The organism is Corallococcus sp. M7 (genome assembly GCF_054512695.1).
Window position 1 is genome coordinate 3462180 of the sequence record NZ_CM137252.1, and the last position, 57671, is coordinate 3519850.

General features: G+C 69.7%; 43 protein-coding genes and 2 pseudogenes (1 of these 45 only partly in view). 33 read left to right on the forward strand and 12 right to left on the reverse strand.

Features of this window, described 5'->3' with window-relative positions; genetic code table 11:
* Positions 1-250, reverse strand: partial view of an ureidoglycolate lyase gene (locus ACX114_RS14095; RefSeq protein ID WP_459298408.1) — the 5' portion only. 278 nt of this gene lie to the left of the window's left edge; only the first 250 of its 528 coding nucleotides appear in the window; the start codon lies at positions 248-250; its stop codon lies beyond the left edge, outside the window.
* A gap of 203 nt (positions 251-453) precedes the next feature.
* Here ACX114_RS14095 and ACX114_RS14100 point away from each other — a divergent pair, with 203 nt between their 5' ends.
* Positions 454-1668, forward strand: a complete 1215-nt coding sequence (locus ACX114_RS14100) for an MxcI protein (protein ID WP_459298410.1) — start codon at positions 454-456, stop codon at positions 1666-1668.
* An 18-nt stretch (positions 1669-1686) separates the two neighbouring features.
* Positions 1687-2315 (forward strand): annotated as a pseudogene (locus ACX114_RS14105) (MXAN_6652 family MXYO-CTERM-anchored protein).
* A 68-nt stretch (positions 2316-2383) separates the two neighbouring features.
* Here ACX114_RS14105 and ACX114_RS14110 read toward each other — a convergent pair.
* Entirely contained in the window at positions 2384-4666 is a 2283-nt protein-coding gene (locus ACX114_RS14110) for a hypothetical protein (RefSeq protein ID WP_459298412.1), read from the reverse strand.
* Positions 4667-4857: 191 nt separating this feature from the next.
* Between ACX114_RS14110 and ACX114_RS14115 the strand changes: the two genes are divergently transcribed.
* Positions 4858-5721 carry a caspase family protein gene (locus ACX114_RS14115; RefSeq protein ID WP_459298414.1) on the forward strand — a complete coding sequence of 288 codons (864 nt, stop codon included), beginning with the start codon at positions 4858-4860 and terminating at the stop codon, positions 5719-5721.
* A gap of 15 nt (positions 5722-5736) precedes the next feature.
* On the opposite strand, the gene ACX114_RS14120 is transcribed toward ACX114_RS14115, so the two are convergent.
* Positions 5737-7077 (reverse strand): S41 family peptidase, encoded by a 1341-nt coding sequence (locus ACX114_RS14120; protein ID WP_459298416.1) that lies wholly within the window; start codon positions 7075-7077, stop codon positions 5737-5739.
* Positions 7061-7582 (reverse strand): MarR family winged helix-turn-helix transcriptional regulator, encoded by a 522-nt coding sequence (locus ACX114_RS14125; RefSeq protein ID WP_459298418.1) that lies wholly within the window; start codon positions 7580-7582, stop codon positions 7061-7063. Before ACX114_RS14125 ends, ACX114_RS14120 begins: the two co-directional genes overlap by 17 nt.
* Positions 7583-7719: 137 nt before the next feature.
* Between ACX114_RS14125 and ACX114_RS14130 the strand changes: the two genes are divergently transcribed.
* Positions 7720-9372 (forward strand): HEAT repeat domain-containing protein, encoded by a 1653-nt coding sequence (locus ACX114_RS14130; protein WP_459298420.1) that lies wholly within the window; start codon positions 7720-7722, stop codon positions 9370-9372.
* Between the two features lie 11 nt (positions 9373-9383).
* Here the strand turns inward: ACX114_RS14130 and ACX114_RS14135 are convergent, their stop codons facing one another.
* From ACX114_RS14135 to ACX114_RS14145, 3 genes are all read right to left on the reverse strand, one after another.
* Positions 9384-9758 (reverse strand): VOC family protein, encoded by a 375-nt coding sequence (locus tag ACX114_RS14135; protein ID WP_459298422.1) that lies wholly within the window; start codon positions 9756-9758, stop codon positions 9384-9386.
* 45 nt (positions 9759-9803) lie between these two features.
* A complete protein-coding gene (locus tag ACX114_RS14140; protein ID WP_459298423.1) occupies positions 9804-10502 on the reverse strand; it encodes a helix-turn-helix transcriptional regulator in 699 nt (232 codons plus the stop codon).
* Positions 10503-10569: 67 nt separating this feature from the next.
* A complete protein-coding gene (locus ACX114_RS14145) occupies positions 10570-12225 on the reverse strand; it encodes an invertase recombinase-like protein (RefSeq protein WP_459298425.1) in 1656 nt (551 codons plus the stop codon).
* 497 nt (positions 12226-12722) lie between these two features.
* On the opposite strand from ACX114_RS14145, the gene ACX114_RS14150 reads away from it, so the two are divergent.
* The 26 genes and pseudogenes from ACX114_RS14150 (at position 12723) to ACX114_RS14275 (ending at position 48654) form a co-directional block, all read left to right on the forward strand.
* Positions 12723-13097, forward strand: coding sequence for a hypothetical protein (locus tag ACX114_RS14150; protein WP_206797526.1), 375 nt, complete (start codon positions 12723-12725; stop codon positions 13095-13097).
* Between the two features lie 24 nt (positions 13098-13121).
* Positions 13122-14699 (forward strand): phage tail sheath family protein, encoded by a 1578-nt coding sequence (locus tag ACX114_RS14155; RefSeq protein WP_459298427.1) that lies wholly within the window; start codon positions 13122-13124, stop codon positions 14697-14699.
* Positions 14700-14714: 15 nt separating this feature from the next.
* The gene (locus tag ACX114_RS14160; RefSeq protein ID WP_120528968.1) at positions 14715-15215 is read left to right on the forward strand and encodes a phage tail protein; all 501 of its coding nucleotides are present in this window, start codon (positions 14715-14717) and stop codon (positions 15213-15215) included.
* A 34-nt stretch (positions 15216-15249) separates the two neighbouring features.
* Complete coding sequence (locus ACX114_RS14165; RefSeq protein ID WP_459298430.1) at positions 15250-16095, forward strand: T4 family baseplate hub assembly chaperone; 846 nt, start codon at positions 15250-15252, stop codon at positions 16093-16095.
* A 17-nt stretch (positions 16096-16112) separates the two neighbouring features.
* Positions 16113-16262 (forward strand): hypothetical protein, encoded by a 150-nt coding sequence (locus ACX114_RS14170; RefSeq protein ID WP_459298432.1) that lies wholly within the window; start codon positions 16113-16115, stop codon positions 16260-16262.
* Positions 16263-17447: 1185 nt separating this feature from the next.
* Positions 17448-18590: a Pvc16 family protein gene (locus ACX114_RS14175; protein ID WP_459298434.1), complete on the forward strand. Its 1143-nt coding sequence runs from the start codon at positions 17448-17450 to the stop codon at positions 18588-18590.
* A gap of 8 nt (positions 18591-18598) precedes the next feature.
* On the forward strand, positions 18599-20797 hold the full coding sequence (locus ACX114_RS14180) for an ATP-binding protein (protein ID WP_459298436.1): 2199 nt from the start codon (positions 18599-18601) through the stop codon (positions 20795-20797).
* Positions 20794-21066: a hypothetical protein gene (locus tag ACX114_RS14185; protein WP_459298438.1), complete on the forward strand. Its 273-nt coding sequence runs from the start codon at positions 20794-20796 to the stop codon at positions 21064-21066. Before ACX114_RS14180 ends, ACX114_RS14185 begins: the two co-directional genes overlap by 4 nt.
* Positions 21063-21734 carry a CIS tube protein gene (locus tag ACX114_RS14190; protein WP_459298440.1) on the forward strand — a complete coding sequence of 224 codons (672 nt, stop codon included), beginning with the start codon at positions 21063-21065 and terminating at the stop codon, positions 21732-21734. The genes ACX114_RS14185 and ACX114_RS14190 overlap by 4 nt, the downstream gene beginning before the upstream one ends.
* 18 nt (positions 21735-21752) lie before the next feature.
* Positions 21753-22028, forward strand: a complete 276-nt coding sequence (locus tag ACX114_RS14195; protein WP_120564342.1) for a hypothetical protein — start codon at positions 21753-21755, stop codon at positions 22026-22028.
* A gap of 6 nt (positions 22029-22034) precedes the next feature.
* Complete coding sequence (locus ACX114_RS14200; protein ID WP_459298442.1) at positions 22035-23180, forward strand: phage late control D family protein; 1146 nt, start codon at positions 22035-22037, stop codon at positions 23178-23180.
* On the forward strand, positions 23177-23860 hold the full coding sequence (locus ACX114_RS14205; protein WP_459298444.1) for a phage baseplate assembly protein V: 684 nt from the start codon (positions 23177-23179) through the stop codon (positions 23858-23860). Before ACX114_RS14200 ends, ACX114_RS14205 begins: the two co-directional genes overlap by 4 nt.
* An 8-nt stretch (positions 23861-23868) precedes the next feature.
* On the forward strand, positions 23869-24348 hold the full coding sequence (locus ACX114_RS14210; RefSeq protein WP_459298446.1) for a hypothetical protein: 480 nt from the start codon (positions 23869-23871) through the stop codon (positions 24346-24348).
* 12 nt (positions 24349-24360) lie between these two features.
* Positions 24361-24729 carry a GPW/gp25 family protein gene (locus ACX114_RS14215; RefSeq protein ID WP_459298448.1) on the forward strand — a complete coding sequence of 123 codons (369 nt, stop codon included), beginning with the start codon at positions 24361-24363 and terminating at the stop codon, positions 24727-24729.
* The gene (locus tag ACX114_RS14220) at positions 24726-27164 is read left to right on the forward strand and encodes a baseplate J/gp47 family protein (protein ID WP_459298450.1); all 2439 of its coding nucleotides are present in this window, start codon (positions 24726-24728) and stop codon (positions 27162-27164) included. Before ACX114_RS14215 ends, ACX114_RS14220 begins: the two co-directional genes overlap by 4 nt.
* A complete protein-coding gene (locus ACX114_RS14225; protein WP_459298452.1) occupies positions 27161-29689 on the forward strand; it encodes a baseplate J/gp47 family protein in 2529 nt (842 codons plus the stop codon). Before ACX114_RS14220 ends, ACX114_RS14225 begins: the two co-directional genes overlap by 4 nt.
* The gene (locus tag ACX114_RS14230; protein ID WP_459298454.1) at positions 29686-33060 is read left to right on the forward strand and encodes a hypothetical protein; all 3375 of its coding nucleotides are present in this window, start codon (positions 29686-29688) and stop codon (positions 33058-33060) included. The genes ACX114_RS14225 and ACX114_RS14230 overlap by 4 nt, the downstream gene beginning before the upstream one ends.
* Before the next feature lie 65 nt (positions 33061-33125).
* Positions 33126-37373 carry a DUF6519 domain-containing protein gene (locus tag ACX114_RS14235; RefSeq protein WP_459298456.1) on the forward strand — a complete coding sequence of 1416 codons (4248 nt, stop codon included), beginning with the start codon at positions 33126-33128 and terminating at the stop codon, positions 37371-37373.
* Between the two features lie 16 nt (positions 37374-37389).
* Entirely contained in the window at positions 37390-37878 is a 489-nt protein-coding gene (locus ACX114_RS14240; RefSeq protein ID WP_459298458.1) for a hypothetical protein, read from the forward strand.
* Positions 37879-37971: 93 nt separating this feature from the next.
* Positions 37972-43503, forward strand: coding sequence for an eCIS core domain-containing protein (locus ACX114_RS14245; RefSeq protein ID WP_459298460.1), 5532 nt, complete (start codon positions 37972-37974; stop codon positions 43501-43503).
* 7 nt (positions 43504-43510) lie between these two features.
* Positions 43511-44068, forward strand: a complete 558-nt coding sequence (locus ACX114_RS14250) for a hypothetical protein (protein ID WP_459298462.1) — start codon at positions 43511-43513, stop codon at positions 44066-44068.
* A 113-nt stretch (positions 44069-44181) separates the two neighbouring features.
* Positions 44182-44802: pseudogene (locus ACX114_RS14255) on the forward strand (TylF/MycF/NovP-related O-methyltransferase); the annotation flags it as partial.
* A 252-nt stretch (positions 44803-45054) separates the two neighbouring features.
* The gene (locus tag ACX114_RS14260; protein WP_459298464.1) at positions 45055-45867 is read left to right on the forward strand and encodes an MFS transporter; all 813 of its coding nucleotides are present in this window, start codon (positions 45055-45057) and stop codon (positions 45865-45867) included.
* Positions 45868-46082: 215 nt separating this feature from the next.
* Positions 46083-46214: a hypothetical protein gene (locus ACX114_RS14265; RefSeq protein ID WP_459298466.1), complete on the forward strand. Its 132-nt coding sequence runs from the start codon at positions 46083-46085 to the stop codon at positions 46212-46214.
* A 34-nt stretch (positions 46215-46248) separates the two neighbouring features.
* Entirely contained in the window at positions 46249-47904 is a 1656-nt protein-coding gene (locus tag ACX114_RS14270) for an amidase (RefSeq protein ID WP_459298468.1), read from the forward strand.
* 105 nt (positions 47905-48009) lie between these two features.
* Positions 48010-48654 carry a DUF4386 domain-containing protein gene (locus ACX114_RS14275; RefSeq protein WP_459298470.1) on the forward strand — a complete coding sequence of 215 codons (645 nt, stop codon included), beginning with the start codon at positions 48010-48012 and terminating at the stop codon, positions 48652-48654.
* Here ACX114_RS14275 and ACX114_RS14280 read toward each other — a convergent pair.
* The 4 genes from ACX114_RS14280 to ACX114_RS14295 form a co-directional block, all read right to left on the reverse strand.
* Complete coding sequence (locus ACX114_RS14280; RefSeq protein WP_459298472.1) at positions 48632-49237, reverse strand: Crp/Fnr family transcriptional regulator; 606 nt, start codon at positions 49235-49237, stop codon at positions 48632-48634. The two genes, ACX114_RS14275 and ACX114_RS14280, sit on opposite strands and share 23 nt — an antisense overlap.
* Before the next feature lie 39 nt (positions 49238-49276).
* Complete coding sequence (roxB, locus tag ACX114_RS14285; protein WP_459298474.1) at positions 49277-51271, reverse strand: rubber dioxygenase RoxB; 1995 nt, start codon at positions 51269-51271, stop codon at positions 49277-49279.
* A 214-nt stretch (positions 51272-51485) separates the two neighbouring features.
* Positions 51486-52805 (reverse strand): amidohydrolase, encoded by a 1320-nt coding sequence (locus tag ACX114_RS14290; RefSeq protein ID WP_459298476.1) that lies wholly within the window; start codon positions 52803-52805, stop codon positions 51486-51488.
* A 72-nt stretch (positions 52806-52877) separates the two neighbouring features.
* Entirely contained in the window at positions 52878-53720 is an 843-nt protein-coding gene (locus tag ACX114_RS14295; RefSeq protein ID WP_459298478.1) for a methyltransferase domain-containing protein, read from the reverse strand.
* Positions 53721-53914: 194 nt separating this feature from the next.
* Here ACX114_RS14295 and ACX114_RS14300 point away from each other — a divergent pair, with 194 nt between their 5' ends.
* The 3 genes from ACX114_RS14300 (at position 53915) to ACX114_RS14310 (ending at position 57100) form a co-directional block, all read left to right on the forward strand.
* Positions 53915-55339: an IPT/TIG domain-containing protein gene (locus ACX114_RS14300; RefSeq protein ID WP_459298480.1), complete on the forward strand. Its 1425-nt coding sequence runs from the start codon at positions 53915-53917 to the stop codon at positions 55337-55339.
* A 122-nt stretch (positions 55340-55461) separates the two neighbouring features.
* Entirely contained in the window at positions 55462-56763 is a 1302-nt protein-coding gene (locus tag ACX114_RS14305) for a hypothetical protein (protein WP_459298482.1), read from the forward strand.
* A complete protein-coding gene (locus ACX114_RS14310; RefSeq protein ID WP_459298484.1) occupies positions 56741-57100 on the forward strand; it encodes a spore germination protein GerW family protein in 360 nt (119 codons plus the stop codon). The genes ACX114_RS14305 and ACX114_RS14310 overlap by 23 nt, the downstream gene beginning before the upstream one ends.
* A gap of 80 nt (positions 57101-57180) precedes the next feature.
* Here the strand turns inward: ACX114_RS14310 and ACX114_RS14315 are convergent, their stop codons facing one another.
* Positions 57181-57531 (reverse strand): BP74-related protein, encoded by a 351-nt coding sequence (locus ACX114_RS14315; RefSeq protein ID WP_459298486.1) that lies wholly within the window; start codon positions 57529-57531, stop codon positions 57181-57183.
* Between the last annotated feature and the right edge of the window lie 140 nt (positions 57532-57671).

The following is a 57671-nucleotide window of genomic DNA, read 5'->3' on the forward strand; positions in this document are numbered from 1 at the left end:
GATGGTGTTCGAGCAGCTTCACGGTGAAGGGAAGCGGCTGCGGCACGGAGCGGAACACCGCGAGGTTGGGCTTCGCACCCGGCCGGCCATTCTCCAGCCGCGCCGACCAGTCGAAGCGCACCGCGGTGCCCTGGTTCGCCGAAGCGCCGCTCTTGAGCCCGGCGGACACGACGTCGCCAAAGGGAGCGAAGCCCTCCGGCGTGAGGGGCAGCGCGACGATGGAGCGGAGCGGGGCGGGAGCGTCCTTCATGCGGGAACTATAGGGGCGAGTGCCCGGGTCCCACCCCACCCAAGGTAGTCAGGGTTCAAGGAGAACACGCCTCTTTCTTGACATCACGCGTCTAGACCTCTACAGGAGGTGAAATTGAGAATGCCTATCGTTTTCATGTCCGGGCCCCCGTCCCGGCTGAAGAGGGCAGGCGCTCATCCCCCCATTCGAAGAGGCCACTGCCGATGAAGCATCTGTTTGCCTTGCGTTCCCTGCGACTCTCCACCGCGGCGATTGCCCTGTCCCTGTTCGCGGGCTGCGGCGACGAGGAGGAAGAGGGAACGAACGGTCCGCTGTACGCCATCACCACCCAGATGCTCGCGGAGGACCCCTCCGACAGCTACGTCCTGGTGACGCCGGACGCGGAGAAGGCCGCGTCCCTGTCGCTGGATGGCGCCATCAAGATCAAGGGCCGCGCGCTGGGCGTGGGCATCCCCAAGACGGGCTCCGTCTACGTGGTGAGCGACGAGAGCGCCACGGTGACCCGCTACACGCTGAACAGCGCGGGGAAGCTGGAGGCCGCGGGCACCGTGAGCTTCAGCTCCCAGGGCGTGACGTCGCTGGGCGAGTACCAGGCCAACTTCCAGTTCGTCTCGGAGACCAAGGCGTACTTCTTCGACGGGAACGCCGCGAAGATCGTCATCTGGAACCCCAAGGAGATGAGCGTGACGGGCAGCCTCGGGCTGGACGCCCTGGTCATCCCGGACACGGTCATGGCGTTCTCCGGCGCGGTCGTGCGGACCGGTGGGCAGATCATCATGCCCGTGGGCTGGCGGCCGGTGGAGGGAAACGCCGTCACGAAGAAGGCGGGCGTGGTCGCCATCGACACGGCGACGGACGCCGTCTCGCTCGCGACGGACGACCGCTGCGGCTACACGCACGACGCCGTGCTGGGGACCGACGGCAAGGTGTACATCGCGACGGAGGCGTACGGCGCGGCGTCGCGCCGGGTGGTGGGCGAGGAATCGCCGGAGACCTGCCTGCTGCGGTTCGATCCCGCGACGCGTGACTTCGACAAGACCTTCTACCGCTCGCTGGCGGAGCTGGTGGGCGGCGGCACCGCGGGCGCGCTCATCCCGAGCCACACGCCGGGAATGGCGTACGTGCGCGTGCTCGACGAGAGCATCACGCCGGTGTCGGAGGGTTCGCATCCGCGCACGCTCGCGAGCGGCACGGGCTGGCAGTGGTGGGAGCTGAACCTGTCCACGCTGACCGCCACGCGGAAGGCCGACTTCCCGTCCACCTCCGGCAGCGTCTTCCTCTTCGAGTCCGAGAACCAGACGCTCTACACCGAGTTCGGCGCCGGCGCCTCGTCCACCACCTTCCGGGTGCTGGGCGACAACGGCAAGCCCACGGTGACGACGCAGGGGCTGTCCTTCTCCTTCCTCCAGCTGCGCTAGTCGTAAGGACCCAAGACCATGAACGGCAATCTGATGCGTCACGCGGGCGTGTTTGTCATTGCGCTGTTGGGGGCGACGAGCGCCTTCGCCACCAGCACGGGCATCACCGGCAACTCCGGCAAGGACACGGCGACCTGCAACACGTGCCACAAGGGTGGCGGGACCCCACCGTGGAGTTCGAGGGCCCCTCGACGCTGGAGAAGGGCGCCACCGGCCAGTACACCCTCATCATCCGGGGCGGCGCCGCGAAGACGGGCGGCGCGGGCATCGCCGTGGACGACGCGGGAGCGAGCCTCGTGGCCGGCACCGGGCTGAAGAAGCTGGGCACGGAGCTGTCCCACGCCGCGCCCCAGGCCTTCACGGGCACGGAGCTGCGCTTCAACTTCTCGCTCGTCGCGCCCGCCACGGACGTCACGCTCAACCTCTTCGGCGCTGGCAACTCGACGAACGCGGACCAGAAGAGCGACGGCGACCGCGCGGCGTCCACGAAGCTGAGCATCAAGGTGGGCAATGGCTCGCCCGTGGCGGAGCAGCCGGGCGGTGACGAGGATGAAGGCGGAGGCTGCGCCGCCGCGAGCAGCGCTCCGTTCTGGGCGCTCGCGCTGGCAGGGCTGCCGCTGGTGGCAATCCGCCGCCGCCGGAGCTGAAGCACCTCCGGCTGTCTTGATGCACGAGGCCCCTTTCCCGCATGCGTGGGGAAGGGGCCTTGCGCTTGTCAGTCCGCGAAGGAACCGGGCTCCTTGCTGAAGCCCGCCTTCGCATGGTGCGCCAGCCGCTCCGAGCGCGACGCGTGCTCCAGCGCGGCGATGATGGCCTTCTCCGCGTCCGGCCCCCATTCCTTCACCTTGGCGGGGTCCACGCCCTTGTCCTTCACGTACTTCTCCAGCGCCGCGGCGGCGACCTTTCCGCCCGACCCGGCGTTGACCGCCAGGTCGGTCATGACGGCGGTGCCGTACTCGCTGGTGACGACGTCCTTGAGCTTGAGCTTCGCGGTCTTGGCATGCCCCTCCGCGTCCCTGCCCGTCACGGACACCGTCCTGTCGCGGGTGCCGGAGATCTTCCCCTCGTTGGCGAACTTGATTTGAGCCTGCTGCATGGCCGGGTCGGCGCCAGCGGCCATGAAGATGGCGGCCAGCTTCACGTCGGTGCGGATGGCCTCGGCCGCGGCGACGCCCTTGAGCACCGTGCCGTCCGGCCGGGTGAGCACCACGCCCTCCTTGTCCATGTCGATGCCGAACTTGCCGAAGCTCTTCTCGTACTGGGCCGGGTCGGTCTTCTTCAGGTCCCGCATGAACTCGGCGAGCGTCCCGTTGCCATTCTTTCCGAGCGTCCACTGGGTGAAGCCCCACGACACGCGCCCGATGTCCCAGGTGTTCACCTTGCTGAAGGTGCCCTCCAGGCCTGAGATGGACTCGAGGATCTTCCGCCGGTCCTCGCTGATGCCGCTCTTCTCCAGCTGGGACGTGACCTGCGCGGCCGAGTCCCCGGACACGGCGCCGCCATCCACCGCGTTCCACGAGTTCGTGTAGGCCGTCTCACGGCCATCCCGCATGCGCACGGTGGTCCCGTTCACGGTGACGTCCGAACGGGTCTGCTTGACGCCGACCATCGGCGCGTACGCGTCCACCCGCGCGAGCAGGCCGTCCTTCACCGTCTTCTGGTGGGCTTGCGCGTCGGCGAGCTTCGCCTTCGCCGCGTCGAGCGCGGTCTTCTGGGCCTGCCGGAACTTCTCCGCCTCGGCGGGGTCCTTGGGAACCTTCGCCTTCTTCTGCTTCGCCTCCAGCGCGTCGAGCGCGCGTTTGGAGACCTTCACCGCCGCGGTGGCGCCGCGGAGGGCGGGGTTGTCGCCAATGTTCTTCTTCAGCCACTCCTTGACCTTCTCGCCCTCGGCCTTGACTGTCTCCTCCGCGGCCTGGAGCTTCTTCCGCGCGGCCTGCTTCGCGGGCTCCGTGGTGGCCGCGTTGACGGCGGCCTCCGCCTTGTTGCGCGCCTCCACCGCCTTCTTCAACGGGGCGTAGGCCTTCGCCTTGGGCGGCTTCAAGGTCGCGACGTTGCGGGGGATGAGGTCGTTGAGCTCGACGGCGTTGCCGCGCTGGATGGTGCCCTCGTCCTTGGAGGTCACCTGGATGGCGTCGAGGTTCTTCTGGATGTCGCTGACGGACGCGGCGGCGACCTTCGTGGTCGCGGCGGCCTTCGTGGCGGCCTGCACCGGCGCGGAAGCCGTGGCCGGCGGCTGACGTTGGAGCGCCGTGAGCGCGCGCTTCAGGTCCGCGCTCTCCAGCTCCAGGTGGAGCGCGTCCTCCAGCGGGGTGCCGGTCAGCTTCTCGTACTTCTCCGCCACCTGCTTGAGCTGGGAGGGGTCCAGGCCCTCCAGGGCCTCGAAGACGGCGGCCTCGTCGGTGCCCCAGATGTCATCCATCGCCGTCTTGAGCTTCGCCGCGGCGGTGTCCACCGCGCTGGTGGGGGCGGAGCGCTTCGTGGCCCCCGCCGACACGGAGAGCGGGTTGAAGGAGAAGCCCTGATGGGAAGGGGGCCGGCCGCGAATCTGCTCCGCCAGCCGCTTGAGCGTCGCGCCGGAAGCGCCGCCCGCCACGGCCTTGAGGAGGAAGGTGCGCTCCGCGTCCGCGTCGGAGCGGGGCGAGGCCTTGGCGCTGACGCCCGCCTTCGACAGCAGGGCCGACAGGTCCTTCTGTTGCGCGGGGCTGAGCCCGCCCAAGGCGGTGGCGATCGCACCCGCGTCGGTGGGGGACAGGCCGCTCGAAAGGGCCTTCAACAGCGCCTGTCGCGTGGGGCCCTCCGGGAGGGCGGAGAGCTGCTGCTCGGTCTTCCGCTGCGCCGGAGACTTCGCGCCCGCGGAGACGGCGGCGGCCATGGACGAAGTGGCGCTGGGGCGGCGCGAGGGCGCCACGGTCGCGGCGGAGGGCGCCTGCGTGACAGGCGTGTCCACACTCGCGACGCGCGTCGCCTTGGGGCCAGGGGAGCCGGAGATCTTGACCATGGGGTCCCCAGCCTAATGCACTGTCCTTGCGACAGACATCCGGCGGCCGAGCGGTCGTGTCACACGGGGGCGGAGGGAGCGAGCCCCGGGCTCCCGGTCGGGAAAGGGCCGGAAGGACACGGCGCGCGCCGCCTCCTCCCTGCCATCGCGGCCGCCCGTCTCCACCGTGAGTGAGGGAGGAGAAGACAGTCATGGCGCAGGGATATTCCATCAACATCGGTTTGAACTCAGTGGATCCGAAGCACTACGCGGGCTGGGATGGCCAGCTGCAGGCGTGCGAAGCGGACGCCGAGGACATGGTCAGCATCGCGAAGGCGCAGAGCTTCAGCCGCGTCCGCCCCTTCCTCACGAAGGACGCCACGCGCGAGAAGGTGCTCGCGGAGCTGGGCGAGGCGGCATCGGTGCTCCAGGCGGGGGACCTCTTGCTGTTCACCTACTCGGGGCACGGCGGCCAGCTCCCCGACATGAATGGCGAGGAGGACGATGGCCTGGATGAGACGTGGTGTCTGTATGACGGGGAGCTCGTCGACGACGAGATCTACCAGGCGATGGGGAAGCTCAAGGCGGGCGTGCGGGTCTTCATGCTCTCCGACAGCTGCCACAGCGGCACGGTGAGCAGCGTGGCCTACGCGGCGCTGCGCTCCAGCGGCAGCCTGCAACTGCTGGCGGATTCGATGCGGACCACGGAGCCCGCGGAGCGGCGCTTCAAGGAGATGCCCCTGGGCATCGAGCGGCGCACCTACCGCGAGAACAAGCAGATGTACGACGCCATCCTGAAGGGGCTGCCCAAGGACGACCCGAGGCTGACGCTCAAGGCCACCGTGCTGCTCATCTCCGGTTGCCAGGACAACCAGCTCTCCAGCGACGGCGAATACAACGGCCTCTTCACGGCCAAGCTGTTGCGCGTCTGGAACGAGGGGAAGTTCAAGGCCAGCTACCCGACCTTCCACCGCCGCATCCTGAAGACCATGCCGCCCATCCAGTCTCCGGCGTACTCCGTCATCGGAGTCCCCAGCCGCGAGTTCGAACGGCAGATTCCATTCCACGTGAGCTGAAGGCCACGGGGTGTTTCAGCCGCGCGCGAACACGGCCGGCTCCGGGGTGTCGCTCCACAGCAGCTCCAGCGCCTTGCCGGTCAGCCGCGCGCGCAGGACCTCATACCCTTCCACGGAGAACAGCCCCTCCGCCGTCAGGGGCGTGAGCCGGACGGGAGGCCGGCTTCCACGGCGGAGCCACAGTGCGCCGTCCCGCCAGGACACTTCATTCGGCCCGAAGCGCCCGGCCAGGGCCTTGAGGGTCCGTGGCGGGACGGAGACCGGATGCAGCCCGGCGTCGACCGTCGTCTGGGCCCAGGCGTATTCGGAGCGAAGCGCCGGAGTGAGGCCGGGAGCCGCCAGCAGCTTCTTCAAGGCGCGCGACTGCGCGACCTCCAGGGCCTGCTCGGGCGGCGTCTCCACGTCTGGAGCAATGCCCACGCCCTCCCAGTTCGTCTGGCTGACCGCGTGGACCGGGCGCCCATGCGAGACGCTGAGCACGAAGCAGGGGGCGACGGGCACGAGCGAGTTGTTGTTGGCGGCCCCCGCGGTCCTGGCGCCGATCAGCTCCCCCAGCTTGAGCTGCTGGACGTGATAGGCGAACTCTTCCGCCGCTGACCCCACGCGCGGGTTGATCAGCACGTACAGCGGCTTGCCCATCAACCTCCCGGCGGGGAGGTGCTCCAGCGTCCGGGACTGCTCGGGAGGCTTGGAGCCCGCGAGAAAGGTCAACAGCGGCACGTCTCCATCGAGGAAGTGGCTGACCAGGTAGCGCACCGCCGCGTGGGTGCCACCTCCGTTGTCCCGCAGGTCGATGATGATCGCGTCTCCGTCCTTCAGGAACCGCAGGGCGTCGTCATAGGCCGTGCCGGTCTCGTCCTGGACCCAGTGGAACCCGGCGACCTTCAGATAGCGCACGTTGCCTGGCAGCACGCGCAGCCCCGTGAGGCCATGGTGTTCGCGCAGGGCCCGCTGGCGCCAGTACGCGTCGGTGTCCGTCTCCCGCGCCCTGGGCGCCTTCGATGCGGCGTACCGCGCGGCATCGTTCACCAGGTACAGGTGCCGGTCCTTGCTGGCATCCGACAGGTCGGCGGTGACGCGCTCGGCGAACTCCGCTGGCGAGTCCACGTTGTAGCGTCCCGTCTTCCGCTCCCGCTCCAGCCGCTCGACCAGCGCCGCGCGCTTCTCCGGGAAGACGTAGGTCCGCTGGAGCTCCGCCTGGATGGAAGCCAGTGCTGCGTCGCGCTCCGCGGCGGTGAGCCGCGCTGGGGCGGTGACGGCGCCACTGGCGGGAGGCTGCGCGAGGGCGGGCAGGGGGCTTGTCACGAGCCACAGGGTGGTCACTGCGACGAACAGACGGTCAGCGCTTGGAATCATGGGTCGCTCCAGGTGCGTCTGGCTCTTCGAGGTGCAGCAGGTCACCCACGCGCGCACGCAAGCCGCGGTGGTCGAGCGCGCGCTCCAATCCATTCAGCTCGGCGAGCAGCTGGGGCGCCCCTTCATCAAGGAGCGCGGTGGCCGCGGTCTGGATGGCGGCCCACAGCGGCGCGAGCTTCGCCGCGGTCTTGCGGCCGTGCGCGGTGAGCTTCAAGCGCTGGCGCCGGCCGTCCACGGGGTCGGCCTCGCCGGTGATGAGCCGCTCGCGCTCCAGGGCCGTGCGCACCTGGCTCACGGCCGCGTGCGTGACACCGAGTCGCTCCGCCAGCTCTCCCACCGTTAGCGGACCGTGGTCACGGAGGGACGTGAAGACCGCGTACCAGCGCGGTTCGAAGCGCACGCCAGCGGCCTGGTAGATGGCGTGGACGTCGCGGTCCATCCGCTCCACCACCCGCCGAAGCCGCGAGCCGAGCGCCCCCGTTCCTTGCTTCGCGACATCATCCATGAAGTCCGTTATTGCTTACGGATATTGCCGCCGTCAAGCCGGGCCGCGAGACGTAGGCGCAGTGGCGGGTGGCGAGGATCATCGCCCGTCATGGCGGGCCGTCAGCACCAGTCACGGGGCGGCGTATGATTGCTCTCATGAGAGGCCTGACCGTCCTGCTGTGTTCGTGCTGGTTGCTCGGCGCGATTCCTGCTCACGCGGAAGCACCGGCGCCCGCTGAAGTCGAACGCAAGCTTCGAGCGTTGCTCGCGCGCTGCCTCGCGGGCACCGAGGAGTGCGCGGAGTTCGACTTCCGGGTCCGGGCTGAAACGGAGGAGATGCAGGAGGTGGCGATGAGCGTGAAGAGGCTCATCGACGAGCTCGGCGAGCACGGCGGCGCGGAGGTGCTTCCACTGCTCTGGCAGCTGGATGCACGAGGCTCCTTCGATGCGCTGCAAGCCCGCGAGGTCATCCAGACGCGGGCGATGCTCCGGACCCTCGCCACGCGGCCCTGCGCTCCTCCTTCCAGCGAAGAGATCGCCGCGGAACGGGCCGGCCTGAGCGACTTCACGGTCCTCCGGGCCCAGGGAGGAAAGCTCGTCGCCGTGCGGCCCACGCCGCAAGAACTCGAGGACCTCGCCTACTTCCTCGTCGCGGTCCGTGAGGCGGGCCCGCCGGTGGGGGAGACGCAGGAGCCTGGCGGTGATTGGCGCAAGCCGGCGCCGGCCAATGACTCGCTCGACGCGGCCCATGCGGAGCTGACGTCCGCCCGCCTCCGAGGCGACGTCCAGGGCATGGACGCCGCGGCACGGCGCTACCTGGTGCTCCTGGGCTATCCCGGTCCCCTGAAGGCATCCGAGGAGAACAGCTACGGCTGGCACAGCTCCCGCTATGCGTCGGTGATGCGGGAGTGGGCCGCGGTGCAGGAGGACCTTGGCGCGTTCAGTGAGGCCGCGGCCCTCTATCGCCGCACCAGCCCGGTCGATGGCGCCTGCGCGACAGGCGCGGACATCACGCTGAACGAACAGATTCGCGGGGTCATCCGGACCACCGAACAGCACGCGGGCTGCCGCGGCATCGTCACGGAACGGCTCCTGGACATCGAAGACCGGTACTGGGGAGACATTACCGCGCCGCCACCCTATGGGCCGACGCGGCTGCGCGAAGCAGGCTTCGACCTGTCGCGGCTCTACCGGGGCGCCCTGGTGACACGTCACCGGGACATTCCGCCGGAGGAGCTGAAGCAGGTGCTCTCCGCCGCTCCGGAGCCCTTGCGCACGGACGCCCTCCGGCGCCTCCAGGAGCGCGGACCGGAGGCGTGGGAGAAGCGTGTGCTGGCATTGGAGGGACTGGCGGATGTCGGCCAGCGTGACGCGCTGGAGCCGCTGTCCGCCCTGGCCTTCGATTCCCTGGGAGAGACGCAGCACCGTGCGGTCGCCGTGCTCGGGGTCCTCGCGGAGCGGCCTGACGCGGACCCTTGCTCGAAGAACCATGTCCCGGGCGGCAGATCCGGCGGAATGCGCGGCATCCGCACGCTGGGGGATCAGTGCGCCACCGTGCTGAACCCCCAGGAGCAGGACGCCCTCGCGACTCGCCTCCTGCCGCTCCTCAAATCAAAGGATGGGCGGACCCGCGTGGTGACGGTGAAAGCGCTGGGGCAGCTCGGCTCGCCCCTGGCGGCTCCCGCGTTGCGGAAGCTGTCCAAGGATCCGTACACGCAAGGTGGCTATTTCTCCAAGGACCACACCCGGACGTATCCGCGCTATCCCGTCCGGGAGGCAGTGACCGAGGCCCTCGCGCGCCTGCGGTGAGGCGTCCACCGTCAGCGCGGATTCACGGCGAGGACGAACGGGCGGAGGCGGTGGCCATCCGGGTCCTCGACGACGAAGGTGAAGCCGAAGTCCATGTCGGTGGGCTCCTGAAGCACCTTGAGGCCCAGCTTCGTCCAGGCCGCGTAGGTCTGGAGCACGGCCTCGCGGCTCGCCTCGGTGAACGCGAGCTCGAGCCCGCCTGGAGCCTTGGGCGTGGGCGCCATCTCGCTCGCGAGCCAGAGGCCGACCTTGAGCCCCGTGGGCAGGACGTAGAGGACGAATGTCTCGGAGTTCTCGACCGGCTCACGGCCGAGGAGCTGGGTGTAGAGCGTCGCGCTCTCGCGCGGGGAACGGACGGGCAGCAGCAGGTAGTTGAGCGTTCGCATCAGGAGCTCCCTTCGTGGATGGAGCACTCATGCGCCCGGGGACTGTCAGTTTCTGGCAGGAGTCAGCGGGGGCTGCTTCGCGCGCCACTCCTTGACCAGGTCGGCGCGGCGGCGCGGATAGCGCAGCCCGGTCGCCTCCACGGCGAGGATGCGGTCGACCCGGAAGGCGCGGTAGTCCTGCCGCAGCTCGCACCAGGCGGCGACGACCATCACCCGTTCGAAGAATCCGAGGAGCAGCGGCCAGACGGTGCGCTGCGTGTGCGCACCGCCGGTGTCCTGGTAGGCGATGGACAGCGTGTGTTCCTTCCGGATGGCTGTCCGGATGACGGACACATCGACCCGGACGGGCTCGGCGGAGGTGATGGTGGGAACCGTCAGCGCCGCCGCGTCCACGCTCTCACGCAGCTCCGCCGGCAGCACGGCGCGGATCTTCGCCACAGCGTTGTCGGCGGCCGCCGCGAGGCGCGAATCGCCTCGCACCGCCACCCAGCGCGAACCGAGCACCAGGGCTTCGAGCTCTTCCACCGAGAAGTTCAGCGGCGGCAGCGTGAAGCCGGGCCGCAGGACATAGCCCACGCCGGCTTCGCCCCGGATATCCGCCCCCTGTTCCTGAAGGGTCGCGATATCGCGGTAGAGCGTACGGATGGAGATGCCGAGCTCCCGCGCCAGGGCCGTACCGGACACCGGGGCGCGGTGCCTGCGCAGCGCCTGCATGAGCTCAAGAAGCCGGGCCGTGCGAGCCATGACAGGTCCACCCGGGAAGCGATGCCGCCTGACGCGGCATCGCCTCCGTTCCGTTTGACGTCAGCCGCTAGTCCTTCGTGCAGACGACGTCGTCGACCTGGAGGTGGTCGCGGTCGGCGACACTGCGGCTGGGATAGAAGAACAGGCGCCAGTCACGCACGTTGCCGGTGAAGCGGAAGAACACCGGCTGCCACTCGTCGCTGTCCACGGTGATGAAGTCCGTCTGCGGGCTCCACCCGCCGCTGGAATAGCTGCGGTGGCGGATGCTGCCGTGGCCGCGCACCCGGTACGAGCAGGAGTAGTTGCCGACCGGCACGTTGAACTTCTCGGTCGTGAAGCGCTCCGCGACCTGGATGGGCACCACGAACTGCAGCGCCGCCGAGCCGCCGTGCACCGCGCTCGTGTAGCGCGCGAGGCGCGAGGGCTTGATCTCCGAGCCCGGGTCCGCGATGCCGTTGTCCAGGCCGTACCAGTAATCCGGGAGGTAGTTGTTCCCGTAGTAGGGGATGGCGCGGGTGCTCCAGTTCTCGAAGCCGCCGTTGGGGATGATGTTCGCGGCGTGGTCGGCCGCGACGCAGCGGCGGGTGGCCGGGTCGCAGGCGGGCAGGGCGCCACGGCAATCATACGTCGTGAAGCAGGCGCCTTCGGACAGCTCGCACACGCCCGTGGTGGGGTTGCAGCTCGTCGCCGGGTTGCTGCACGTGACACCGGCGCAAGGGTCGCCCTCGATGCAGAGGTGCGAGGCGGTGTCGCAGACCGGCGTCTCCGGGGTCCCCGCGCAATCCGCGTGGCGGACGCAGCGGTCCGCCGCGGTCACGCAGGTGTGGGTCGCGTCGCAGGCCTGCCACTCGCTGCAGTCCATGGCGTCCTCGCAGCGGCCGGAGAGCGGCTGGCAGGTCACGGTGGTGTTGTCGCAACGCGCCCAGTCCTCGCAGGTGACCGAGTCGCACGGCTCCGGGGCCCGCACACAGCGGACGTTGTCGATGAGCAGGTGGTCGCCGGTGGTGTTCCGGACGCTGAAGATGAGCTCGAAGGTGTCGAAGACGGAGTTGGCCAGGTTGAAGTTGTAGTTCACCTGGGTCCACGTCTGCGTGCTGAGGGACGTGTAGGACGAGTAGCTGGAGTAGTCGGTGCCGAACCAGCCGTTGCGGACGTCACCGTTACCCCGAGCCCGATAGGTGCACGCGTAGCGGCCCGCGGGCATGGACTTCGCCGCGGTGCTGAAGCGGCGGTGCGTGGACGAGGTGTTGATCAACTGGGCCGCGTTCACGCCCTCGAACGCCTGCGTCGTGACCTTCTTCACCTCTTCGATGTTCGTCGTGCTCCCGAACCAGAGCGCCGGAGTCGCGCCGGACCATTCCTCGAAGCCCCCGTTGTCGATGACGTTCGCATCGGTGGTGCCGCCCCCGTCCGGGGTCCCGGAGCCCGCGTCGGTCGGCTCGGAGCCCGCGTCGGTCGGCTCGGTGCCCGAGTCCGGAGTCTCAGAGCCGGCATCGGGCGTCTCCGTGCCGGAGTCCGGCGTCTCGGAGCCCGAGTCCGGCGTCTCCGTGCCGGAGTCCGGCGTCTCGGTGCCTGCGTCCGGCACCGGATCTCCTGAGTCAGGCGTCTCGACGCCCGCGTCCGGCCGGGTCTGCCCGGCGTCGGGTGTCTCCGGGGAACTTGAATCGCCGCACGCGACGGCCAACAGCAGCAGCGAAGTCAGACACACTCGAAACAACGTCAACGCAGCCTCCGGTGAAGAACTGGATCTTTCGTACCACACTGTACAGGAGACCCATCACCCGCAGGGGCTCTCAGCGCGTTCCTTTCATGGGAATGGCCGGAAAACCCCCGAGGTAGGAATCCGCTGGGCCTCCGCGACCGCCGGACCGTGCCCCACGCTTCGGGCGAGCACGAAGACGCGGCTCGTTGAAGTGTATGTGATTGATTTGGATGTCTTGAGGCCGTACCGCGCGTCAAGAACCTGCCAGGGGAGATCGTCGTCGCATGTCGTCAGTTTTGACGCACTGCGGGTGTGTGCTCGTGTGTCGCGTCAGCGCATACGTATTTTCCACGTGCGGTGAATGTGTGCGCAGGTGTTTCGGAAGATATTTGTTCAAATGGCTGGACAAACATGGCGATGTTTTGTTTTTGATTATGCCATTGGGTTGGGGGGCACCATGCGAGCGCGCCAGGGGGGCGGCTCCGCCGTGACTCCCCTTTTGTTGGAGGAGAGCGGCCATGGCGAACGCGGTGTTCTCGTCGAGCGTGACCTACACACCCAGCGGAGGCGGTTCGCTCACCCAGGGGTTCCGTGTGGCTTTCCCGTATACGGCCTCCTCGGCCGGAACGGTGGATGTCGCCGCTGGCTCCACGGCCGCGGTGGACATCGGCTTCGGATCCGTGAGCGAGGTCCTCGGCTTCGTCCTCCAGAACAACACCGACAAGGACATCGCCATCAAGGTGGGCACCACCGCCCTCTACAAGCTCGCGGCGGGGGGCGTCCTGATGCACTGGTCCCCGGTGAAGTCGGGCGCGTCCCTCAGCGGCGTGAGCGCGACCCCCGACACCCCCACCAACCCTGGGACGATCGAATACGTCGTCCTCGGGAACTGACCGTCTTCATCAACGAGGCCCACCATGCCGGCACGTCTGCATCCAGGTGTATACGTTGAAGAGGTTCCCAGCGGCGCACGAGCAATCGAGGCGGCGGGAACCTCGACGGCCATCTTCGTCGGTGACACCGAGCGCGGCCCGCTCACGCCCACCCGCATCAAGGGCGTCGCGGATTACGAGCGGCAGTTCGGCGGCTTCAAGCGCCACGCCGGTGTCGCGCCCGCGGCGAGCTCCGTGGTCCTGCGCTACGCGATCGACGCCTTCTTCCGCAATGGCGGCACGTCCGCGTACGTCCTGCGCGCCATCACGAACACCACCGTCTCCCCTGCGAAGACGGGGGCCCGGGCCAGCCTGGGCGTCGTGGCCTCTTCGCCCGGCGCGTGGTCGTCCAACCTGGCGGTGGTGCTCGGCGACTCCAGCGACGGTGACGCCACCCGGTTCCGCCTCTTCGTGGTCTACACCTTCCCTGGCACCTCCGACGGCGTGATCGTCGAGCGCTGGGACCGGCTCTCCGCCACGCCCACGGATGAGAACTACGCGAAGGACGTCCTCCTGCGCAGCTCCTACATCCGCTGGCAGGACGGCCCGGTCGTGAAGCCGGCCGGTCCCGCGGATGTCGCGGGGGCGAGCCCGCTCGACACCGCCATCGTCGCGTCCGCCGCCAGCCACTTGCTGACGGGCGGCACCCAGGGCAACTCGGACTTCCCGAACGCGAACCTCCCGGGCCTGCTCTCCGCGCTCGATGAGGTCACGGACGCGAGCCTGCTCGTCGTCCCCGCCCAGTTGGGCGAGGCGGACAATGACGTGGTGACGCGGACCCAGGCCGCGCTCGACTACGTGACGGGCCGTCCCCGGCAGGACCTCTTCTGCATCGCGGACATGCCCCGGTCGGCCAACAAGACGGCCACGGAGGCGGCGTCCGCCACGGTCGCGTACATCCGCAACGCCGTGCTCACCCCGACGAACTTCGGCGGCGTGTACTTCCCGTGGATTGAAATCAGCGATCCGGCGGGCGTCGGCCGGGACCCGACCCTCGTCATCGGGCCGAGCAGCTTCGTCGCGGGCATCTACTCCCGCACGGACCAGCGCCGCGGCGTGTGGAAGGCCCCCGCGGGCCTGGAGGCGACGGTCCTCAACTCCCGGCGCCTCGACTACAACCTGCTGGACGCGCATCAGGACGACCTCAACCCGCTGGGCATCAACGGGCTGCGCGCCCAGCCCGGTGGCGGCAACGTCGTCTGGGGCGCTCGCACGATGCAGCCCGGGTCGGAGTGGCGCTACGTGCCCGTCCGGCGCACGGCCATCTTCCTGCGCACGAGCATCTACAACGGCATCCAGTGGGCGGTGTTCGAACCGAACGATGAGCCGCTCTGGGCGCAGCTCCGGCTCACCATCGGCGGGTTCATGGAGCAGCTCTTCCGCCAGGGCGCGTTCGCGGGACGCACCACCCGGGAGGCGTTCTTCGTGAAGTGCGACGCGGAGACGACGCCGGAGGCGGATCAGATCGCGGGCATCGTCAACGTGTCCGTCGGTTTCGCGCCGCTCCGTCCAGCCGAGTTCGTCGTCGTCCGGCTCAGCCAGATCGTCAATCAGAAGGCGTAGCGAGGGCAAACGGCCATGGCACTCTTTTCTGTCAACAGCCACCGGAGCGACCCGTACAAGAACTTCAAGTTCCGCGTCCTCATCGACGGGCGCCCGGTCGCCGGGCTCTCCAAGATGAGCGCGCTCAAGAAGTCGACGGAGGCCGTCGAATGGCGTGAGGCCGGAGACCCGTCGATCGTCCGGAAGATGCCGGGGCGCACGAAGTTCGAGCCCATCACCCTGGAAGCGGGGCTCACCCACGACACCACGTTCGAGGAGTGGGCCAATCTGGTGAACAACCTGGACGGCGCCGCGGCCATGTCGCTCGCGAAGTACCGCAAGGACATTGCCATCGAGGTGCTCAACCTCCAGAGCACGCCGGTCCTCCGGTTCAAGGTCCGCCGCGCGTGGGTGAGCGAGTACCAGGCCACGCCGGAGATGGATGCGAACGCCAACGCGGTCGCCATCACCATGGTCAAGATCGAGCACGAAGGCTTCCAGCGGGACACCACGCTGACCGAGCCCGCCGAAACCTGATTCCTCCTCCTCCATCGGCCCACGGAGATCCGAGATGGCCACAGAGCGGATCGAAAACCCGTTCGCCCGGCGACGGGCGCAGCCAGGTCCTGCCCCGAGGGAAGGGGAGGGCGCGCGCGAGGTCCGGTCACCGTCTCCGCCCGAGTCCGCGCAGGCGCGTCCCACGGCGCCTGCCCGCGGCGTGCACAAGCCGCGCACTCCGCGCTCTGAGTCTCCTCTTCGGGCCATGACCGGCTACGAGGAGGAGGCCGTCGAGGCCCACCAGCGGGACCCCAACACCGCGGCGCTCTGCAATGAGATCGTGGCGCGGTGCTCGGTGGCGCCCGGCGCGGACTTCGAGGCGGCGTACGCGCACGTCCGGGAGCTGACGACCGTCGAGCGCGATGCCGCCCTCGTCCGGATCCGCCAGCTCTCCCTGGGGGACGTGGTCCACCTGGAGGTGGCCTGCCCCTCGTGCGGCCACAAGAACGAGATCGACTTCAAGCTGAGCCAGCTTCCACTGCCGGAGGCGCCTGTCCCCACCGAGGTCGAAATCGAGCTGCCCGGTCACGTCCTTCCGGCGGAGTCCGCCGCACGCACGGCGCTCGCGCGGACTCCGACGGCGGGAGATCAGGAAGACCTGCTGTCCGCTGGCCTCGAGTCGGAGTCGGCGCGCCGCACGTTCCTCCTGGCGCGTGTACTGGTCCGGTACGCGGGAGAAGAGGGGCCCTTCGACGAGTCGTTCGTGCGCGCGTTGCCCATTGCCGCGCGCGCCGCGATCGAGCGGGCCATCGAGTCGGCGCTCCCGGACCTCGACCTCGGCATGGCGGTGCAGTGCTCGTCGTGTCGTGCCGGTTTCGAGAGTCCGTTCGACGTTGCGGCTTTTTTTTTGCCGAGCTGAGTGGGAGGGGGCGACGGATGTTGCATGACGTCCACAGGCTGGCCGCGCGCTACCACTGGAGCGAGGACCAGATCCTCCGCCTGAAGCTCTCCCGGCGCGCCGCGTACCTCGCCCTCATCGAGGCCGAGGCCGACCAGCACCTGTTCGACGCGCTCGGGGAGGGGTAAGGCGCGATGGCGGCCCTGTCGCGGATCGTCCAGGGACCCTTGCGCGGCGCCGGAGAGGGCGCCGCGGGTGAGGCCACGCCGCGTACCGCGCCGATGAGCGTGCGCGCCACCGAGTCCGAGCGCGCGACGCCCGCCGTGGACGTCCCGGCCGGCCCGTTCATGCCCGCGCGGATGACGGCCTCCGTCCCGTTGGCGGAACCCGCGCCAGAGCGTCCCCAGGTCGGCGCAGGGACCGTGGCGGAACCGCCGGCCCCCGGTCGTCCCAATGGGGGCGAGCCGCCACGTGCCACCGCTCCCGTGTCTGCGGCGCCTGTTCCCGCCGCCACCCCGGTCCCCGCGCCGAACCCGGCAGCGAAGGTCCCGGTCTCCACCGCTCCCGTGGCTTCCACCGTGGCCGCTCCGGCTCCCGTTCCGCCCGCGAGGCCGGTGGTCGCGGAGCGTCCTCGTCTTCCCGCCATGGCCGCACCGCTCGTGGTGCGAGAGCGCGTGGTCGAGCGCCGCACCGAGCGCGTGGTGGACCGCGTCGTCGAGCAAAGGGTGGTTGTCACCGCGGCTGTTCCGCGCGAGCCCCTGGCCCCCGCACCGGAGCGTCCCGTTGTGGAGTCTCCGCGCTGGGCGGCGCCGCCGCTTGCTCCACCCGCACCTCCACAGCCTCGGAGCGCGCCCGGGCCCTCCTCGGGCAACGCGGACGAGCGGACGGCGAAGCCACCGCTGGCTGCTTCCCGGCCTCCCGAGGCCCCGTCCGCGCAGCGCCCTCCGCGCCCATCGGCCCCTTCCGAGGAGAGACCGGCTCGCGCGGCGGCGCCCACTCCCGCCGTGATGGTCCCCGTCGCGCAGCCTTCTGGCATGGCACCTGCGAAGGCTGCTCCGTCCCCGGCGCAACCCCAGCCGAAGGCGCCTTCCAGCAGTCCCGCTCCGGCCCCCGCGCCGAAGTCCGCGCAGCCTGCTCCTCCCGCGCCGCGCCCTCGCGCTGACGCCGCGAGCGTGCGCCCCGCACCCGTGCCTGCGCCGCAACGCGCGCCTTCACCCGCGCGTCCCGCGCCGCCGAGCATCTCCATCTCGGTCGGCCGCATCGAGATCGTCGGCAGCCGTGCGCCGGCTCCACGGCCGGCCACGGTGCACGCGCCGCGCTCTCATCAGATCGAACCGGGGCTCCCGCTCGGTCCTTTCGGCGGGAGGTGGTAGGTGGCGACGTTCAACAACCTCTACCACGCGACCGAGGCCATCAAGCACGTCCTCGAGACGCGCATCACCCCGGCGCCGGGCAACGTGATTGCCGGTCCGCCGCCCGACACCGCCATCACCATCGAGGAGCTGCGGGTGTCGCTCCTCTGGGTCAACGAGCAGGCGGGCCACAAGAACGACGGTTACATCCGCAACCCGGACGGCACGTCCTCACCGCCGCCCGCGTCGCTCTCCCTCTTCGTGCTGATCACCGGCTACGGCGAGGACCCCGAGACCAACTCCGCCGGTGCCCACCGCCTCATCGGTGAGGTGCTGCGGATCTTCCACTCGGAGCCGCACATCGAGCTGCCCATCCCGGCGCTCCCGAGCAACAGCGGCAGGGGCCGCATCTCGCTCGCGCTGGTGCCGCTCACGCCGGACCTGGTGGAGAAGCTCTTCTCTCCGCTGCAGATCAAGCACCGGCCCTTCCTCCTCTATGAGGTCGGCCCGGTGCAGCTCGTGAGCAAGCTCGCCGTGACGCCGGTGTCGCCGGTGGTCGCCCCGGGAGGCGTGGTCCTCACCGGGCCCTCCATCTCTACGCCGCCGCGGGTCGGACGGCTCGTGCCGAGCAGCCTCGCGGAAGGAGGCTACCTGCGCATCGATGGGGCGTTCCCGACGTCCATCGACGCGGTCTGGATTGGCGCGAGGAAGTTCGTCGCTGGCGGCTTCGACGTCATCGAGCCGGGCCGCGCCATCGGGCTCAAGCTGCCCACGGCCGGACCGAACGCGGTTCCGCAAGGCGTCCACCGCGTGTCGGTGATGAGCGGCAAGGTCGCTTCCGAGCCCATGGACCTTCGCGTCGTGCCCGCGGGCACCTGGTCGGTCGATGGACCGAAGGTCCTCTCCGTGGCGAAGGGCGCGACCTTCAAGCTGGAGGGGCAGGGGCTCGCGCCCGCCACGCAGGTGTACCTCTGGCCGGACAGCGGCATCTTCGCGCCCACCGACGTGCACCGGATTGGGGGCCTCACCGTCACGCCCACCTCGGTGGAGTTCACCGTCCCCAGCCTGCCTTCCGGCGACTACCGGTTCTCGGTCGAGCTCACCCTCGGAGCCTCGGTGCCGTTGCAGTTCACGCCGTTCGTCACCGTGGAGCTCAAGGGATGAGGGACTCCGTGCCTCCTCCCGGTTCCGCGCTCGCGCTCGCGCGTGAGCTGGTGCTGCTCGGCGCGGAGGCCGCCGTGCGCGAGCGGGAGACCACCACGTTCGACGCGGCGGCGGGGTTCGCGCATGCGCCCGAGCGGTTCCGGGAGCTTGGCGAGCGGATGCGCGCGTGTCTGCTGCGGCAGGACCCCATGACGGCCCGCCTGCGTGGCCGGCTGGGGCTCTCCGAGGAGGGCACCTGGCTCGTCGTCCTCGCCGCCGCCGTCGAGGCCCACCCGGAATGCGCCGCGGCGGCGAGCATCCTCGCCGAGGACGAGCGCGTCCAACTGGTGACGCCGGCCGCGTTCGCCAGGCTCCTCGTGTCCTCGCAGGGCATCCCCTTCGAGCGCGCCCTGGCTGAGGCCATTGAAGGCGGCGCGGCGGAGCGCATGGGCCTGGTGGAGCGCATCGAGGCGGCCGTCCAGAAGCCGCTCGCGCAGGTGCCCGTGCGCCTTGCCCCGGCCGAGGCCCGGCGTCATCTGCTCGCGGACGTGCCCGAGGTGGAGCCCACGCAGCTCGCCATCACGCGCGAGCCTCCCTCCCAGCGGTTGGGGCTGCCCAGGGCGCTGGTCGAGGGTGCCCGCGCCATCCTCGATGAGGAGGGCGTCCTCTGCCTTCGCGCCGGGACGGCCCGCACGTCGCGCCAGCTCGGGCTCGACCTTGCCTCCGTGGCCGGTGAGACGGCCTTCCTCGTCGGGGGGGCGGACGAGCCGCCCGACGCGGCCGAGGTCATGCGCCTGCGCGGCGGCCTCCCGGTGGTGGACCTCCACGCCGCCTGCCAGTCGCGCCCCTTCCCCGAGCCGTGGATCCGGATGGTCTCGCGGCACCTGCCCGCGGTGGTGCTCCTGGTGCCACACAACGCGTACACCGGCGCCTGGCCCACCGTGGATCTACCGGAGCTGGACCTCGATGCGCGCCGCCGCGTGTTCGAGGCCGAGTTCGGCGAAGGACCCGTGGCCGCGGCGCTGGCCCTCCGCTTCCGCTCGAGTCTCGACGAGGTGCGTGCGGCCTCGCGCGCCGCCACCACGAAGCTGCGCCTCGCGGGCGGTGCCTCCAACGGAGTCGACGCAGACGCCATCGCGGCGCAGCACGCAGCCTCGCGCGCCGCCACCATGAAGCCGAGCCTCGCGGACGGTGCATCCAACAGAGTCGACTCCGACGCCATCGCGGCGGAGCGTGCGGCCTCGAACGCCGCCACCACGAAGCTGCGCCTCGCGGGCGGTGCCTCCAGCGGAATCGACGCCGACGCCATCGCGGCGGAGTTGCTGGCCCAGGGCGCGCGGAAGATGGGCCGGCTCGTTACGCACATTCCTTCGCGCGCGGTGTTCGACGACCTTGTCGTGCCGCCGCACCTGCGCGACACGCTCGTCGACATCGTGGGCTTCTACCGGGCGGCGCCCCGGGTGCGCGCGGAGATGGGCCTGCCGGGGGCGTCACCGCTGGGACGCGGCCTCTCGTGCCTGTTCTCGGGCAGCCCCGGCACGGGCAAGACGTTCGCCGCGCAGTGCCTCGCGAGCGCGCTGGGGCTCAACCTCTACCGCATCGACCTGAGCCAGGTCGTCTCCAAGTACATCGGCGAGACGGAGAAGGCGCTGTCGCGCGTGTTCGAGGAGGCCGAGGCAGGCCACGGCATCCTCCTCTTCGACGAGGCCGACGCGCTGTTCGGCAAGCGCAGCGAGGTGAAGGACGCGCACGACCGGTACGCCAACGTGGAGGTCGCGTACCTGCTCCAGCGCATGGAGTCCTTCGAGGGCATCAGCATCCTGACGACCAACCTGCGCAGCAACATGGACACCGCGTTCCTGCGCCGCCTCCGGTTCGTGCTGGAGTTCCCCATGCCGGATGCGTCCATGCGGACGTCGCTGTGGCAGCGCTCGCTTCCGCCCGCCGCGCGCTGGGCGCCCGGCCTGGACCTGCGCCCCTTCGTGGAGCGCTTCAGCCTGGCGGGCGGCAGCATCTACAACATCGGCGTCGCGGCGGCGCACCTCGCCGCGGCTGAACCCGACGGCCTCGTGCGGATCGACCACCTGGTCCGCGCCACGTACCGGGAGCTGGAGAAGGTCGGGCTCGGGCGCTCGCGGGAGGACTTCGGGCCGCTCGCCGTCCACCTGCCGGGCCACGCACAGGAGCTGAACGGCAAGCCCGTCGTGTGGGCGAGGGGACGCGCATGAGCGGCATCTCCGTCCGCATCGACACCATCTCCGTGCTGGGCCTCTCCGAAGAGGCCCGGACGCAGGCCGTCCAGGCCACGGTGCAGGACGCCCTGCGCAGGCTCGCGGAGCGCCTCGCGAAGTCCCCGCTCGCGCGCTCCGGTGTGCAGGAGCTTGCCCTGGAGCGGCTGTCGCTCGACGCGATTCCCGCGGACGAGCTGCTCTCCGAGCGCGGCGCGGAGCGTCTGGCCGACGAACTGTATTCCGCCGTCCTGAGGAGGTTCCCTTGAGCGACCCTGTCAGCTACCTGCGAGGCGCATTCATCGCGTACGAGCCGGGCGGCTACCCGAACGGCGACAAGCGGGTGATTCCGTTCCGCTTCAACCCCGAGATATTGACCCGGGCCTTCCAGGTCGAGCAGGGCAAGAGCGGCTCCGGCACCGAGGGCGCGGCGAAGGGCTCCGGCAAGGGAGAGCAGGGGGCCGACGCCGCCAGCGGCAACGTCAAGCAGACCCTCACCGTGCAGGTGCGCTTCGACTTCGATGACCGGCTCCAGAGCGCGGAGAACCTCCCCGCGGAGCTGGGCATCCTCCCGGAGGTCAGCGCGCTGGAGGGACTGCTCTTCCCGGCCGAGAGCCCGCAGGACCGGAGCTCCGACGGCAAGGAGCCCGTCAAGGCGCGCAAGCAGCGCCCGACGGTCCTGTTCGTGTGGGGCAAGAAGCGCGTGCTCCCCGTCCGCATCACCGGGATGAACGTCAACGAGACCCGCCACAACCGCGACCTCAACCCCATCCGCGCGGAGGTCGACGTGCAGTTGGAGGTCCTGACCGACGCGGACGCCAAGGACAACAAGGCCGTGGCGGACGCGCTCTCCTTCACCGCGTCGAAGCGCTCGGAGATGGCGCGGCAGTTCCTGGATACGACGGCCGCGCAGGGGACCAACATCCTGCCGCTCTGACGCGAAAGGCGCTCACCCGTGATCGACAAGACGAGCCGATACGCGAAGACCCCCACGGACACCGCCACCGACGCCTCCGGAGAGGACGTCACGCTCCTGTCGCTTCGCGAGATCCCGGCGACAGGCGGCGTCTTCTTCCACGCTCCCGGCGAGGGAGAGCGGCTGGACAACCTGGCGCAGCAGTACTTCCGCGACCCGAAGAAGTTCTGGCGCATCTGCGACGCCTCCAGCGTCCTCGACCCGTTCGACGTGCTCGTCCCCGGACGGCCCGTCCTCATCCCGCCGAACCGCTGAGGAGCCATGCCGGATCCGCGCCTGCTCGTATCCATCGATGGGGAGCCGATCGAAGCCTCGGTGCTCGGTCTGCTCACCCGTATCGAGGTGCGCGAGAGCGACGCGGACCCGACCTTCCTCGCCCTGCGCTTCAACGCCACGCAGTCGCCCGAGGGTGAGTTCTCTCCGCTGGATGACGGCCTCTTCGTGCCGTCCGCGAAGGTGTCGGTGCAGATTGAACCGCCGGGCGGCAACTCCGTGCGTCTCTTCGAGGGCTTCGTCACGCACGTGCGCCCGCACTTCGAGTCCGTCGAATCCAACAGCTACGTGGAGGTGCTCGCCATGGACGCGGCCGTGCTGCTCGCGGCCGAGGAGCGGGTGGAGGCCTATCCCGACGTCACCGACACCGAGGCCGCGGAGAAGGTCTTCTCCCGCTACCAGCTCGCCTTCTCTGGTGAGACGACCGGCACGCGCCACGAGGAGAAGAAGCAGCTCCTCGTGCAGCGCGGCACCGACTGGGAGCTGGTCCAGCGCCTGGCGCGGCGCAATGGCTTCGTCTGCTACCTGGAGCCCGACCCCCAGAGTGGCGCCGTGACGGCGTTCTTCCGGCCGCGCGCCCTCAAGGACACGCCCCAGCCCGACCTGACCATCCTGCGCGATGATCCCAACCTCAAGTGGCTGGACCTCCAGGCCACGATGAACGGACCTGCTCGCGTGAAGGGCGCGGCGATCGACCCCATTGGCAAGCGGGTCGTGCGCTCCGATGGCAGCCCCAAGCTGGATCCGCTGGGCGACGGACTGGTGGGCGACGCGCTGGAGAAGGGCCTGAAGCAGGCGGGGGCGACCGGCGCCGTCACCCTGCTGCGCGACCCGTTCCCGGCGGAGACGGCCATCGCCGACGAGGGCTCGGCCGCGACGGACCGGGCGCTCTTCGCCGTCGAGGCGAGGGGAGAGGTGGACACGCCCCTGTACCGGGGACTGCTCCGCGCGCGCCGTCCCGTGCTCATCAAGGGCGTGGGGCGGATGTTCGCGGGCGTCTACTACGTGCGCGCGGTCCGGACGACGGTGGACGAAGGGGTGATCAGCCAGACCTTCGTCGCCGAGCGCAACGCGCTGGGCCTTTCCGGAAGAGAAGACTTCGGCCAGAGCGCCGAGGAGGTTCCGCCGCAATGAAGGTGGAAGACCTGCTGCGCACGTTCGAGGAGCGGTTCCTTCACCGCTTCTACGGAAAATACGAGGCCGTCGTCACCGACAACGCGGACCCGCTGGAGATTGGCCGCCTGCGCGCGAAGGTGCCCGCCGTCCTGGGCGAGGATGTCACGACGGGCTGGGCGCTGCCGTGCGCGCCCTACGGTGGCGGCAAGGACCGCGGCTTCCTGTTCACGCCCGAGGTTGGCGACACGGTGTGGATCGAGTTCGCGGCGGGAGACCCGAGCCGGCCCATCTGGACCGGCTGCTTCTGGGGCGCGCCGGAGAGCACCGGCCAGAGCGACGACCTGGGCACGGAGAGCGGCACGGAGGTGCCCACCTCCGAGGACACCAAGGCCGGCCCCATGAAGCACATCCTCCGGACCAAGGCGGGCCACCGCATCTTCATGGATGACGACGGAGAGGTCGTCGTGCTCGCGCACGGCGGCGACAAGGTCGAGCTGCGCCTGACCAAGAACGGCGAGCTGATCATCAAGGCCGACAAGATCAAGCTGGGCGACGGGGCGGAGCAGGCCGTCATCCTGGGCAACGACTTCATGCAGTTCTTCAACAGCCACACGCATCCCACCGGCGTCGGGCCGTCCGGGCCTCCGGCGCAGCCGATGCAGTCGAGCCACCTGTCGAAGAAGACCTTCACGGAATAGCCCTCCCCATGCCCCTCGTGTTCGACACGCTCAAGACCCAGCTCGAACAGACCTGGCTCGTCCCGGAGGGCGGCTCCTATCCGCAGGACGTGAACGCGTCCGCGGACCACTTCGCGACCGCGGTCTCCAGCTGGTTCGCGGCGGGGCAGGCGGCGGGGATCCCCTGCGCGACGGCGCTCGCGCGCAAGTCCCAGCTCGCGGCAGCGGCGGCGGGTGCGCTCGCCGCGCAGTCGGCGCAGGCCGCGGGCACCCAGTTGGCGATGGGCGTGGCGGCGTACATCGCGGGCCAGAGCTTCCCGCCCGGCACGGCGTCCTTCCCGACCGCGGCGAGCGCGGCGGTGACCCAGCTGATCTCCGTGTTCTCCGACGTGGACGGGGCGGTGTCGCAGAAGGCGCAGCAGGTCGCCACGGCGTGCACGCTGCTCGCGTCCACCACCCTCGTCATCTTCCCCGTTCCCCCCGGCCCTCCGCCCGCGCCCATCACCTGAGGACGACCTCCCATGGCCGATCGCTTCCTCCAGCATCCATTCCGGTTCGGCGCCCAGGGCGGGGTCGCCGTCATCGATGACGCGGACAAGCACCTGCGCGACAAGATCCTCGCGGTCCTGTTCACCGCGCCGGGCGAGCGCGTGAACCGGCCGGACTTCGGCGTGGACCTCAACCGCGCCGTCTTTGACGAGCTCAATGACCTGACGATTGGAGCGCTGGAGTTCCGCATCTCGCAGTCTCTCCGCCGCGACATCGGCGATGAAATCCTCGTGGACGGGGTGGACGTGGAGGCCTCCCCCGAGGACGGGGAGCTGTGGGTGAAGATCGCCTTCCGCCGCCGCACCGACCGGCTGCCCCGCAACCTGGAGGTGCGGCTGTGACCTCCCCGTGGCTGCAGTGGTCCGGCCGTCATGGGACCTCGCTGTTCCAGGGCATCGACTACCTGGAGCTGAAGCTGCTCCCCAACGAGCAGGCGCCCACGTCCGCGACGCTGGTCGTCCATCTCCAGAGGACCTGGGTCGCCCCCAAGTTCTCAGAGAAGAGCTTCGCCATCTCAGGCGGCCTGCGGATCACCGACCTGGGCTTCACCTACGTGAGCGAGGACAGCGCGCAGAAGACCGTCACGCTCGCGCTCTCCCAGGTCGGTGATGCGTCCGAGTACACGCTGACGCTGCTGTCCACCGGAGAGGGGCCGAACGGCCCGCAGGTCCATCCCTTCTTCGGAAGCGCGACGTTCGACTTCACGCTGAGCTGCGAGGGCGGCGACTGCCGGCCCCTCAAGGAGCAGCCTCCCCGGGCGTTGCAGCCACGGCCCGCGGTGGACCTGCTCACCAAGGACTTCTCCGGCTTCGTGCAGATGTTCGGCGACTGGGTGCGGGTGAAGAACCCGGCGTGGGCGGACCTCTCGCCCGCGGCCCTGGAGCGCGTGCTCGTGGAGTTGCTCGCGCACCATGGCGACCTGCTGAGCTACTACCAGGACCGCGTCGCCAACGAGGCGTTCGTCGACACGGCCAGCCAGCGCTACTCCCTGCGTCAGCACGCGGAGCTCCTCGGGACGCGCCTGTTCGACGGCACCGCGGCCGAGACGCTCCTCTGCTTCCAGGCCCAGAGCGACGGCTACCTGCCCGTGGGAATCGAAATCACGACCCCGGCCGGCGCGAGCGGCGCGGAGGTGGTGTTCTGGCTCACCGAGCGTTCGCGGGTCCTCGCCGCCCACAACGTGCTGCCGCTCGCCGCGTGGCCCGGGGCCGATGACGCCATCATCCCCGTGGGCGCGAGCGAGGTGCTCCTCTGGGGCACGGTCGAGAACCTCGCCGTGGGCCAGACGCTCGCGTTCGTGCAGGGCAACTATTTCGCCACGACGCCTCCGGACGCACCCGTTCCCCCCGCGCAGATCGTGACGATCACCGGCTTCCGCCATGAGCGGCTTCCGGGATGGACGGCCTCCGCGTCGGACGCCCCGCACACGAACGAGTCCGAGGTCACGGTCGTCGCGTTCGAACCGCCGTTGTCCACCGCGATGCGGCCGGCGTGGGGCGAGCCGGACGCGCTGCGGATCCACGGCAACCTGGGGCGTGCCCGATTCGGCCGCTCACGTCAGGACCGCTACGTCCGCTCGGAGGCGGCCTTCTCGCGCGACCGCCAGAGCTACGTGCTGGAGCGGCGGCCGGGGTTCTCGCACCTGTTGCTGCGCGCACTGCGCCTTTCGGAGACGCAGGTCGTGTTCGAGTCCACCGTCAGCGCGGCGGGGCTCACCGGCTCCTCGGTCCGGGTGGAGGTGACGATCGGCTCGGAGAAGTGGCAGCGGGTGGAGCACCTGCATGCCTCCCAGTCCTTCGACAGGCACTTCGTCGCGACCGCCGACGAGGATGGCTCGCTGTGGCTCGAGTTCGGTGACGGCAAGCAGGGGCGCGCCGTCGAAGTGTGGTCCGAGGACGCGCTGAGCCAGGCGCAGCAGCACAGCGAGCAGCTCCCCGGCGACATCGTGGTGGACTACCGCACGGGCGACGCGGTCGCGGGCAACGTGGGCGCCGGTGTCCTCACGCGCTTCGTGCCCGGCCAGTCCGCCGTGGCCGGCTTCCTGGGGCTGCGCGGGACCAACGTCCTCCCGGGCAGGGGAGGCCTGCGGGCCGAGACGCGAGAGGCCGTGCGCCTCCGCATCCCGGCGTCGCTCCGGCATGGCCCCGTCGAGCGCGCTGTCTCGCTCTCCGACTACGCCGTGGCCGCCGCCACCGTGAAGGGCGTGGGACGCGCGACCGCCAGGCTCCTGGGCGGGCCCTTCAACGCGGTGCTCGTCCTGGTGGATCCGGAGGGACAGACGGGCCTCTCCGAGCCGCTCCGGCAGGCGGTGTTCGACCGCATCGATGCGCTGCGGATGACGGGGCGCGAGCACTTCGTGAGCGCCGCGGAGTACGTGCCCATCGACGTGCGCCTTGGCATCTGCGTCGAGCCGGGGGCGCTGCCCTACCGCGTGCGCTCGGCGGTCCTCGCGGCGCTGCGGCCCGGCTCCAACGAGAAGCCGGGCTACTTCCACCCGGACCGGCTGAGCTTCAGCCAAGGGCTGGAGGTCGGTGAGTTGCTCGCGTTCGTGCAGCGCATCCCGGGCGTGCGGTCGGTCAAGGCGCTCCGCTTCCGCAAGCTCAAGGTGGTGTCCGCGAATGACGTCGAGTCGCGCATCACGCTCGCGCCGACCGAGGTCGTCCGCAACGACGGCGACGACGACATGCCGGACTACGGCAAGTTGAAGGTCCTCGTGGTCGGGCTCGACGCGGGCGTCACCGAGAAGGACTTCGTCATCGAGGAGGTCGCCCCGTGAGCCGCCCACCGCGCTTCCGCACCGCGTACTCCACCACGGGCGAGCCGCTCGCGGGCCGGACCGTGCTCGACTACCTGCCGGACGAGTTCGCGGACCTCCTCGACGAGCAGCGCACGCTGGCCTCGCACGAGCTGGGCTTCCCGCCCTCCACCGCGCAGGGCGACTTCGCCGGCACGCTGATGGAGCTCGCGGCGCTCCTCGGCCACACGCTGGGCGCCTACCAGGACCGGTACGCGAACGACGCCTTCCTGGGCACGGCGCTCACGGCGAAGGCGCTGGTGCGCCACGGGCGCCGCCTTGGCTACGAACCTGGACCGGGCCTGGCGGCCACCGGGTACGTGTTGCTGACCCTCAAGGACGACGTGTCCGGCACGGTGCTCCGGGGCCTGGCGATGGGCTCGGCGGCCGTGGGCGAGAAGAAGGCGCAGGACTACGAGACGACCGAGGACCTGGCCGTCAGTGCGGCGTGGAGCGAGCTCCTCCCCTACGACGCGCTCGCGGTCCTGCCGCTCTCCGGCAAGTCGGTTTTCGAGGTGGAGGGGACGGGGCTCGGCATCGCGCAGGGTGACTTCGTGGTCATCGAGCGGGGGACCACGCTCTCCGCCCACGAGGTGAGCGCGCCGCCCGTGGAGGAGGGGGGACGCACGCGGCTCACGGTGAAGCAGCCCCTCACCGGCAACGACAGCAGCTTCCCGGGCGCCGTCGTCTGGGCGAAGCCCGCGCACGACCTCCATCTCTTCGGCTGGGACACGCCGGCTTCGTCGTTCACGGAGACGGAGCTGCGGGCAGGGGCCCTGCCCACCAGTCCCGCGTCGTATCCAGCCCATGGCTACACCGTGACGCCCGCGAACGGCTCGAGCGAGGCGAACGACCTCTATCTGTCCGAGGAGCTCAAGAAGTCGGTCGTCGGCACGCCCGGGGTCCGCGTCACCAGCGCGGGACTCTCGGCGCTCAGGATCACTTCGGAGGTGTCGAGGAACGTCACGTTCTCCAAGGTCCGCCACGTGGTCGTCCAGATCCCGAAGGACCCCACGAAGCCGAGCGGGGACCAGGTCACCGTGCTCGATGAGAAGCCCACCGTGAGCGTGGCGAGGACCGTGACCACCCTCCAGGCGACGGTGGGGGGCACGACCCTGACCCGGAGCGGGCAGGACATCCGGACCAGCCGGTGGCTCCTCGGCTTCGGCGTGAAGACCGCCCTGGTCGCGACCGGGCCCAATCCGGCGGCCATCACCCAGCCCGGCTCCACGCCCGTCCGGCTCGACCGTCTGGTCGCGGACCTGGAGCCGGGACGGCTCGTCGCGCTGGGAGAGCGCACGGGCGGAGCGCGCTACGAGATCGTGCGCCTCACGTCGGTGGGGACGTGGGCGGATGGAAACAGCACCGTCCGGACGCAGCTCACCTGGGAGCCCGTGGAGCCGCCCGTGGCGGGCGCTCCCTGGACGTTCGGGGCGCTTCGCATCCTGGGCAACGTCGCGCGCATCTCGCACGGGAAGACGGCCTCGGAGGTGCTGGGTGGCTCGGATGGGAGCACGCCCTTCCTGCGCTTCCCGCTCAAGCAGAAGCCGCTCACGTACCTGCCTTCGCTGAACGGCGCGGAGCCCGAGCTGGAGATCCGCGTGGCGGACGTCCTGTGGCACCGCGTCGTGGACTTCGTGGCGTCGTCACCAGAGGACCGGTGCTACCTCGTCCAGCGCGACGAGACCGGCACGGTCAGCGTGGTGTTCGGGGACGGCATCCAGGGCGCCATTCCTTCCTCCGGGAGGAACCACATCGTCGCGACGTACCGCATCGGCATCGGCCCGGACGGCGACGCGGACGCCTTCGCCGTGAGCCGGCTGAAGAAGGCGCATCCCCTGGTGGAGCGGCTGGCGAACCCCCTCGCGGTGAAGGGCGGGGTGGCCCCGGCCGAGCCTGAAGAGGTGCGCACGCAGGCGACGGGCTACATCCGGACGTTCGACCGGGCCGTCTCCGTGGAGGACCACAAGCAGCTCGCGTTGCAGTTCCCGGGCATCGTGAAGGCGAGCGCGGAGTGGACGAAGCTCGAGGGCGGCGCGGAGGGCATCCGCGTGGTGGTCGCCGACGCGAAGGGCACGGCTGCGACCGCGACCCAGGTGAAGGACTTCCTCCAGGCCCGCCGTGACACCACGGTGCTGCTGGACGTGGTGGGCCCGGAGCTCGTCGGGCTCAAGCTCAAGCTGACCGTGGAGAGCGACCCGGCGTACCTGCGGGAGAGCGTCGAGCGCGCGGTGCGTGACGCGCTCTGCGGCACGTCGAAGGACGCGCCGGGCCTGTTCGCCTTCGAGGCCCGCGACCTGGGACAGCCCGCGTTCCTCAGCGAGCTCTACGAGCGCATCGAGCACGCACCCGGCGTGACCTTCGTCCAGCTGCACCTGTTCGACACCCTCGAAGAGGTCGGCAAGGGCCAGCCCCCACGGGTGGCCGACACCGTCATCGCGTGGCCGAACCAGATGCTGGTGCTCGCGTCCCAGGACATCGAAATCCTCTCTCCGGAGGCCCCATGAGCGGCGAAGGCGGCGACACCCCCACGCTCGACCCCGGCGTCCGCGGCCTGGTCACGGACCTGCTCTATTCGCACCTGCCGGCGCTCTACCGCGTCGTCGACATGGCCGAGGGCACTCGCGAGCCGCAGAAGTCGCTCGCGCCCAGGGGCGTGGAGGAGCTCTACAAGTTCCTGCGCATCCTCGCGGCGCCCATCGCGCGGACGCGGCAGAACATCGAAGAGCTGCACGCGGACCTCTTCATCGACAAGAGCGCGGATTGGGTCCTCCCGTATCTCGCGGACATGATCGGGATGCGGCTCGTCTTCCCGGATGCCCCGTCCAACCGGCGCGACGTGCGCGGCACGGTGGGCTGGCGGCGCCGCAAGGGCACCCCCTCCATGCTGGAGGAGATGGCGGGAGACCTCTCCGGCCAGCTGGCGGTGAGCCGCGAGGGATGGAAGCGGATCCTGCTCGCCCAGGACCTGAACCTCTACCGGCCCGAGCGGACGATCGCCGGGCTAGGCGCGGCGACCATCGCCGAACGTGCGTCGGGTCCGCTCGACACCGCGTTCCATGCCGTGGATCCGCGCCGCATCGGCCGGACCACCGGGCGCTACCACCCCAAGCACGTCGCGCACTGGCTGTACCCGACGAAGCTGTTCCCCGTCACGGAGGGAACGGCGAGGGACCGCACGCGCTACACCGGCGGCGGGGTGCCCGAGGTGGACTACCGCTTCGCCTTCAACCCCCTGGGCGACGACGTGCCCCTGCGGGTGCGGCGTGCGTCCGCCGAGGACACGCTCGCGGGAGACCGCGTGCCGCCCCTCCACTTCGCGGCGCGTCCGGGTGACTACTTCGACCAGGAGGGGGGCGGTGGCGCGCGCTTCACGGGGCGCTTCACGGGCCTGCCCGCCGCCGTCGCCAGTCCCTTGAAGGAGGCGCGGGCCTCCATCCGCCTGCCCGCGGAGCGCGCGCTCGCCGCGGACGTCTGTGACGTGTTGCTCCTGTCACACGTGACGGAGCGGTTGTCGTCGCCGGTCCGGGTGGGGGTGATGGCCGTGCCGCTCACCGGCGCGGACGCCAACGTGCCGAACACCGCCGGGGCCGTGCTTCGCGGAGAGGTGCGCATCGAGGCGAGCGGTGGGACGTCGTCCGTTGGCGTGGCCGCGCCCGTGGCGGGCCCGTATGCCGTGATGCTGCGTCTCGTGGCGGACGGGGGCGCGGGATACTTCCCGGGCGCCGTCATCGAAATCGCCTGCCGCGCGCCCTCGGCCGCGATGCCGCCCGCGGATCAGCGCCTCGCCGCGATGGGGTTCCTCTCGGGCGCGCTCACCGTGGAGCTCCCCGCGACGTGGGTGGTCGGGGACCGGTGGCTGTTCGTCGCGGCGGACGGCAGCGTGTACGACGCCGGGGTTCCACTGACCGTCACGTCCGAAGGGCTACGGCTGCCCGGTGAGGCGCTGTCGGCAGGTCCAGGGCCGGCGTGGCCGCCCCTGCCGCTCACCTCCGAGCCCGAGCCGTGGCGGAGCATCCCCTCCGCGACCGCGCGAGGGCCGGTGGTGGTCCACGGTTCACGCGCGCTCAACGTCACCGGTGCGCCGGTGGTGGCGGGCAACGCCGTGGCGCTGCGGCTGGTGTTCGCGCTCCGGATCAGGAGCCAGATCCGCCCCTTCCTCCAACTGGCCTGGACGGGGCCGGACGCCACGGCGGTCACCGCGTGGAAGGCCTTCAAGGCGGACGGCACCGACGTGACGACGGCGGCGGAGCTGCGGACGGCGTGGAGCTTCTTCGCGCAGGAGTCCGCCGCTTCGCGGGACGACGCCGAGCTCTGGCTCCGGTTGGAGTCCGACACGCAGCGCATCCTCCTGCCGTCCTGCGAGGTGTCCTTCACGAGCGACCACGGCGAGGCGGTGCTCATCCACCTCCCGGCGCTCGAGACGAAGGTGCCGCCCCTCGCGGGCTGGTCTCCGTCACTCGCCTTCGCGAGCGAGGCCGTGTCGGTGAGGCTCGACGGCTCGACGGTCTGGGCAGGAAGCCTGCAAGTGGCGCGCTTCGCGTGCGGGACCATCGCCCCCATTCGCGAGGCGAAGACGCTGCGCCGCCGACACATCCGGCAGCGCACGCTGTGCTGGTGGAAGAACGAGGACCCGATGAGCCCCCAGCTCGGCCTCGCGACGCCCGCGGGCTGCCTGGACATCGATCCCGCGCACGGCCTGTTCTCCTTCGCGAAGACCGAACCCGCGGCGCCGTTCACCGTGGCGTCGGTGCATACGGGGGCCGCCGGCTGGCCGCCGAGCCCGGTCACGGTCGACTTCCTGGAAGGCTATTCATTCCACACCGGAGCCCGCCCCGACGCGCGCGAGCCGCTGCTCGCCGAGGAGCTGCCCGCGCCGACGCGGCTCGTGCTCCGCGGGGGCAGCCTGCACCGGGACGCGCCCCTGTCGTACCAGTCCCTCCCGCGCTACTCGACGCTCGGAGAGGCGCTCGCCGCCGTCGTCGCGGATGGCGTGAAGGCGGCGAAGCACGAAGTCATCCAGTTCGAGGACAGCGCGACGTACGCGGAGAGCGCGCTGGTCTGGCCGGCCAACGTGACGTCGCTGACCCTCCAGGCGGCGGAGCTTCACCGGCCCGTGCTCCTGCTCGGCGCGGCGTGGGCGAGCGTCGCGCCCCCGACGTACGAGAAGCTGACGCTGCACGGGCTCGCCATCCGGCAGACCACCTACCCGGGGTCGCCGCCGGTGCCGGCCACGGTGGCCCTGGATCCGCCGCCCGCCAGACAGGTCGAGGTGCGGTTCTGTTCCGCGCTGGCGCCCCACGACCTCTGGAGGTTCACGGCCGCGGAGGGCTCGGACACGGCGATCCGCCTCTTCCGCTGCCTCGCGCCGAGGCTCCGGGTGAATGGGGCCGCCTCCGTCATGGTGGAGGAGAGCGTGCTCGACGCGGCGGGCGGCCTGGCCGTCCAGGCCATCGACAGCGAGGTCCGCTTCGAGCGCTCGACGGTCGCGGCCCTTCGCGCGGACCTGGGCGGTGGACCCTCGGTGGACGTGCGCGTCATCGAGGCGAGCGAGAGCCTCTTCACCGACATGGCGCGGGCGCGCGACCGGTTCCACGGCTGCGTCCGCTACAGCCGCGTGGAGCCGGAGAGCCTGCTGCCACGCAGGCATCGCGTCACGGAGGACATCCCCTTGTTCGTCACGCGCGACCGGACCGACGCCGCGCACCTCCGTCTGTCCGAGGAGTGCCCGAGGTCCATCACGCGCGGCGCGGAGGATGGTTCGGAGATGGGGGCGTTCCACGGCGCGCGGTTCGCGCAGCGGGGCGACGCGTTGCTCACGAGGTTGATCGAATTCACACCCGCGGGGCTCCAGACCGGGCTCCTGCGGATGGACTAGCGCGCCGGGCCACTGGGTTCGGCGAGACCTGAGACACCGGGAAGAGGACGGTTGAGAGAGCGACCATGAAAGGCGACTTCACCAGAGGCCATCGTCCTGATGCCAAGCGCAAGGAGAAGTACCGGCGCGTGCTCCTGCAGGAGGGGCGGCTCGTTCTGGACAGCGATGTCGCGGCCAGCGTCGACGCGGCCGACACGCTGATCCGCGACCTGGCGTCCGACGTGGGCTGCAAGCAGGGCAGTCCGAACCTGGGCTACCTCGCGACGCCGGGCCCGCTCCTGGCGGTGTTCGAGACGCTCGACGGCGTGACGCTGCCGGCACCGGGCGGCGCGTTCGTGGCGTACCGCGACTACGGCGCGAAGTACCATGAGCGCTTCCCGTCCCTGTACGTGGGGTCGCACGCGGCGGGCGGCTTCGTGAAGATCCTCGCCCGGCGCAAGCTCACCAAGGCCCGCTATCCGAAGGTCCGCCTCTGGCTGCGGGCCAACGCGAGCGTGGAGGTCCGGATCCAGGGCGTCAGCGCGGGTGTCGTTAACGCCAACGACGCGGCGAACTTCAAGTTCTACGACGTGCTGGTGCCCGCGGGCGCACCCGCCGAGTACGACACCCTCGAGATCGGCTTCTCCGCGGCAGGCGCCGCGAACGAGGCGTGGATCGGCTTCATCGAGGGCTTCGAGGCGGCCACCAAGGCCCCGCTGTTCTCGTACACGCGCGGCCGGTACTACCTGCAGGGCCTCGCGGTCGAGTCGGCGGACGATGGGATGTTCTGGGAGTCCACCTTCCCGACCAGCAAGGGCTTTCCCTCCGGAGACACGCTGCCCGTCGCGGGGAGCTACGTCGTCGCCTACCTGGAAGGGTGGGAGCGGCTCATCACCCGCATCGAGGACGGCGGCATCCTGGAGCAGGCGCTGGGCGGTGTGCTCGACACGACGGTGCGCTCGAAGGCGGTGGGCCAGGTCAAGCTCGCCGTGTTCGCGAATGACGGCGGAGATCCGCTCGCGGCCAAGGACGACGTGCCGGCCGCCTTCGCCAAGGTCGACGCGGGCACCGGCAGGCTGAAGCTCACCACCAAGGTGGCGCCGGACAACCTGGACCCCTGCGCGATTCCGGAGGCAGGCGGCTACACGGGCGCGGACAACCGCTTCTACCGCTTCGAGGTGCACAAGGGCGGCGCGCTCGGGAACGTCGAAATCAAGTGGTCGAGGAACAACGGCTCGGACGTGTTCGCCGTCGCCTCCGTGGCGAACACGCTCACGAACCTGACGCTCGCGCCCGGCGCCGAGGTGAAGGACGGCGACCTCATCGAGCTGCTCGATGAGACCGACGACCTGGGTGACGCCGCCCCCGCGGAGGTCGCGCTCACGGCGAAGGTGTTCAGGGCCTCGCAGCGCTCGGTGGGGCAGCTCTTCTACGCGGAGACGACGGCCACCTCCGGGCAGCTCAAGCTGCGCGACGCGGTGACGCGGCTGCCGGTGAACGTGCCGGCGGACTTCGCCAACAAGACCCAGGCGCCCCGGAAGGTGCGGGTCTGGCACGGGCTCCTGGTCACGAAGCCCAAGGTGCTGGGGGATCCGCCGGTCACCCTGTTCGACCTGGGCGACGGCATCGTCATCGAGCTGTCCGGCGCGGCCTTCCGCCCGGGCGACTACTGGCAACACGAAGCGCGCAAGATCAAGGACAACCAGAACGGTCCCTGGCAGGAGCCGCCGCACGGTCCGGAGCGGCTGTTCGCGCCGCTGGCCCTGTTCCGGTACACGGGCGAGAACGCGCCGCTGGAGCTGGTGCGCTGGTACGACCATCAGTACTCGGCGCTCTGCGAGCTGAACGCGGATGACATCGCCTACGACGGCGGCAAGGTCGGCACCGACGCGGACACCGTGCAGGAGGCGCTGGACGAGCTGTACGCCAAGGAGGACGGCGGCTGCTGCGACGTGTCGCTGTCACCCTCCGAGACGCAGGGGGACGACACCGCTCGCATCCAGCAGGCCATCGACGAGGCCATCGACGGCGCGACCCTCTGCCTGGAGCGAGGTATCTACCGGATCCACGGGACGCTGAACATCGTCGGGAGGCGGGTGACGCTCTCCGGATGTCCTCATGCGACGCTGCTCGGCTTCGAGGGCGACGCGCCGGTGTTCTTCGTGGATGGGGACGCGTGCCTCACCCTGCGCGACCTCCTCGTCTTCCGGCGCGAGGCCTCGGGGCCGCTCGTGCAGCTCACGCTGTCCGGTGGAACGCCGGGAGAGAAGGGGCTCGCGCAGTTCGTCCCGACGCAGGTCCGCCTGGAAGGGGCCGCGCTGGTCCATGCCGGTGAGAATGGCGTCGCCATCCAGATCGCCAAGCCCGCGCTGCCGGACTTCAAGCCCGAGGAGCCGGCGCCGTTCATTGTGTACCCCGACACGCGGGGGACCACGTCCATCCGCGCCGAGGAGTCGATCCTCCTGGGCGCGTGGGGCGTCGCCGCGGAGTACGTGTTCATGACCGAGCTCATCGAGTCGGTGGTGGTCTGCGAGCGGGCCGGCATCTACGCCAAGGGGGCGGGAGGTCTTCGGCTCCGGCGCTCCTCGTTCCAGGGGTGGCTGGACGTGGAGCGCCGCAAGGTGCTCATCGACGCGGCGGACGAGGACCTGGAGAAGACGGTCACGAGGCTCATCGAGACAGAGGCCGGCGGCTACAACGCGGACAGCGTCGGCATCGGGGTGAGCGGGATCGACTACTGGCGAAGCGAGTTCGAGCAGTGCACGTTCGCCTGCGGAAGCCCGGTGCTCATCGGGTACCTGTACGACCTCGTCTCGGTCGGCAACGAGTATGTGGGCGCGCATGCGGGCATCCGGGTGGACTACCTGTACCAGTGCCGGATGTCCGGGGACCGGTTCTCCACCTCCGGCGCGGCCGGCCTCTGGCTGCCGTGGCTGACCAGCTCACTGAAGGTCGAGGGGTGCACGTTCACGGGGCAGCGCGGCATCCTCTTGGCGGCCTCGGCTGATGGCAGCCCGCTGCCCGCCCTGGAGTCCACGTACCCCTCGCTCGCCGAGGTCGGCATCCACGACAACCAGTTCCTGTCCTACCTCGCGGGGGTCCAGATTGGACCGAGCCTCGTCCAGCAGGAGGAGGGAACGAGCCCGCCGGTGGTGAGCATGGTGGGGGTCGCGGTGACGGCGAACGTCTTCTCCAACACCTCCCTGGGCGTCGCCTGCACGCTCATGCCTCCGCCCCCATGGGGTGAGGAGCCGGAGGAGCGGACCCAGCGGCTGCGCATCGCGGGCAATCAGCTCGACGCCGCGGTCGGGGTGCTCGCGCTGGGGAACGACGTGGTCGTCCAGGGCAACACCGTGCGTGGCCAGCAGCTGAGCTTCTCCAATGACGTGCTCGGCCTTCCGCTGCACAACGCGCGGCAGGTGGGCCTCTACCTGGCGGACGGTGGATACAGCGTCGTCCAGGACAACGTCATCACGCTGAGCGCGGTGTCCCAGGCCGAGAAGGGCGGGAGCCTGGGCATCCTGCTCTACGAGCGTTGGACCGAAGGCGAGCGCGACGACATCACGGTCCAGGACAACACCGTCACCGCGTCGACTCCCTTCTGGGCCGCCGAGGGTGAGACGGGCGCCGGGACGCATGGGCTCCTGCTGGAGGGAAACCGCTTCACCGGGTTGGGATGCAGGTGCGAGCAGCTCTACGAGAGCGTCCTGCGGAACAATGTCTTCACGGGCGGGATCCGGATCGCGATCTCGGGCGGAAACACCATCTCGGGCAACCGCCTGTCGCAGCTCCCGAGCAGCCACATCGCGCTCCGCATCACCCAGGTGTGGGGGGACTGGCAGATCGAGGACAACCGCGTGGATGGGAGCATCGTGCTGACCCCCTATGCGTACACGACCTCCGGAGTGGCGAGCACGTCTCCCCGGTTCATCGAGTCGCTGCAACCGTGGGTGGCTCCGGCGGACACGGTCAACCGGGGCACCGTCCGGGTCGCGGAGGTCCAGCCGATCCTCCAGACCTATACGAAGGCGCTCGCCGCGGCGGCCATCGACAAGGAGTACTCGTACAACGCGCAGGTGCAGGGCAACTGGGTGTCAGCGGATCTGGTCGTCGGCTGGCCGAACGTGAGCTCCAAGTCGCCGTATGACACGTATCCGCCGGCGGTCGCGGACACGTACTCGGGGGTCCAGATCGTGGGCAACCGGGTCGGCGCCATGCTCGTCACGAACACGTACAGCCGGCTCGTGTTCGCGCACAACTACGCGACGGACTTCAGCATCCCGGGGTGGAGCCAGACCGGGATCATCACTGCCCCCAACTTCAACGCACCCTGACGAAAGGACGCACTTCATGCGACCGACGCAGAACATGAAGAAGGCCTTGAAGCTCCCGGACGTCAGCGACCCCCGTCCCCAGCGGCCCGCGCCCAAGAATCCGGGCGCGTGGGTGGCCGCGCGGCGGGAACAGCTGGAGCTGAGGCTCAAGTCGATTCGCGAGCTCTCGGGCAGCGCCGCGCTGGCCCAGACGATGACCGCTGGACGGGAGCTCATCCAGGAGCTGTCGAAGGCCGCGCAGCAGGGAAAGAAAGACGTCCCGCAGACTCCGCCGACCAATACCCCGACGAAGCCTCCCACCAAGGCGGAGCTCGCGAAGATCGAAGAGGCGGAGCGCAAGGCGCTCGAGGCCTGGAAGGGTATCGAGAAGGACGCACAGGAGCGGCTCGCGCTCCGCATCCGCCGGGGTGAGGCGAGGGTGCGGGCGCTGACCGCGTATCAGTCCGCGCGCACGCGCGGGCTCGGAGGACCGAAGAGCCAACCGCGGAAGCCGGAGAAGGGCTGACCGAGGGTGGGACGCCCGGCCGCGAAGACTCCGGCGCCTGTGAATGCGCCGAGTGCGGCGGTACCCGCGTCGCGGGCCGCTGAAGCCACCGGTGTGTCCCACGCGGCCGACCCGGGCTTCTCGGGGGGCAGTCCTCTGGGCCCTTCGACCCGGTCGCGGATGGAGGGCGCCTTCGGGCGTTCATTCGACGGTGTGCGGGTGCACACGGATGCGCGCGCGGCGGGCTTCGCCGCCGAGCACCAGGCGGAGGCCGTCACCACCGGACAGGACATCGCGTTCGGGACGTCGAAGTACCGCCCCGGCACCGAGGGCGGCGACAGGCTGCTCGCGCACGAGCTGACCCACGTGGTGCAGCAGGGCAACTCCGCGCGCGGAGCACCCCAGGCCAAGAGCGAGGTCTCCACGCCGAACGAGCCAGCCGAGATGCAGGCCGACGCGGCTGCTTCCCGGGTGCTGTCGGGACATCCGGCTGGAGTCACCGAGGGCAGCTATTCGGGGTCGACGCGAAACCGGCTGATGCGCAAGGCGCTGTCCCCGGCGAGCGTGCCGGTGCCAGGCAATGCCGCGGAGACAGCCGGACCGACGGAGGCGAAGTCCACCAACGGCCCCGAAGTCACAGGGGGGCCGCCAGGGAAGAAGCGCAAGAAGCCCGAGGAGGCGGAAGCGGCCGAGGCCGGCAAGGAGCAGGCGAAGACGCCCGGAGAAGAGGGCGCCGGGGCGGAAGCGAAGACGGCGGAGGGGCGGCAGGCTGGCGTCGAGGAGCCCGCGTCCACCCGGAAGATGCAGGACGGGAAGCAAGGCGCCAGAGCGGCCGTGGGTGGTGGCCTCGCGGGAAGGCTCGCGCAGTCGCTGCGCGAGAAGGTGACGCGGGGAGAGGAGAAGCCCGCGCTGTCGCCCGGAGCGAACGAGACGCTCCGCGAGGCAGCGGAGTCCGGAGCCACCGGCGCGAAGAAGGAGCAGGGCAAGGCCGGTGAAGCCCGAGCGGCCGGACTCCAGGCTCCGGAAGGAATGGCTGCCGGTGAAGTGGCCCGGCTGCGTGGGACGAAGCCCGCGGGTGGGACCCTCAGCGAAACAACGCCTGCTGCGGCAAAGGCGGGTGGCGCAGGGAGGGAACTCGGAGCACTCGTCGAAGGCAAGACAGGTGTTGCTGGGAAGGAACCTGGAGCGACCGCTGAAGGCATTGCAGGTGTTGCTGGGAAGGAGCCCGGAGCGCCCGTCGAAGGCAAGGCAGGTGTTGCTGGGAAGGAGCCCGGAGCGCCCGTCGAAGGCAAGGCAGGTGTTGCCGGGAAGGCGCCTGAAGCGCCCGTCGAAGGCAAGGCCGGTGCTGCCGGGAAGGAGCCCGGAGCGCCCGTCGAAGGCAAGGCAGGTGTTGCCGGGAAGGCGCCTGAAGCGCCCGTCGAAGGCAAGGCCGGTGCTGCCGGGAAGGAGCCTGGAGCGCCCGGTGAGGGCAAGGCCGAGGGTCGAAAGGGCGCCGAAGCAGAAGGTGCGGCGACAGGTGAGAAGGGCGCCGAGAAGAAGCCGGGCGCGCCCGACGAAGCAAAGGCCCTCGCGGGAGAGAAGGAGGAGGGCACCAAGAAGGGCAAGGGCGGCGACGCGAGCGCGAAGGCCGAGGGCCAGGCCAAGGCCCGACATGGCGTCCCCGGAGATGTGAAGAAGGCCCTCGAAGGCGCGAACGAGAAGGGCCCGGCGGGTGCATCCCCCGCGACAGCGGAGCGCGAGCCCGCGGCAGCTGGAGGAGGCGGTGGCGGAGGTGGCGGTGCTGGTGGAGAGGGAGGCTCCGAATCTCCCGAGGCCCAGGCCACCGAGGAGAAGATCGACGAAAAGCAGCCCGAAGAAGAGGCTGCCGCTGAAGCACAGCAAGATCAGGAGGAAACCGCCGAGGGCGAAGCGGGCGGCGGTGGTGAAGCCGAGGCCGAAGGAGGCGGTGGTTCAGAGCCGGCGGAGGCGCTGAGTGGTGGTGGCGGAGGCGAAGGAGACACCGAGCCCACCAGCGTCGACGCCGCGGAGAAGGGACCCACCGAACAGCAGGTCGAGGCCAAGGAGGCCGCGTCCACAGCGGAGACGAACCGGGAGATCGCCGAACAGAAGCAGGCCGACGCCGAAGAGGCGCAGGCGCAAGAGCCAGCTCCCGAGAGCGCGGGCCCCGAGGAGGGGGCGCTCTCTCCAGCGGAACAGGGCGCGGCGACAGCCTCCGTGAGCGAGGATGCGGGCGGTGGTGCCGGCGCTGCCGCCGGGGGCGGTGGAGGCGGAGGCGCCATCCCCGACAAGCCCGCGCCGGCCGTCCCCGATGTCTCGGGCAGCGAGCCCAAGGCCGGGCTCGGGTCGCTCAAGGGCCTGGCGCCCATGTCCATCCAGGGCGCGCTCGGGAGCGTCTCCCAGTCGGTCTCGAAGTCCGTCGGCGACAAGAAGCAGGCGCTCGCCGCGAACCCACCCACGCGCGCGGCCTCCTCGGGCATGCCCGGCAAGAAGGGCGCGACGCGGCTCGACCTCGGCGCTGACGGCAAGGGCGGCACGAAGGCCGAGAAGGTGAACGAAGGCGCCGCGGTCGAGACGCCCGCGGCCGAGCCCGTACCCGAGGCCCCAGCCCCCGCCGTCAACGCGGTGACCGCCCCCACGACGAGCGGCACTGGCGAAGGAGAGATGTCGCAGCAGGACGCGGACCGGATGGGGTCCGCGGTCGACAACATGCCCACCTCGGATCCCGAGGTGAGCACCAGCGCGGGCCCACCGCCCACGCTCGCGCTCGAAGGGAACGCGGATCCCACGCAGGTCACGGCCCAGCGCGTGAAGATGGACCAGTCCGTGGCGGCCGCGCACGACACGGGCAAGGTCGACGCGCGCAAGCCGATGGGGGAGAACGAGATTGCTCCCCAGGAAACCCACGAGACGCTCGCCGCGCAGGTGCCCGCCAGCGGAGGCGGCGCGGGCGGAGGGGCGGGAGGCCCGGGCGGCCCGGACGCGGAGGCCGCGTCGATCATCGCCCAGGAGAAGAGCCAGGCGGAGATCGACGCCGCGGTCGAGAAGGGCCAGGGCGACATGGCCCAGGAGGAGGCGAAGGAACAGGAAGCCTCCGAGGCCGAAACCCAGCGCACCCAGGACCTGGCGGCCCAGGCCGAGTCGGACGCCGCGGCGGAGCAGGAAGCGGAGAAGGCCGCCGCCCAGAACGAGGTCGCGAAGAAGCGCGGCGAGTGGAACGAGGAGCAGCAGGCCGCCGTCGACAAGAGCCACACCGAGGCCGACACGAAGCAGCAGGAGGCCGAGGAGAAGGTCGAAACAGAGAAGACGCAGGCCGACGAGAGCGCCGGCAAGACCATCCACGAGGGCGAGGAGAAGGCCCAGCAGGCCAAGGAGGAGGGAGAGGCCAAGGCCGAGCGCGAGAAGGCCAAGGCCAAGGAGGAGTCGAGCGGCTTCTTCGGCTGGCTCGCGTCGAAGGCGAAGGCGTTCTTCAACAAGATCAAGGAGGCCGTGAAGAGCGTCATGAAGGCGCTCCGCGCGGCGGTGAAGGCGGCCATCGAAGCGGCGAAGAAGGCCGCGGTCGCGCTGATTGAAAAGGCGCGGCAGGCGGTGGTCGCGGCCATCCGTCTCGCGGGTGACGCGCTCATCGCCATCAGCGACGTGGCGCTCGCCGCGTTCCCGGAGCTCAAGGCGAAGTTCCAGGGTGCCGTCCGTCAGACGGTCCAGGACGCCGAGGACGCGGTCAACAACATCGCGGACAAGCTGAAGAAGGGCGTCACGAAGCTGCTCGACGCGCTCGGCGAGTTCCTCGACAAGGCCCTGGGGCTGCTCGAGAAGGGCCTGCTCGCGGCCGTGGACGCGGTCGCCGCCGTGGTGGACTCGGCGATCAAGGCTGCGGAGGCCGTCGCCAAGGCGCTGGGGACGTTCCTCGCGCTCATCAAGGACATCGCGGCGGACCCGGGTCAGTGGATCGCGAACCTGGGCGCCGCGGTCGTGGACGGCATCAAGAACCACCTCGTGAAGGCCATGGCGTCGGCCATCAGCGACTGGTTCAAGAGCAAGGTCGAGGAGGTGCTGGGCATCCCCATCGACCTGATGAAGGCGCTCTTCACGGGCGGCTTCAACCTGGAGGCCATCGGGAAGATGGCTTGGGAGGCGCTCAAGTCCGCGGTCCCGGGCATCCTGGTCCAGCTGCTGATCGAAAAGCTGGTGGCGATGATCGTCCCCGCCGCGGGCGCGGTGATGGCCATCATCGAGGGCGTCCAGGCGGCGTGGGGCGCGGTCAGCCGGATCATCGCGGCCATCGACTCCTTCATCACCTTCCTGAAGGCGGTGAAGGGCGGAAACGCAGGCCCGCCGTTCGCGACCGCGGTGGCGGCGGGCGCCGTGGCGGTGATCGACTTCGTCGCCAACTGGCTGCTCAAGCGCCTCATGAAGCCGGCGAAGAAGGTGTCCGGCAAGCTGGCCGCGCTTGGCAAGAAGATCCTGGCCAAGATCAAGAAGGGGCTGAAGAAGGCCGGCAAGAAGCTCAAGAAGTTCTTCAAGAAGGCGGGCCAGAAGCTCAAGAAGCTGAAGGACAAGGTCTTCGGCAAGAAGAAGAAGGGCAAGGGCCGGGACAAGAAGAAGGACAAGGACAAGAAGAAGAAGGAGCAGATCGAAAAGGCGCTGCGCGAGGTGCCTCCCAAGGTCCGGGCGCTCGTCGCCAAACGGCCCAGGAAGCTCATGCTCACGATGCAGCTCCTGAAGCTCAAGGTGCAGTACCGCCTCAAGAAGCTGGCCGTCAGCGGCACCCGTCCCAACTACACCATCTCGGGTTTCATCAACCCGCCGCTGCCCGACGAGAAGATCTTCGGGGTCGACTCACACAAGTTCCTCAAGGCGGTCCAGCTCGTCGCGCAGAAGTGGGCGAAGCGGCGCAAGGCGGAAGAGCGCGCGCCGGATCAGGACCTGATGGCCATGCCGCAATTCGGTGTGGAGACCCGAGGCTTCGGAAAGGGGGGCGTCCACAGCCCTGGCATGGCGGGCGCGGAGCCGGTCTCGTTCGAGACGAAGGGCTCCCTGACGCTCATTCCTGGCGTGGAGAAGCCCCGCTCGTATCTCGCGATCACGAATGAGCTGGAGAAATTGAGCGCGGAGGACCGCGACAAGTTCGGGACGATGCTCGCGCAGCTCGTCAAGCGCAAGCGCGCGGACGCCAACGTGGCGGGGCTGGGAGAGGTCTTCGGGACGATGTTCGTCTCCGAGCGGAAGCGGCACTCGAAGAACCTCGTCTACGCGCTCATGGCGGTCCAGACGATGGCCGCGGGTGGCGCGTCACCCGTGGAGATGCTGAACCCGAAACAAGGGGAGGGCGGCGGCATCTTCCCACCGGCCTACAAGGGGGCGGTGCAGGGGCAGGGAGGCACGTCCAGGCTCGGAAACAATCCGACCCAGGCCGCGCTGGATCAGTGGTCCGCCAAGGAGACCCAGAAGCAGGCCAAGCTGCCCGAGTACAGGCGGACAGATCCGGAGCAGACGTTCGCCGAGGCGTATCGCCGCGAAGTGGAGCAAATCAAACGGTGGGCCAAGGCGGCGGGGCTGGAGGAGAAGATCTTCAACAAGGATATGTCCCCGCAGGAGATCGCCGATATCATCGACGCTGCTCTCGCGAGCTATTTCTCGAAGGGATGAGGCACCCATGCGCACCTTGATCCTCAAGGAAGCTGTCGGGCGGGAGCGGATGGAAGAGGTGATGCGCGGGATGGGGCTCACGCTCGCCAAGGACGACACGGTGGAGCAGATGGTCTGGCGGGTCTGGATGGCCGCCGACCGCCAGAGCGCCGTGCATGACATCGACGATTTCGTGACGAAGGTCCGCTACCTCTCCGTTCGCGGAAAGAAGGAGGGCGCGCTCGTGAAGCAGTTGTCGGCGGCCCTCCCCGTCTGGGCCCGTGACGACCTGCTCAAGCATGCGCTGGAGCTGCTCGCCCACGGCTCGGACGAGGACCGGCAGAAGGTCGCCTTCGAGGTGGCGGCGGAGATGGACGAGTACGATGCCGCCTCCGCGGGTGTCCTGACGGCCTTCCTCAAGATGGACGAGCCGAGCATCCGCCGCGCCGGCGCACGCGCGCTGCGCTCCCGCCCCTGGTCCATCTTTCGCAGCACGGCGAAGCAGCTCTCCGAGGACGCGGACCCTGAAATCGCCGCCGTCGGCAAGGAGATGCTGGCGCGAATCATCGAGCAGCATGGCGAGTAGGGTCATTCGAAGTCCTCGTTCGCCAGGTGTTAGACTCGACGCAATGAAAGCCAGCCTGCCCCCCTGACCTCTCCGAGGAGGAGCAGCGGCTCTGCAAAGAGGTCCTCGCCTTCACGATGACCAGCCCCGAGCGGCTCATCGCATTGCTGCACGCGGTGCGCTACGTGGTGGCGAACGACATCCCAGGGAGCATCGTCGAATGCGGAGTCTGGCGTGGTGGCAGCATGATGGTCGCCGCCAAGGCCCTGCTGTCCCTCGGCGCGCAACGTGCGCTGTACCTGTTCGACACCTTCGAAGGGATGACGCCTCCCTCCGATGCGGACCGTTCCTGGAGCGGGGTTACGGCGGAGCAGCTCCTGTCCAGATCCGCCCGGCGAGAGGGCTTCAACGTTTGGTGCATCGCTGACGAGGCGGACGTGCGCGCCAACGTGAGCAGCACGGGCTATCCGATGGATCAGGTCCATCTGGTGAAGGGGCGGGTAGAGGAGACGCTCCCCGCGCAAGCGCCCGACACCATCGCCCTGCTGCGCCTGGACACCGACTGGTACGAGTCCACCCGGCACGAATTGGAGCACCTCTATTCCCGGCTCTCGCCGGGCGGAGTGCTCATCATCGATGACTATGGCTACTGGCAGGGTGCACGCCGGGCCGTGGACGAGTTCTTCGCGAAGCAGCCGCGCAAGCCGCTGCTCCAGCGAATCGACATGACGGGGCGTCTGGCCATCAAGGTGTGAGCACGCATGAATCACCAGGCCACCAAGGCTTGACCGGGCGGGACTGCCGCGCCGCGTGGCTCACGCTCCTGGGAGGCGCCTTCTGGCTCCAGAGGCGTTCCCGCCGGATGCGTTAGCGCAAGCAACCGCCCAGACTCGCCGGGCTCGGCCGAGGCGCCGTGGAGCGCGGCGGCCGCCTGGGCAAGACCCGGACCGGCCTCCTTCCACCAGCCGCCGTCCCGCGTCCGTCAGGGACACGCTGCGAGTGGTGCGGTGGAGCAGGACCACGCTCAGCTGCTTTTCGACGAGGTGCCGCGCGCGCTCGGCCTGCTGAATGGTGGCAACGCGCTGGCCACCACCATCGCGGCGCCGCTCGGCAGCTTCCTGGGCCAGTACATCGGGTGGCGGGGAGCGTTCTTCGCGGTCGTTCCGCTCGCGGCCATCACCCTCGTGTGGCAGGCCTCCAGCTTGCCCCCAATGCCCACGGAGCGCGCCGCTCCGCCTCCGAGCACGTTCGCCATCCTCCGTCGCCCGCGGGCGCGGTGGGGCATCCTGGCGGTCACGCTCTTCTTCATGGGCCAGTTCGCCCTCTTCACATACCTGCGCCCCTTCCTGGAGACCGTCACGCGGGTCGGCGTGTCCACGCTCTCGCTGCTCCTGCTGGGGATGGGCATCGCGGGGCTTCTGGGCACGTACCTCATCGGCTTCCTCGTGAGCAGGCGGCTGTCCGCGGTGCTCATCGCGGCTCCGGTGGCGATGGCCGTCATCGCGGTCCTGCTCATCGTGTTCGGCCCATCGCTCGCGGCAACGGCCGTCCTGCTGGTGGGGTGGGGGCTCATCGGCACGGCGGCGCCGGTCGCGTGGTGGACGTGGCTCAGCCGCACGTTGCCGCGCGACGCGGAGGCTGGCGGCGGTCTCATGGTCGCGGCCATCCAGCTCGCCATCACGGTGGGCGCCTCGCTTGGAGGGTGGCTGTTCGACCGGAGCGGCTACGGGTGCACGTTCGCGGTGAGCGCCGTGCTGCTCGGAGGAGCGGCCCTCCTGGCCATCCGTGCATCGAAACCTGATGGCTCCATCCACGCATGAGGATGACGACAATGAGAACACGTTTGCTCGGTGCGGCAGCGGGAGCTTCGTCATCACCCAGCAGCGCGATGTGGAGTTCGCGGGCGGTGAAACAAAATATACGAGCGGCACGCCTGAAACGGTGAGTGACAGGCCGACTGCGATGGCTCGCGAGTTCTACGACTTCTATCGCACCGCGCGGGGGCACCCACATCGAGACGATCTCTCCCCGGCCGATGCTCTTCATCGCGGGCGAGAACGCCCACTCCCGGGAGTTCAGCGACGAGGCCTACCGGCTCGCCGGTGAACCCAAGGAACGGGTGCTCGTGCCCGGCGCGGGCCACGTGGACCTCTACGACCTGCAGTAACCTTGGCGCCCTCCACATTCCGGGTGCCTGCTCCATGACGAAGAAGACGGCTGCTTCCGACGTGAACCCTGGCTTCTCCCGCCGCACGCTCCTCGGGGCCGCGGCGGTCGTGACGGGGGCGCTGGCTGCCCGGGATGCGCGTGCCCAGGCGCCTTCCGCCGCCGCGCCAGGGGCCTTCGCGCTCGAAGAGGTGACGGTCGCGGAGTTGCGGGCGGGCCTGGAGTCCGGCAAGTACACCGCGCGCGGGCTGACGGAGGCCTACCTCGCGCGCATCCGTGCGCTCGACCGCACCGGGGACCTGCCGCTGTGCTCCGTCATCGAGCTCAACCCCGACGCGCTCGCACTGGCCGACGCGCTGGACGCCGAGCGCAAGGCGAAGGGCGCACGCGGGCCGATGCACGGCATCCCCGTGCTCATCAAGGACAACATCGCCACGGCGGACAAGATGCAGACCACCGCGGGCTCACTCGCGCTGGTGGGCGCCGTGCCCCCTCACGATGCGTTCATCGTGGAGCGGCTGCGCGCCGCCGGTGCCGTCCTCCTGGGCAAGACGAACCTCAGCGAGTGGGCCAACTTCCGCTCCACGCACTCGATGAGCGGCTGGAGCGGGCGCGGCGGCCTGTGTCGCAATCCCTATGCGCTCGACCGGACCCCTTCCGGTTCAAGCTCCGGTTCGGGCGCGGCCACCGCGGCCAACTTCTGCGCCGTGTCGGTGGGCACGGAGACGGACGGCTCCATCGTCTCGCCCGCGTCCGCGTGTTCGCTGGTGGGCTTGAAGCCCACGGTGGGGCTCGTCAGCCGCGCGGGCATCATCCCCATCTCTTCGACCCAGGACACCGCGGGCCCCATGACGCGCACCGTGGCGGACGCCGCGGTGCTGCTGGGCGTGCTCGCGGGCGAGGACCCGCGTGATGCGGCCACTGCCGCCAGCCGGGGCCACGCCCACCCGGACTACACGAAGTTCCTCGACCCCAAGGGGCTCGCGGGTGCGCGCATCGGTGTGCCGCGCGAGCGCTTCTTCGGCTACCACCTGGCCACGGACGCCATCGCGGAGCGCGCGCTCGAAGTGATGAAGGCCCAAGGGGCCGAGCTGGTGGACCTGGTGGCGCTGCCCAACGCGGCGAAGCTCGACGCGCCGGAGATGGAGGTGCTGCTGTATGAGTTCAAGGCGGGCCTGGAGGCCTGGCTCGCGCAGCTCGGCGAAGGCGCCCCCGTGCGGACCCTCGCGGACCTCATCGCCTTCAACGAGAAGAACCGCGAGCGCGAGATGCCCTACTTCGGCCAGGAGCTGCTGCTCCAGGCGCAGAAGAAGGGCCCGCTCACCGACGCCGCCTACAAGAAGGCGCTCGCGGCGTGCCGCCGGTACTCGCGCGCCGAGGGCGTGGACGCGGTGATGAACAAGCACAAGCTGGACGCGCTCGTCGCCCCGACCCAGGCCCCGGCCGGCCCCATCGACCTGGTGCTGGGCGACCACTGGCTGGGCAGCAGCTCCACGCCCGCCGCCGTCTCCGGCTACCCGAGCATCACCGTGCCCGCGGGCGATGTTCATGGGCTGCCGGTGGGGGTGTCCTTCATCGGCCGCGCCTGGAGCGAGCCCGTGTTGCTCAAGCTCGCCTATGCCTACGAGCAGGCCTCGCACGCGCGCCGCAAGCCCGGGTTCGCCAGGAGCCTGGACCCGCGTGGCGGGTAGGGTGGACCGGGCCGTGCCCACTTCTTGATCCTCGTCAATGCGCGCGAGGGCTCCTCCCTCCACTCTGGAGGCCACAACGTCGCTGAACGTTCTGGAGCCCTCGCGATGAACATCTCCCGCCTTCACTCCCGTTCCCTGGGCGCGCTCTTCCTCCTGCCGTTTCTTGCCTACGGCATCGGCACCGCGCTCGTGACCTCCATCCTGAAGGAGCCGGAGCTGCTGGCCGGACAGCGGACGCTGTTCGTCGGGGGCACGCTGCTGCTCCTGTTGGACGCCCTCTTCGTCGTCGGGATTGGCGTGCTGTTCTTTCCCATCCTCCGGGAGCGGAGCCCGGGCATCGCCGTCGCGTACCTCTGCACGCGGGTGATGGAGGCGATCACCCTCATCGTTGGCGTGGTGTTCCTGCTGTGCATCCTTCAGCTCGGAGACTCCGCGTCGCCGGAGCGGGTGACGCTGGTCAACCTGCTCTCGAAGGGGAACTTCTGGGCGTACCAGCTCGCGATGCTCATCCTGGGGGTGGGCAGCGTGGCCTTCTGCCTGACGCTGTACCGCTCCCGGTTGCTTCCCGCGTGGCTCGCGCTGTTGGGCGCGGTGGGCTACGGGGCCCTGACGCTGGGATGCGTGCTCGAGCTCTTCGGGCTGCCGTGGGGCATCTTCTTCTCCGGGCCCGGAGGTCTGTTCGAGCTGTTCCTGGGCAGCTGGCTCATCGCCAAAGGGTTCCGGACGGTCACGCCTTCCGTCGCGGTGTAGCCGGCTTGCCGCGCGTGGTGATGCGCTTGCGGATCCGGCTCAGCGACTCGGGCGTCACGCCGATGTAGCTGGCCAGCTGGTACTGCGGGATCCGCTGGAGGAGGTCCGGCCGCGTCCTGGAGAGCTTGAGGTAGCGCTCCTCCGGGGTGTCGGTGAGATGGGAATTGAACCGCTCCTGCTGCTCCGCCAGGACCTTCTGCATCGCCATCCGGGAGATGCTCTCGAAGCGAGGGAAGCGCCGGTACAGGTCCCCCTCGCGTTGCTCGGTGCCCACCACCACCGTGGTGTCCTCCGCGCAGACCAGGAAGTGATCCGCCGGGGTCTGGGTCATCATGCTGTGAATCGAGAGGACCCATTCGTCCTCGGTGAAGAACCCGTTGCTGCGCTCTTCACCGTCGACGACGGTGTACTGGCGGACGCAGCCCTGGAGGACGAAGTAGGCCTCGGTGGAGACCTGGCCCGCCATGAGCAGGTGCGACCCCTTCGGGCAGGTCTTCACCACCATGCTGTCCAGGATGGCCTGGGCTTCCTCGTCCGACAGAGGAGCGATGCGGCGGAAGTAGTCGACGAGCTTGTTCTTCATGAGAGCCCCGCGCGGCGGCGGGGCCCCCATCTTCCCAGGTCAGAGCGTCTTGAGGTACTCGATGATGGCCAGACGCTCCGGGTCGGTGAGCACGGAGTTGAACTCGTGGCCGCCATTGTCCTGGCCGAAGGCGTTGGTGTTGTAGATCTTCCGGTCCTCGAGCTGCTGTCGCGTGCGGGTGGGCGGGAAGAAGATGTTCCAGGAGACCGCCAGGTTGCTGAAGAGCACGTTCATCATCTCCTGCGCCAGGGGGGTGGTGAACTCGTCGCCCGGCTGGCAGTTGATGTACGGCGACACCGTTGGATTCAGGGGCGTGCGCCACTTGCAGGGGATGGTGTCGTACTTCCAGCCGAGCCTGGTGGAGTCGTAGGCGCGTTGCAGGTCCGTGTCGAAGCCCATGATGGTCAGCGGCTGATCCCACCGCGGGGGCGCGGAGACCCGGCGCCAGATGGGCTTGCGGTCGGCGGGCTTGAGCACCTCCCAGACATTGGGAACAGAGCCATTGTGGAGGTACGGCGCGGTGGCCCAGACCCCGTACAGCGGCGGCGCCAGGTAGCCGAGCTCCCGGTTGCCACGGATGTGCGGCTGGTTCTGCGGACCACAGTCATTGGCGGTGCCGGCCGTCGAGGGATAGCCGAAGAAGTTCTTGGCGCCCGCCGACTGAACCGCCGCGTTGTTGGTATTCACCCGGACCGGGTCGGTGCCAATGATTCTCAGCGGCGCGATGTAGCTCGCCATGCCCTCCAGCGCGGGGGTCGCCAGGAAGGCGGGGTCGTTCACGTAGCGAGGCGAGTAGGCTCCGTGGCAGCTCGCGCACGAGCCGTTGCCCTGCGGCCGTGGCACCGTGTTGTTTCGCCCCGGTTCCCACATGTCGAGCGTGTGGAACAGCACGGCTCCCTGCTCGGCCAGGGCCTGGTTGATGGGCAGGGGATAGGGCGGTGACTTGAGGGAGTCCACCCAGGTGTTGAGCGCCGGGCCGTTGTTCCGCATCCAGTCCTGCCCCGCTTCACTCAACGGCCCGCCAGCGCTTCCGAACAGGCCAATGAACGGGGTGTAGAACACCATGTCCACGCGCGGAGCATCCATCGGGAAGACACCGTCGACGAACTTCACCGGCCGGTGTCCCATGTTCCACCAGGCGGGCGTATCCATTCCGGCGGTCGAGCCGGAGTTGATGAGACCGATGACCTCGGAAGGCGTCAGCAGGTTCTCATCCGGGAACAGGAAGGCGAGGTTGATGTCGCTGGCGTTGTTGGTGCCGCGGGTCCGGTTGAGGTTCAGGAACGTGGCCAGCGACGCCGGGTAGCCCAGGGGTAGCAGGTCGCTCAGGAACAGGTCCAGGTCCGCCAGGCTGCTGCCGCCGCCCAGTTGTACCCCGAGCCCCGGGCCATCCCCGGGCTTGCCCACCACGCCGCTGTGGCAGGCATGACAGGTGACGCCGATACGGCCGCTCCAGCTCCCATCCGGGTTGCGGAGCTGCGTGAGCATCTGCGGCAGCTGCCCGCTCCCGCCGTTGGAGAGATTCGGCAATTGCCCGGGCAATGGATAGGGATTGCGCTCGGTGCTCACCCCTGACCCGTAGCGCTGGGCGACCAGGGTGTCGAAGTTGTCGGGACGGAAGGGAAATCCCCAGACCCGCCACAGCTCGTTGTATTGCGCCGCGGAGAAGGTCGCGATTCCGAACGCAGCCTCGGGCCGCGTGTAGTCGGTACCGGTGAACAGCACGCCCACGCCGGGATGTCCGTTGGTCAGCAACCCCTCGCCATGCGCGAAGCGCGCACGCAGCTCACCACAGGTCTTCGCCGCGCCCTGCTCCTTTACGGCCTCCGGGTCGACATGACAGTTCTTCCAGTAGGCATTGAAGTGCACCGCCCGCCCGTCACTGATGCCGGGCTGCACCAGGGTTCGGGGGTCCACCGGCAAGAGCGCGCTGTCTGGCTTGCCATAGCAGAAATCCCACTGCGCCGAGCCGCCTCGGCTGCTCCCCAGCAAATCGCCCCCGGCGCTGACGCCAGGCACCGCCAACGCCGCCATGACAGACAGCATGCGAATGAATGGCACGGCAGCCCCGCTGCCGGCGAACGGCCTTCTCTCCACGAGCATGAGCTCCTCCTGCTTCGCTGTGGGCTTCTGTGACGGCGAGGCTGAAGAGCGCGCGGAGGTTCATTGTCGGGCGCCTCGCTCATGGAGACGATAGGTCTCTATTGGCGGGGCGTCAACAAGGGGGCGGGTCGCCCGGGCGTAGACCTCAGGGTCTGTCCAGCAGCTCCAGCGCGGAGGTGGTCAGCAGCGTGACGCCGGTGCGCAGCGCGCGCTCTCGGTCCGGCGCGTAGAGGGGCGAGTGCGGGGAGGGCAGCGACTCCTCCGTGCCCTTGGCCTCGGCGAAGCGTTTGGGCTCGGTGATGCCCAGCCACAGCATCACGGAGGGCACGCCCGCGCGGCCGTACTCGGAGAAGTCCTCTCCGCCCATGACGGACGGCGTCTCGCTGAGGTTCTTGTCGCCCATCACCTTCGCCACCGCGTCCACCAGCCGCTTCGTGAGGGCGGGGTCATTGAAGGTGGCGGGTGTGCCTTCGGTGACCTTGACGTCGGGAGGGCGGGGGGCTCCGGAGGCCATCGCCTCCGCCTTGGCGATGCGCTCGATGCCGGCCAGCAGCGCCTTGCGCACCTCCGGCTTGTACGTGCGCACCGTGAGCTGAAGGCGCACCTCGTCCGGGATGATGTTGTGCTTGGTGCCACCGTGGATCGAGCCCACCGTGATCACCGCCGGCTCCAGCGGGCTCTTCTCCCGGCTGACGAGCGTCTGCAGCGAGAGAACGGTCCGCGCCGCCATCACCACCGGATCCACGGTGGTGTGCGGGTACGCGCCGTGCCCGCCCTTGCCGTAGAGGGTGACGTCCACCGAGTCCACGCTCGCCAGCGCATAGCCGGGGGTGAACCGCACCGTCCCCGCCGCGGCGTTGGCCACGGTGTGCAGGGCCACGGCGACGTCCGGCTTGGGGAAGCGCTTGAAGAGGCCATCCGCCAGCATCTGCCGGGCGCCCGCGCCAATCTCCTCGGCCGGCTGCCCCACCAGCATCAGCGTGCCACTCCACCGGTCCTTCGTCCGCGCCAGCAGCGTGGCAGTGCCAATCCATGACGTCATGTGCACGTCGTGCCCGCACGCGTGCATCACCGGGACTTCCGTCCCGGCGCCATCCTTCGCCTTCGTCTTGCTGGCGTAGGGCAGCCCCGTCTTCTCCTCCACCGGCAGCCCGTCCAGGTCCGTGCGCAGCATCACCGTGGGCCCCTTGCCGTTGCGCAACAGGGCCACCACGCCGTGCCCGCCCACCTTCGGTGTCACCTCGAAGCCGAGCTTGCGCAGGCGATCGGCCAGCTTCGCCGCCGTCTTCTCCTCCTGGAGGGACAGCTCCGGCGTCTGGTGCAGGTCGCGGTAGAGCGCGTCCAGTTCGGGGTACAGCGCGTCCAGGCCCGCGAGGACCGGAGGCGGGGGCGCCGCCGCGAGCGAGGGGCCGCCGGGCGCCGCCACACAGGCGAAGAGCAGGGGAAGCAGGGGGAGCGTTTTCACCAGGGGGCCTCCTGACCGTCAGGGAGCCCCCACTACAGCACGTCCTGCGCGGAGCTTCGCGCCGGAAGCCCCTCAGGCGAAGGCGGCGCTGCGCAGGATCATCACGTCGGCGAAGTCGTGGCGCGGCGGCGCGAGACGCAGCGCCCCCTGCGACACCTGCTCGAGGAAGTGCTCGCCGTAGTCGTGGCGGGGGCCCGAGGCGTACACGGTGATGTCGCGGGTTCGCGCGATGTCCCCGAGCATCCGGGCCACCGCGTGCGCCACCTCTCCCCAGAAGGGGAAGAAGAGATAGAACGCGGTGCCGTCCGACATGTCCACATCCCGGACATCCGCGTGGATGAACTCCAGGTTCGGCAGCGCGAAACGTTTGCTGTTGAGGCGCGCGGACTCGACGTACGTCTGTCCATACTCCACGCCCTTGACCCGGGCGGAGGAGCTCGCGGCGACGGTGATGGCGAACTTCCCGTTGCCACAGCCGAGATCGTAGACCACGTCGCGCGGCCCCGGGCTCGTGATGGAGAGGAAGTCGGAGATGCGCTGGGCCCGCGAGGCCAGGTTCACCTGACCGAACGGGGGGCGGTCCTGGCCGGTGGTGATGCGTGAGATGCGCAGCAGGCCCTCGAGCCAGTCATCCGCCGCCGTGCTCGCGCGGCCCGTGGCTTCAATGAAGCCAAGCCCCTCCCACCGCTCCCGGAAGCGCGCCGGTGAGAGGTCCCCCGTTCGAAGCTGCTGGGCGACGTCATCTCCGGCCGCATCCAGCGCCGCGGTGACCAGGAGTGCACGCGCCTGCAGCGCGGCCCAGAGCGCCTGGAGCTCCGGACGGGCCTTCACATCGAGCAGGAGCAACTCCGGCTCTACGTTCTCCTGCACGAAGGCGAACTGCTCGAGCAGGGCCCACTGAACGCCCAGGCCCAACGTTCCCAGATCCCCTGGGACGAGGAGCGCCTCGGCGCGCTCGACCCACCAGGGAGGGGCAGGGGGGACGGGGGCGGAGGGGGGCATGGGACAGGAGGATATCAAATCGCCAGGTCTGCTCCCTGTTCCAGGTCTTGAAGCGGGCACCCGGGTTGCGGTGTGGCCGGCGCCAGGGACTGCGAGTCCTTCCTGTCATGCAGGGAGAATCCATCCGGAGTGCCCCCTCGGCCGGCGTGCCCTCGTGCGCCTCGAAGGTCGCGCGGCTGCTGTGTCTCACCTTGTGGGGGCTGGCAGGCTGCGTCGAGCAACGGGACGCCGAGGTGCTCCCTGAGCCCGGCACCTCCTCCGGGAGCGCCTGCGAGGGCGTCGCCCCCCTCACGCTGGAGGAGGTCCATGCGGCGCACTTCGCCGCGGAGCGCCCCACGGGCTGCATGGTGGGGTGCCACGACACCGGCGCGGGTGGCCTGACGTTCCGTAACGCCCACGAGCTGTGGCAGGCCACCGTGCAGCAGCGCTCGCACTCCAACGCCTCGCTCCTGCTCGTGGAGCCGGGCCACCCGGAGCGCAGCCACCTGTACCTCAAGCTGCTGCCGGACGCGCAGGGACGCATGCCCCAGGGCGGCCCCTTCCTGGACGCCGCCGCGCTGCAAGACGTCGCCGGGTGGATCTGCGCCGGTGCGCCGGAGCCGGCCACCTCCGTCACGGATGGCGGCCTGCCTGCCCGCCCGGCTCCCACGCTCGACACCCTCACGCCCTCCGCCGTGCAGGAGGGCGTGGGCGAGGTGGTGCTCTCCGTGGGAGGCGGTGGCTTCGTGGACGAAAGTCAGGTGGAGGTGGATGGCATCGCCATGGCCACGACCCATGACGGTCCGCAGCGGCTGGAGGCCCGCGTGGCGGCGTCCGTGACGGCGCGGGCCGGAACGCACCAGGTGCGCGTCGTCACTCCAGCGCCAGGGGGCGGCGTTAGCGCCAGCCTCGACTTCACCGTCACCGCGACGGGCGTGGTGCTCCCGACGGTGTCCTCGCTGTCGCCCTGCGGAACCGTGGCGGGCTCGGGGGCGTTCACCCTCACCGTGCAGGGGATGAACTTCAAGGAGGGCGCGAGCCTCTCCTTCAACGGCACGACGGTGGCGGCGACCTTCATCAGCTCCGGCGAGCTGCGCGCCTCCATTCCCGCCGCGCTGGTGGCCTCCGCGCCCGTTGGCAATGCCGCCACCGTCACCGTCGTGCACCCGGCACCAGGCCGGGAGACGTCCGCGCCCGTGACGTTCGGCGTGGCCAGCAAGGTGTCCACGCTGGCGGCGGACGTGCAGCCCATCTTCACGGCGACCTGCGCCACCAGCGGCTGTCATGCGACCGCCTCCACGCCGGTGAACCTCACCGCCGGCAACGCCTACAACGAGCTCGTCGGCGTCCCCACCAGCAGCAAGGGGTGTGGCCAGCGGCTGCGCGTGCAGGCCTGTGGCCCGCTGCGCGCGCAGAGCTTCCTCATCGACAAGATCCTCGCGACCAACAGCAGCCCCGCGTGCTCCGGGGGCGCCATGCCCAAGGGAAGCCCCCTGTCGGCCGCGCAGAAGCAGGCCGTCATCGACTGGGTCGCCCAGGGCGCACCCCGTTAGGGGCCGCCGCGAGCGCGGGGGCAGCAGGGAAGCGTCTTCACCAGGGGGATTCCTGACCGCCAGGGAGCCCCCACCGTGCTCGGGCGAGGCCTACATTCGAGTCGTGGCCGAAGGGGGGACCCATGTCCACGAGCAATCTTCCGATCGAGGTCGAGCTCATCTACGAGCTCATGCCCTGCAATGCCATGCGCTCGGCGCAGGAGCCCCTCCGCCCGCCTCATCCCTGCGCCTACTTCCGTCGGTGGGGGAGCTACCACAGCTACGACTACGTGGAGGATCGCCCGCCTCCCGGGCCGGGGATCGTCTACCCGGCGAAGTACGTAGGGCGCGCCCCCCTGGTCCCCGAGGCGCTGAGTGGCTGCCGCAAGGCCCCCATCATGGCGGTGGGGATCAATCCCAATCTCCCCGCGTGGTGGAGCGCGAAGCGCCAGTCGCTCTACCCGCTGTTCGACGACTATCAGCAATACGCGCACTACTTCCGGTACCGCGCGGTGGACAAGCTGGAGGTGCCACGCGCCGACTACGAGCGCTTCGGCGGCGGTGCGCAGGACACCCCGTACTCCGACTTCGAGCTTCAAGTGCCCCTGGACGAGACCGGTGCTCGCCGGGTGCCCCTCCAGCTCCAGCCCCAGAAGATGTATGAGACGTATCAAGGCCTGCTGGACGCCGTGGCGGAGGAGATGGGCTGGAGCCATCACAAGCTCCGGGTAGGGGAGGATCTCTCCTACGGGAACATGGTGGCGTGTCCCTCGGCGAAGTGGACCACGAAAGCCTCCCCGGAGGATCCGACGCTGCCCCCGATGACGGTCCCCCAGCGGGATGGCATCGTCAGCGAGTGCTTCCGCGAGCGGAGGTATTTCCTCCGGCAGCTCTTCCAGAGTCTGCCCTCCGTGCTGTTGTGCTTCAGCCAGAGCACCGCGAACGCGCTCATCTCCGAGTTGAAGGATCGCTTCGTGAAGGGGGAGCCCCAGCCCGGGGAGCCGCTGGAGTCGCTGATGTCCCGGGAGATCCGCCTGAGGTACGGAGCCGCGCCGGATGGAAGCGAGCTGGGTGCGCGAGTCATCTTCGCGCCGCACATCACCGGGGACTCCGCCGACTTCGAGAAGTCCCGGGCGCGGGTCATCGAGCAGCTCGTGGAAGAGGCAAGGGCGGGACAGCTCGCCATGAATCCACGGACCGGGCACCTGCGGCGCCCCAAGGGCGCCTGCGTCCTCTGCACGATGATGCGGATTGGTCCATGTGACTACGAGCGGGAACTACAGCCGCTCAGCCAGCAACCCGAGAAGTCAGTACAGCTTGAGTGGGTGCGAGAGACATTGGCCGCGTCCCCTGCGGTTCCGGTGGCCTGGGGTGACACGGATGAAGAGTCATCTGACGGAAGCACGCGAAGGGAGAGCCGCCATGGACGTCATCGACCTCATTGACCGGACTCGCGAAAGCATCTCCGCGCGCAGCGTCTTCGGCCAACCCATCCAGCAGGGGGAGGTCACCGTGATTCCCGTCGCGCACGTGAGGGGCGGTGGAGGCGGCGGAGGGGGCGAGGGCCCGGTACAGGAGGGCAACTCGAAGGAAGGCACGGGACATGGCGAGGGCACGGGATTTGGGCTGAGCGCGCGTCCGGCCGGCGCCTTTGTCATCCGCAAAGACAAGGTGTCGTGGCTGCCTGTCGTGGAGCCCACGCGCATCCTGCTCGGCTTCCAGGTCCTGGCTGGCATCGCCCTGCTCGTCTACTCGCGCTTGCGGCTGAGTGGACGGCGATAGGCAATCACTTCGACGCGCGGGTCAAGACGAAGACCGCCGTGAACTGCGTACTCAATGCAGTTCACGGCTCCAATCCTAGCTCAAGTCAGCTCACGCGCCAGTCTGGAGTCCCACGGGCACCAGTGGCCGCCCGGCAGGAACGCGCCACCCGCCTCATCCAAATGGTCTTCCACGTAGGTCATGTTCGCGTCGCAGACCTCAATGGCAACCTCGAAGAACTGGATGGTCGCCGGGTCGAGATGGAAAGAGAACCTCGGATTGTAGGGCTGGGTCCTTTTGACGATGCGGCCATGGACGTGGATTCTCGACCGCTCTTCGCCCGAGAGAATCTTCCGTGCATGGGCAATCGTGTTCTCATCCGTCAGCTCGATGATGAACTCGGCACCTGGCGAACTCGGCTGGGTGAAAGCGAAGCGGGTTGGGGTGGCCATTGCAATCTCCTGTGAGTGGGATTGCGTTGGTAGCCGAGCGTGGATGTCAGGACAAGCCGGTTGCCAGTGCGTAACGAGTGTTGACTGGGATGGTCGAGGAGGACCCTTGGTGGGTTTTGGGTGCTCCTGTTTGCTGATTC

Coding starts and splice junctions, on each gene's coding strand:
- ACX114_RS14140 (WP_459298423.1), bottom strand. CDS start 10,502: ATGGCTCGCACGGCCCGGCTTCTTGAGCTCATGCAGGCGCTGCGCAGG.
- ACX114_RS14170 (WP_459298432.1), top strand. CDS start 16,113: ATGTTGCATGACGTCCACAGGCTGGCCGCGCGCTACCACTGGAGCGAG.
- ACX114_RS14235 (WP_459298456.1), top strand. CDS start 33,126: ATGAAAGGCGACTTCACCAGAGGCCATCGTCCTGATGCCAAGCGCAAG.
- ACX114_RS14155 (WP_459298427.1), top strand. CDS start 13,122: ATGCCGGCACGTCTGCATCCAGGTGTATACGTTGAAGAGGTTCCCAGC.
- ACX114_RS14135 (WP_459298422.1), bottom strand. CDS start 9,758: ATGCGAACGCTCAACTACCTGCTGCTGCCCGTCCGTTCCCCGCGCGAG.
- ACX114_RS14210 (WP_459298446.1), top strand. CDS start 23,869: ATGCCCCTCGTGTTCGACACGCTCAAGACCCAGCTCGAACAGACCTGG.
- ACX114_RS14275 (WP_459298470.1), top strand. CDS start 48,010: ATGAACATCTCCCGCCTTCACTCCCGTTCCCTGGGCGCGCTCTTCCTC.
- ACX114_RS14215 (WP_459298448.1), top strand. CDS start 24,361: ATGGCCGATCGCTTCCTCCAGCATCCATTCCGGTTCGGCGCCCAGGGC.
- ACX114_RS14130 (WP_459298420.1), top strand. CDS start 7,720: ATGAGAGGCCTGACCGTCCTGCTGTGTTCGTGCTGGTTGCTCGGCGCG.
- ACX114_RS14305 (WP_459298482.1), top strand. CDS start 55,462: ATGTCCACGAGCAATCTTCCGATCGAGGTCGAGCTCATCTACGAGCTC.
- ACX114_RS14200 (WP_459298442.1), top strand. CDS start 22,035: ATGCCGGATCCGCGCCTGCTCGTATCCATCGATGGGGAGCCGATCGAA.
- ACX114_RS14125 (WP_459298418.1), bottom strand. CDS start 7,582: ATGGATGATGTCGCGAAGCAAGGAACGGGGGCGCTCGGCTCGCGGCTT.
- ACX114_RS14100 (WP_459298410.1), top strand. CDS start 454: ATGAAGCATCTGTTTGCCTTGCGTTCCCTGCGACTCTCCACCGCGGCG.
- ACX114_RS14230 (WP_459298454.1), top strand. CDS start 29,686: ATGAGCGGCGAAGGCGGCGACACCCCCACGCTCGACCCCGGCGTCCGC.
- ACX114_RS14265 (WP_459298466.1), top strand. CDS start 46,083: ATGCTCTTCATCGCGGGCGAGAACGCCCACTCCCGGGAGTTCAGCGAC.
- ACX114_RS14315 (WP_459298486.1), bottom strand. CDS start 57,531: ATGGCCACCCCAACCCGCTTCGCTTTCACCCAGCCGAGTTCGCCAGGT.
- ACX114_RS14110 (WP_459298412.1), bottom strand. CDS start 4,666: ATGGTCAAGATCTCCGGCTCCCCTGGCCCCAAGGCGACGCGCGTCGCG.
- ACX114_RS14300 (WP_459298480.1), top strand. CDS start 53,915: ATGCAGGGAGAATCCATCCGGAGTGCCCCCTCGGCCGGCGTGCCCTCG.
- ACX114_RS14310 (WP_459298484.1), top strand. CDS start 56,741: ATGGACGTCATCGACCTCATTGACCGGACTCGCGAAAGCATCTCCGCG.
- ACX114_RS14115 (WP_459298414.1), top strand. CDS start 4,858: ATGGCGCAGGGATATTCCATCAACATCGGTTTGAACTCAGTGGATCCG.
- ACX114_RS14185 (WP_459298438.1), top strand. CDS start 20,794: ATGAGCGGCATCTCCGTCCGCATCGACACCATCTCCGTGCTGGGCCTC.
- roxB (WP_459298474.1), bottom strand. CDS start 51,271: ATGGCGGCGTTGGCGGTGCCTGGCGTCAGCGCCGGGGGCGATTTGCTG.
- ACX114_RS14205 (WP_459298444.1), top strand. CDS start 23,177: ATGAAGGTGGAAGACCTGCTGCGCACGTTCGAGGAGCGGTTCCTTCAC.
- ACX114_RS14120 (WP_459298416.1), bottom strand. CDS start 7,077: ATGATTCCAAGCGCTGACCGTCTGTTCGTCGCAGTGACCACCCTGTGG.
- ACX114_RS14240 (WP_459298458.1), top strand. CDS start 37,390: ATGCGACCGACGCAGAACATGAAGAAGGCCTTGAAGCTCCCGGACGTC.
- ACX114_RS14280 (WP_459298472.1), bottom strand. CDS start 49,237: ATGAAGAACAAGCTCGTCGACTACTTCCGCCGCATCGCTCCTCTGTCG.
- ACX114_RS14160 (WP_120528968.1), top strand. CDS start 14,715: ATGGCACTCTTTTCTGTCAACAGCCACCGGAGCGACCCGTACAAGAAC.
- ACX114_RS14270 (WP_459298468.1), top strand. CDS start 46,249: ATGACGAAGAAGACGGCTGCTTCCGACGTGAACCCTGGCTTCTCCCGC.
- ACX114_RS14150 (WP_206797526.1), top strand. CDS start 12,723: ATGGCGAACGCGGTGTTCTCGTCGAGCGTGACCTACACACCCAGCGGA.
- ACX114_RS14250 (WP_459298462.1), top strand. CDS start 43,511: ATGCGCACCTTGATCCTCAAGGAAGCTGTCGGGCGGGAGCGGATGGAA.
- ACX114_RS14165 (WP_459298430.1), top strand. CDS start 15,250: ATGGCCACAGAGCGGATCGAAAACCCGTTCGCCCGGCGACGGGCGCAG.